Below are 56949 nucleotides of genomic sequence, written 5' to 3' on the forward strand. Positions count from 1 at the left end.
CTCGTCAGGCTCATAACCTGAAGGCCGCAGGTTCAAATCCTGCCCCCGCAACCAACGAGACAAACAAACCCGTAGCAGCCGCTGCGGGTTTTGTCGTTTGGACCGAAAGCGTAAGGATTCCAGCGAGATTGCCCCGCACGTCGATCTTGATCTGGGCCATGTTGACCAAGCAAGAGGATTATCGAATGGCGTGACCTGAAACCAAGAAGGGAAAAGGCACGACATGGCCGCAAGGCCAGGGCGAGCTATCGACGAGGAGTACGCGACACGGACTTCGAAGTTCAACGAAGGGAAATTCAGACCCGGGGCTCGAGCGCTTGCAACTCTCTGAACCGATGTGAACCCAGCTTTCCGAACAGCATACCGGCCCGTGGCGTCATCGAAGGCCACAATCTGAGGACTGACACACGTCCGATCGAAGACCCCGCCGAAAAATCGAAGATAAAGCTTGCCAAACAGGGGGCATCCACACACGGCTAGGTATACCCGATGCCGCTGGGTGGGGCATCCACCGCATCAGTTCAGTTCGTATCGTCGCGAGATTATTTGACCCCCCGCAAACGTCCGGCGAGATACTGTCCAATAGTTGGATGAAACCACTGCCGGCTGATATGGCTTGAGGTAGTGGGGGGCATCCTATCCAAGGCAACGGATAGATCGGCAATCATATCCCTGATCTCATTAAGGGCCGCAGCCTGTTGGAGGAGCGGATAGGTGGCGAAGGTATCGTCTTGCGATGGACGTATCCGAACTTGTCGTAAAGGCCGCCCTGTATCTACGCCCGGGTCGACCAGATGAATTGTTGATCCAAAGTTGCCCGGATCACCGTTCCACATAGCCCAGTAGCCCCCATGTACGCCGCGATACATTGGCGTAATGCCGGCATGCATATTAATGAATGGCGCGCCCACACAGCCCAGCACGTTTGGTTTGATAATTCGGGTTCCATTAACCAGCACGACATCGGGCATGAATCTTGTCAGCGCCTCGGGTACATCTGGCTCGTTAACACTGGCGACTTCAAGAGAATCGTTCAAGATATGGCGGTTCGCGTTTAAATTGTAGTCGGCCATAATCTGTTGAAGGCGCGACTTCGAGCTAAATCGAACCAATGGCGCAATGAGTACTTGAAACAAAAGCTGGCCGGTTACGACCCTCATTCCCAAACGTCGTCGCCTGAAACGTAGCATCGCACGTTTATTCGCTGGGCGCTCAACAATCAGCAACAGCTCGGCATTGGGGTGCCAGGCGCGAACCGCATTTGCGAGTATTGCAGACGAGGCCCCGCGTCGAAGAAGCATTGCAATTTTCATTGAACACTCTCCATCGCTAATGACTGCATGCCAAAGCGATCGCGGAGAACTACAAAGTGTTTGATAACGTCGTGTAAACCATCCAAGTTTTCCTGAAGGTTGCGTCCGAAATTATGGGGGTGCCACCATAGATGATAGCCAGCTTCGTTCCTGGCGGCGGCCGTCATTCCGCGCTTGATCGTGGCGATATGAAGTGGATGAAACGGCGCGAGACGGCCTGCGTTTGGCCGGAGGAAGCGACTCGCGGGAACGTCCTTAGACCGCGCGTTTCTCACCTTGAACGTCTGCGATCCCAACACGCCAGAATACGCATCAAACAGGCGCAAGGCGCGCCGAGCAGGCGTCTGTTCGGCGCCTTTGGCGGGTCGATAAGCCCAGCCTGCAGGATTGCCCCTATAGTGGGTAATTCCTTGTCGAGAGCAAACATCGAGATGCGCCGGGGTGAACTGATTGCGCGGAAATACTATTGATTTGAGAGAAACGCCCCGTGCATTGGCAATCTTTCGGGCGGCGACGAGGTCTGCTTCAAAGGCTGTCAGCGATTGGCCATCCTCAAGGCAATAATAGTGCGACATCGTGTGCGTACCGATTGTCTGGCCCGGTGTCTTGGAAATTGCATCAACCAGGGAGGGGGCGAAGTAATAAGGGTCACTACGTTCGTCTTTCCCGACCTCATCCAGATAGCTGTAGTTAGAAAGACGGGGGTTGGTATAGGCTGGTCGCTCTTCTGGAAGAGCGGCTATCAACTCATCCCTGGATCCGCAAAACAGGAAGCCAACCGTTGCCCAGGTGGCCGCGATGCTGTGGGCCTCGAAGAGTTCAAGCATCCGCGGCACCGCCTCGCGGGCTCCCAATATATTCTGACCGTAGGTCTGCTTGTCGGAATGATCCCGCACTCCCCAAAGGAGTTCGAAGTCGAGCGAAATCACAAATTGACCTGACATTGCGAGACTCCAGCACATTTTCACACGTCCTTGGCTTAGCAGTCGAAAGCCGAAGACAAATTTAGATATCCGGGTTTCAGTACGATCCTGAGAGAAGGCAACCGTTTTCCTGATTCGGCGAGGTAATTTGCGCTGATCATCACCGCTATTGGCGCATTGGTGCGTTTTCCGCTCCAGCAAACGAATGCAAGCCGCAGCACTCTTAAGCCCTAGCTGAAAGTCGTTTTGAGATCAGTGTAAACCCTTTAGCATGCTACCAGCAGGTAGCCCAAAAAGCCAATTATCATAGGGAATGTAACAAACCCGGAAGTGGTAGGAAAGCTGTGTCCAGACGAGGAAGACCGCGAGCAAACCCATATAGGGTAGCGCTGAGTGCAGAGCCTTGTTGGATTTGAATGGCAAGAAAGGCAAACGGGCGAAGATCATGGCCTGTATAGGGATCAGATAATAGCCGAATCTGTCGCCGATGACGCTGGAAACAGGCAGCAAAAGCATCGCCAGAACCATGCCGGTCGCACCCACGCTTGCCAGACTGTAATCCCCGGGGAATGTACGTTTCCATTTTTTGCTGACAAACAAGAAGAAGTATATAGATGATAAAAAAAGTATAGACAGGCGGAACACCGCACCAAAAGCGTCTCGATCTGTACCGATATACCGCGTGCTAGCAATTTCGGCGCTTTCTCCGCTGGCAAGCAGGACTAATCCCGGTATCGCGAGCAGTCCCGCCATGACCAATCGCTGCCTTGTGTAGCGACCGGTTGCAACAGGTAAAAGCAGTAAAAAGATGAGGGCGCTGGAATGAAAACCTGCAGCAAGGACAACCCAAATCCCAAAGCGGATCGGGCGGCGATCAATAAAGGCCGCGAAGGCGACGCAAACCAGGCCGATGGCCGCCCCCTGCCGGACTGAGGACATCGGCATGTTGATAATCAAGATCGGAAACAACAGCACAAGAAAGCCCAGCGGATCGGGTTGCCGGCGGGCCAATACATTGATGCCTAGGAAGAACACCGCGCTGGAGATGATGTTCGCGACCGGGTAGGGCAGACCAAGGGCTTTGATCCCGCTCAGGGTCGCCCACCAAATTGGATCGCGACCGCCCACAAACATCGACCAGTTAAATTCTCGGGCGGCCAGATACTGATAATAATATCCCGACCAATCACAGCCGACCTGAAATCGAAAGGCGGAGAATAAAAATAGAGATAAAAGAATTATATAGTAAAATTGGCGACGTGCGCGGCTCGCACTTGCCAGAGCGTAGCGTGTTAAGAAGAGTAGATTTGCAACTCCGAAATATAGCATTAGCCCTGCGGCCCACCTTCCATAACACTGCGCAACATTCGTGCCACCTGCGGACCCCAGACTTGCAGTGAGTATTGCTTCTCGATCTTTTTGCGGCCTGCTGCTCCCATCTGGCGACGCAGAACCGGATCGGTCAGCAAGGTTTCTACAGCCGTGCGCCATTCTTCGTCAGTTCTTGCTAGAAAGCCGTTAACACCGTGCTCAACGATGTCGCCGTTTACCCCGACAGGCGATGCCACGACCGGCACCCCGCAAGCCATATACTGGATCAGTTTGTAACCGCACTTGCCGCGAGTCCAAGGCGTGTCCGGTAGCGGCATGACACCAACGCTCATACTCTGTATCAAGGAGTCCTCTGTGTCTTCACTCCAGGGGATTGTCTCTAGCGTCCCGTTCGTTTCACCATGCATACCCGCTCCAACGGCACGAAACAACGCGCCCTGTTTCCTGAGCAACGGGTCAAGAACCTTATGAATCGGATTGGCGAAAGAGTTCCATGTCTGCGGGGTGCCGATCCAGCCTACGCGCAGAGCGCTTCCATCGGCCTCAGCCGGACGCACCTGATAGGCATCAAGATCGACGACGGTTGGCACTGTCTCAACCCGCCTGGCGCCCGAACGCCGCGCATGGTCCCTCAGGTATGGATTTCCGGCCATAACGAGGACCGAATTTGCCATTACATGATCGATCTTATTGCCGAGAAGAGTCCGGACGGCTCCTAGCCTGTGCTGGTCATATCGGTGGAAGACCGCATCGTCATAATCGCTGACAACAGGTATTCCCCGCGGATAGACACGGCGCTCGATCAGCCACGGGATCCATGGCAAAGCCTCTTTCTCAAGCCAGATAAGGTCTGGGGCTGGCGTCGCCTGCATCTGTCTGATCCGTTTCAGCATATATGCCATAGTTGATCCGCGTCTGTTCATCCCTGTGTAGAGACTATTCAGATAGGCATCATCGAAAAAAGGGGCGACCTGAACGCTGATGCCTTCGCGCGCCAAGGCGGGCATATATTGCATCGTACGCAAACGGCTGGAAGCGCCCATGCGTGTGTACTTGGACAGAAGAAGGATTTTCATGCGGGCACCCGTGTCGCACTGCATGCCGGCAAATTTCGCCCTTTATCCAAGTGCATTGATTGCGCACCTGTAGCGCTCAAATCGAGGATCATCAGTTGCCCATAGCCAAGGCCGGCGTCGTTCTCTGCCCATCCTCCTTCATCATCAAGGCTTCGGTGGCGAAGTCGACCGATCACCCCGATATCCGGCGAAATGATAATGCCACCGGATGGGAAGCAAAGAAGTCCTGTTGGGCCGCACATCAGGCGTCTTTCTTGTTTAGGATCGAGGCATAGACTTCGCGGTAGGCCTCGGTGCCCGCTTCGAGCGAGAAGATGGCTTCCGCCGTGGCACGGCATCGCGCAGGCAGATCGGGGTCCTGCATCAGGGCGCCGAGTGCTTCGAATGCCGTTTCCATCTGCGCGGCGCTTGCTCCCTCCACGATCACGCCGACATTATTTTCGCGGATAATCTCTGCCACGTCGCCAACGCCTTCATTGGCCACGACAGGAAGCCCGCAACCCAGCACCTCGGCCATTCGCGTTGGGGACCGGCCGAGCTCGGATGTCTCTCCGCCCGCATAGAACATTACTGAGAGGTTATGATTGCGCACGGCATCCGGCATCTGCTGGGGAGGGCGCGGGCCGATGCTGAGGCGGTCGGCCAGGTCGTTCTCCGGGTCGAGCGCCGCGCGCACGCGCCCGGCATCATCGCGCGACACGATCTCGAAACGGGCCTCGGGATCGCGCGCGGCGGCGACGCGTATCCAGCTCGCCAGCCAGTCCGTGCGGAACCAGCCGGAGAGAACGGTGCCAATGCAGCCATGCACCGTGGGGCCCGCCGGCTTGTCTGCCGCGGGGGTGAAACGGTGCAGATCGGCGCAGGTGGGGATGACCACAAGACGCTGGTTCTTCAGTTCAGCCGGATAGGCTGCCTTGAGATGCGCCACCGCCGCTTGCGTGAGCGATATCACCGCGGCCGCCCTTGCCAAACAGGCCCGCTCTGCGGCTTTGATGGCCCGATGGATCAGTGAATCCCGGCGCAACCGTCCGGCGGTGATCAATTCCTCGGGCCAAAGCGCCCGCATGTCGAAGACGAATGGAACACGCGTCATCCGGCTGACGCCCAGAGCGACCGCTGCGGGAATATAGGCCCTGGCGTGGATCAGCCGGATATTCTCCCGGCGCACTTCGCGCCGGACCAGCCATATCATCCGCAACATGCTGTAGGCGGGCGAGATGACCTTGGGGCGGGAGCGAAACCGCTGCGGCAGCCAGCGGATTCCGTGCGCGGCGCAATCCGCGCGCGCGCGCTCCATCGCTGCGGTATCGGCAAGGTCCTCGGACTTCTCGTAGGTGATCAGCGTAATCGCATGATCGCGTGAAAGCCCGCGTAGATAGGCCATGACCTGGCTTTGACCAAGCGGTTCCAGCAGGCCATTGCGGGTGAGATAGAGAGTGGGCGTCAAGGGCATAGCAATTCCAGATAACGCTTGGCGGCAATTGCAGGGGCGAAGTCGCTTGCGCGCTGTTTAAGGAAGGCAGTATCGGGGGCCGCCGCCAGTGCCTCTTGCATGGCGGCAGCAAGGGCCTGCTCGTCGCGCACCGGGACAAGACGACCGTATTTTCCGTTCTCAAGAATCTCTGCCGGGCCAGAGGGGCAATCGGTCGATACGACCGGCGTTCCTGAGGCCAATGCCTCGACGATCACATTGCCGAACCCTTCATAATCGGATGAGAGCACGAAAAGATCGGCGGTTTTATAGAATGGGGTCGGATCGAGATGAAAGCCCGCGAAGATCACCCGTTCGGCGATGCCGAGTTCCTGCGCAAGAGAGACGAGCGCCTCGCGACCGGCCCCGTCACCGACAAACATCAGGCGCGCATCCGGTCGATCAATCCGCGCGAAGGCGCGCAGGAGGAGGGGGTGGTTTTTCTGCGCTTTCATGCTTCCGACGGTGACAATCCGCGCGCCGGCCGGTCCGGCCCATAACGCCTCTGCTTTTTGCAAGGCGGCAGGTGACGGAGAAGGACGGGGCCGCACGGGGTTATGTATGACATCGAACGCGTCAATCCGCAGGCCCGAAAGCCTGGCAATATCCTCCACGACCCCGGACGATACGCCAACGCGACGATCCGCGAGCCTGTAGCCCGCGGCCATGGATGCACGCAGAGCTGCCCGATGAAACCAGCCCCAATTTCCATACTGAACGGAGAGCGTATTGTGCTCCGACACCACCACCGCGCAGCGATGACCGGAAAGGCGCTGCGCCAAGGGGGCCATTACCGTCAGGGGCCACATCGCGGCGAGCAGTGCGTCGGGACGAGCCTCGCGCAGATAGCGGGCGAGGGCGCGCGGAAGGCTCCGGGCGCGGCGGCAGTGTAGATCGACGACAGAATGTCGCGATTGCGCCTCAGCAAGCAGGTCGCCCCGGCCCTGCATGAGAACGAATTCCACACTGTGACCCTGGGCCGCGAATTCATCTGCTAGGACGATTCGAATACGTTCGACACCACCGCCGCGCAGGTCGGGGAGGAGAATGGAAATTTTCATGTTTTCCCCAAAACAAGACGCAAGGCGTCCTTGGCTGCGCTGCGCGATCCCATCGCCGTAAACGGCGCGCCGAAATAACCACCTTGCCGTAAGATACCGATAAAGGGCGCAAGCCGGTCCACGAACCGGCGGCCAGAATAAAGCTGCGACCGCAGCCGTTGGCATTTTTGCAGCTTCAGGAAATCGTGGGCGTTCTTATGCAATGCGGACGCCCACTTAGGGTTTTCCGCCTTTCGGGACAGGCGCTCGACGTAACGGGCGCAGTCCGCTGCAACGTCTGCCAGAAAATCGTAGTGATCGGCCGTTACGGAACGCGCCTTCTTTGCTCGGTCAACGAGCGACAGCTGGTTATAGTCCCCAGTTAATGCGGCTGCGTGTCGTCTGTAGAGCGCTGCCGGCTCTCCCAGCACGACGATGCCGCCGATTGCGTTGGCGATGATGCAAGTCCATTTATCGTGGGACACTTCGTTTTTATTCGGAAAGTAATTCCGCGGAAGGTCTTTATTATCCCATAATTTGAAGAAGCGACTCTCCACGGTTTGTAAAAAGCCAAGCCAAACCCAGAACCCGTATTGCTCCCTCGCGCCATACAATCCAGGGCGAAGCTTGTCGGGAAACTTGCGGTTGCTCGATGAGAGCGCATCGTCGCAAATCCAAGCGTTTTGAAGCACCATGCAGCAGTCCGGTGTGCGCATGATTACTTCAGTGGCATCGGCCAGTTTGTTCGGTAACCAAACATCATCCTGATCGCAAAAGGCGATCCAATCGCCATTGCAGCGCTGTGCCGTTGTGAGAAAGTTTCGGGCATATCCGAGATTGGTTTCGTTGCGATAGATGCGGACTGGAAAAGGCGCACGCTGGCGGAAATCCTCCAGAATCTCGACAGTTCCATCCGTGGACCCGTCATCACCCACGACAAGCTCGGCGGGGAGAAGCGTTTGTCCGACCAAGCTTTCGAGCTGCTCTCTGAGGAACCTGTCTCCATTATAGGTTGCGAGAGCGACAGAGATGGTAGCCATTTAGAATCGTCCTCTGCGCAAGAGCTTATGGACTAAGGTTTTGGGTTGATATTGAGGAAAACGGCCAAACAATCTCGCTGCCTTCCATTTCAGAACATCAAATTCAGCTTCCTTCGCACTCTGCATGATCGAAGATGTGCGCTGCAGAAACGCTAGCTCCGGCCATTGCTTTATTGCAATAGATGAGTTTTTTCTCGCCTTGATCTCCGGAAAATTGACACACCCAGCTTTATCATATCTTCGGGCTATCCAAAAAAAACTGTTCATCTTGTTGATTTCTTTAAATGCACTTTGAAATGAATTTCTTTCGTGCTGGATAGGATCTTTTTTTAATGAGGCGCGGTTGCTCAAAGCTTCGCTGTGTTGCCTATACTTGATCAAGGATTCGTTGCTCTGCGCAACGCGAAAGCCCTTGGCGTATATAACAAAATTAAGAAGATTGTCCTCGGAGAATTCAATCCTCCATTCGGGTAGCTCAAAATCAAAAACGTCGCGGCGGTAGGAGGCCGTCGATCCTTGAATAACCACATATGGGTGCGCCAGTTCCAAGAACAAGCGACGCTGTCTTTCATAAGCAGAGGTTGCGATTGGCTGGTTGCAATTTGCCGAAAGCATCTTCCCGGACGCGTTTATGAGGTCGAATGCGCTGGAAACGCCCATTACGGTTTTATCTTGATAAATCTCGATATGCCTTTCACATCGTTCCGGCTTGGAAATGTCATCTCCCGCAGCCACAACGACGATTTCCCCTTTGGCTTCCCTTCCCCGAGAAAATACGTGTTGCGCCACGCCCATGTTGTGGTCGGTACGGACAGCGCGAACCTCATGTGGTCCGTCATATGCAGTCGCCATTTCCTTCATGATCTGGAAAGTGCGGTCGCTTGAACAATCATCCGAGAGAATGATCTCCAGCGGTTCGTAGGTCTGGGAAAATGCGCCCTCGACCGCCTCGCGTATATATTCCTCCTGATTGTAGGCAAACAGCGCAAAGGTGACGAGCGGGCGGTCTGCCCCCCTTTTCTGAGTCATGAGAATTTCCTGATGGGCCAGCCAATTTTGTCAAATAGCTTGGTAAGGCGTTTGGGGATTCGACCATGCGGCCCGATTTTGGCGAGCGTGATGCGGAGACCGAAGATTCCTGTAGCAATTGCGAGCGCAGGCGCAGATAAGAACGCTACCGTCGGCGAGAAATATGCTGCGCAGATAAGTCCGAAAGACAGCATGGTATGAACAAGCAATAATAGTATATTAATTTTCAACAAGCGAAATTCGAAAATCTTAAAACTAATGACAATCAAGGAAAAGAAATAAATTAGATAAGAAAATAGAAAGGCGGGTCCAGACACAAATATACCAAATTTACCAAGGCAAGTGAACATAACAGAGATGAATATTACATTAAATATAAATTGAGTTAACAGGTAGAGTTTTGCGCGCGAACGGGCTAAAAGGGCATAACTGAGCGGCCAGCTCGCCAATTTAAATATATTTCCGGCAGACTGCCACTGGAGTATATCTGAGGCTGATGAAAATTCTTTAGAGTATAGAGCTGAAATGATCCAAGGAGACCAGCCAATTAATATTAAAAGTATTGGTCCGCCAATCGCCAGACCCAGCTGTGTCTGGTCATTTATCAGTTCCGTCGCTTTGTGTTGGTCATTTATTACCTCGGTCAGTCGTGGGAAATAGTCAGCTCCCATCGCACTCAGGAGGAACCCGACATAGGTCATGCTGATTCCCCATGCGGCAGCGAATAGACCTGCGGCCTCAAGTCCCAGCGTTCCGGATATGTGCCCCCGAACAAGTAAAAGCGTAATAGCAGTCGCTAGTCCGCCTACCATGAAGGCCGCGCCAAGCTTGACCATAGGCAGCCAGATGGCTGGAATTTCTCGCAGCCGCGGAGGCTTGCCTTCAGCTCTTGGCAGGCGCCTGGTAAACCATCTGGCCGCAAGCAGGTTGCATACGGGCTGAGCCAGAACAAACCAGATCAGACCGGTTTCGCCGAAGGCCCAAACGGCAGCAAGTCCGACAATGGTTCCGCCCATTGCGCCAAGGACTGTTACCCGGCCGAGATCACTGATCCGTCGAACGCCGCGAAGAAGTGCGGTCTGTGCTGTGGTGAGCAGTGTGACTAGAACCGCAATTCCGACAAGTCCCACCTCTGTGGCAAAATGTGGATCATCGAACAGCCATTGGGCTATTTTCTCTCTTAGTAGCCAAATGCTGACAAGCGCCACCAACCCCTGCACAAAATGCGCGGCAAACAGTACGCGCCGGACGCGGCCTAACGTTTCATAGTTTTCGCGTGCTGCAGCTATTTCGCGCACGCCACTATTGCCCATTCCGAGGCCGGCGGCCTGACTCGCCATACTCTGCAAGTTATTGAAAATGCTCAAAAGCCCGATGCCGGACGGGCCGAGGAGTAGTGCCAAGCACTTTTGACGTATAATTGATAAAGAAATACTGAATAATTGCGTAGTCGCAATTATCGTCATTGATTTTATCAACCCGTATGAAGCGTTCTCGCTACCTCTCATAAATTCAACTCTGAATGCATTACAATGTCATGACTTAATTCGCTATGTAGATAATTATTAAGATTATCACTAATTACTAAATTAGGTTTCTTTGTGAAGGTCGTCCTTATAGACGCCTTTACATATTTGTATAAATCGTTATTTTTAATACCGCTCGGAATAAGTGATGATGCTGAGATTATATATTTTGGAAGTATTTTTGTCGTCGTTTTGGCGGTTGAATTACTCGGAGGCTGAATGGTTGATGCGATAGGCTCCAATTCGAGAAAGTCGTAACATGCCTTCAGTGTCGCCTGCTGGTTGGCTCTCATATCTTCAAACTTTAGAATGAGAACATTTTCCTTCCCAAACTTCTCCTGCCACTGGGGGACCCAGCGGGTATAACGCGAAAAGGCGACATATCCCCCCAGTTCTCGGTATGTATTGATTCTTGGATCGAATACATACGATGTATCATCTCCACGCGATCGGATTGCCTTTTCGAGGCTGTCAACTTCAGTCCCCCGACGATAGTTCCACGCATACTGCGATAATAAGCGTTCTATCGGGTCTCTTAAAACTAAAATAATTCTCGGATTGTGAAGGGATTCCTTTATCCGTTCAATCGCGTGTTGATGAGTGAAATAACATTGAGATCCTTCCATCCAGTATTTGTAATTCGCTTCGTCTGTAAATATTTTATTATGCTCATCCGGGCCGAGATCGTACCTGTCTGAGAAGGAAAAAAATTGCGGCTCCTTGGGGGAAGATGGGCAAATTCTTGGATGCCTTCCAAGCAGCTGGTGTAAAGAACTTGTGCCGCTCTTGGCGGCTCCGGGGATCAGGAGGTTACATAAATACTTATTGGTCATCATTTAAGAGTCCGCGTAATTTCCCGAACCTGGCTGGTTGATAGCTGCGGCCCCATCGGCAGGCTCAGGACTTCATCGGCAAGTCTTTGCGCAATCGGAAGCGCTTGAGCGGGAATGTTCAGGCTTTGATAGGCTTGCTGCATGTGCGGCGGGATCGGGTAATGGATCAGGGATCCTATTCCGGCTGCGCTCAACCTTTTCTGAAGCCCGGCGCGATCTGCGGTCCGGACCACATAAAGGTGCCAGACAGGATCAGCCCAGTCTGGAACATGCGGCAAAATCAAATCTGAATTCTGCAAGGCATCCCCGTAAGCGGCGGCGATGGCCTGTCGCCTTTTTGTCCATTCTTCAAGGTGGGCAAGCTTAACGCGCAGTACGGCTGCCTGTATCGGATCGAGGCGCGAATTCACGCCGGGAATCTCGTTGACGTATTTCTGGCTCGAACCATAGTTGCGCAACATTCGGATTTTCTCAGCCAGTTCAGGGCGATTGGTCGTAATCGCTCCGCCGTCGCCCAACGCGCCAAGGTTCTTGCCCGGATAAAAGCTCCAGCAGGCGATGTCGCCATGCGCGCCGATGCGGCGGTCCTTGTATCGTGCGCCATGGGCCTGCGCCGCGTCTTCGACCACTGCGATGCCGTGCCGCCGCGCGAGGGTCAGGATCGGGTCAAGGTCGGCGGGCTGGCCATACAGATGGACAGGCAGGAGAGCCTTGGTCCGCGGCGTTATCGCTTCGGAAATCCGGCTGGTATCGATGTTGTGGGTGGCGGGATCGGGTTCCACCGGGACCGGCGTCGCGCCCACTGCGGAAACGGCCAGCCATGTTGCGATATACGTGTTGGACGGCACGATCACCTCGTCGCCCGGACCGATGTCGAGCGCCCGGAGGGCGAGGGTCAGCGCATCCAGTCCGTTCGCCAGCCCGACGGCATGTTGGGCCTCGCAATATTCCGCCCACTCCGCTTCGAACGCTTCGACTTCCGGCCCCAGAATGTACCAGCCGCTGTCCAGCACCCGTGAGACCGCAGTGTCGATTTCAAGTTTCAATTCGCGGTAGGACGCACCGAGATCAAGAAAAGGTATTTTCATTTTTCGCTTTGGCCCACTGCTGCAATGAAATCACTATAATCACGGAAATAGTCCGCTTCGTCGTAAGGGCGTGAGGCTAGAACCATGCAGACGGCGCCTTGGCTGAAACTGTCCATTTCACGCCAGATCATTCGATTGATGTATAGGCCTCTGCGTGGGTCGCGCAGCCAGTATTCAGACTTTGTCTTTCCATCGTCGATCTTCATGCGGAAGCTGCCGGACAAGGCAAAAACAACCTGTTCCAGATCCCGGTGCGCATGGCCGCCGCGTTCTGCATCCACCGGCACGTTGTAGAGATAATAGACGCGCCGGATGGGAAATGGGACATGGCGTTCGCCTTCGATGAACGTCAGGTCGCCACGCGGGTCTGTTACTACGGGCAGATCAATCAGATATGCCTGGCCGGTTGAAAGTGATCCTTGCTCAAACATTGTGATTTCCTGATTGCAGAATATCCATGAGTTTCGGCTTGTCTGCATCAAACTGAGCACGCGGATAAACAAAGAAAATATCCTGCTCGGTCCGGTGCGTCTCGGTCATCCCAAGGCGTCGGTAGAAGGCTTCGGCGTGGGTGTTCTGTTTCCGCACGTCGACATTCGCCACATCAAGTTTGAGCATCTCAAAGCCGACGCCGAACGAAAGTAGCGCGCTCTCCAATGCAGCTTTTCTTGGCTTGTTATGGTCGAGAATCCAACTGCCCCATGTGAATTGGGCGCCTGTGATGTCGTACAGGCGCACGAGGCCGCAGCGCACGCCGTCTTTGCGTTCGATCACGAAATAGTATTCCGAGCCGGCCGCCTCGCGCTCTTTGTAAGCTTCAATCCAGACGCGCTGATCTTCCGCGGTACCTGTGGTCGCGGAAAGGTGGGTATTGTAGGTCGGGTCCATGCGCAGACCGTGAACATAGGCGGCATCGTCCGGCTGGATGAGCCGGATAGAAAGCTGGATTCCGTCGATACGGGACAAGGCTGCCAGCATCACAGCCTCAGGTCGCTTTGTTGCGCATCAAGAACATTCTTCAGGTCATAAAGCACGTGGTCCGGCTTTCCGAAGCCGCGCATGGCATCCGCTCCCATTGCCTTGAACTGGTCATGCGCAACGGCCAGAACGATGCCGTCATAGCTGCATTCCTGCGGCGTCATAACGAGGTCCAGCCCGTATTCATGACGCACCTCATCCGCGTCCGTCCAGGGGTCATGCGTGTCGACCTCGATGCCGTAATCCTGCAATTCGCGCACGACATCGACCACGCGGGTATTCCTGAGATCCGGGCAGTTTTCCTTGAATGTCAGGCCGAGGACCAGCACCCGCGCGCCATCCACCTGAATGCGGCGCTTCAGCATGGCCTTGACCAGTTGCCCGGCGACGTAAGCGCCCATGCCGTCATTGATGCGTCGGCCGGCGAGGATCACCTGTGGGTGGTAGCCGATCTCTTCGGCCTTGTGGGTCAGGTAATATGGATCGACGCCGATGCAGTGGCCGCCGACCAGGCCCGGCCGGAAGGGCAGGAAGTTCCATTTGGTGCCGGCCGCCTTCAGCACGGCTTCGGTGTCGATGCCCATCTTGTTGAAGATGATGGCCAGTTCGTTGATCAGCGCGATGTTCAGGTCGCGCTGCGTGTTCTCGATCACCTTGGCGGCTTCGGCGACGCGAATGCTCTCCGCCTTGTAGGTGCCCGCCGTGATGATGCTGGCGTAGAGCTGATCGACCTCTTCGGCGATCTCCGGCGTCGAGCCGGATGTCACCTTGCGAATATCGGGCAGGCGGTGGGTCTTGTCCCCGGGATTGATCCGCTCCGGAGAATATCCGGCGAAGAAGTCCTTGTTGAAGGTCAGGCCGGAGATGCGTTCCAGCACCGGCACGCAGTCTTCTTCCGTCGCGCCGGGATACACGGTGGATTCGTAGATCACGATATCGCCGCGTTTGAGAACCTTGCCGAGCGTCTCGGACGCCTTGATCAGCGGGGTCAGGTCCGGGCGCTTGTGCGCGTCAATCGGGGTCGGCACGGTGACGATATAGACGCTTGCCGCGGCGAGATCGGCGGGGTCGGCCGTGAACGACAGGTGCGAGGCTTCGCCAAGTTCGTCTTCCGATACTTCCAGCGTGCTGTCGCGGCCCGCGCGCAACGCATCGATGCGACCCTGATTGATGTCGAAGCCAATCACCGGGCGGCGCTTGCCAAACTCGACAGCGAGCGGCAGGCCGACATAGCCGAGGCCGATAATGGCGATCGTTTTGAGCTCTGATGTCATTTTCCCGAATAATCCCTGTACCATTCGACAAACCGCGCAATACCATCCCGGAAGTCAGTCTTTGGCCGGTAGCCTGTCAGCGTCTTCAAGAGTTCAGCGTTTGCCCAGGTTGCCGGCACATCGCCGGTCTGCATGCCCATGTAATTCCGCTCGGCCTTTTTCCCGAGGCAGTCCTCGATTGCATCGACGAAGTCCAGAAGGCGCACCTTGTCGGAGTTGCCGATATTCACCACGCGGTAAGGGGCCACGGGCGAAAGGCTGTCGCCTTCCGGCACGATGCCGTCTTCGGGGCGCACCGGCGCGGCGTCGATCAGCAGCCGGATGGCGCGGACCAGGTCATCGACATAAGTGAAGTCGCGATACATGTCGCCGTGATTGTAGATATCGATCGGACGTCCATCGAGGATCGCGTCCACGAATTTGTAAAGCGCAAGATCCGGCCGGCCCCACGGTCCATAAACGGTGAAGAACCGGAACATCGTGGTCGGCAGGTCATGAATATGCGCATAGGCATGCGCCATGCTCTCATTGGCCTTCTTCGTCGCCGCATAGATTGTCAGCTGGGTGTCGGCTTTTTCGGTCTCGATAAACGGCATCTCGGTATTGGCACCGTAGACCGAAGAGGTCGAGGCCATCAGCAGGTGCTGCACCTCGAGGCGGCGCGCAGCCTCCATGACGTTGAACGTCCCGATGACATTGCTGTCGAGGTAGGCCCGCGGGTTTTCAAGGCTGTAGCGCACGCCGGCCTGGGCGGCGAGGTGAACGATCACATCGGGCGCGAACTCATCCGCGACGCGGTCGAACAAAACCTGATCCTCAAGCATGCCCTCGCTCGCCGCGAAATTAGGGTTTTGCAGAAGCATCTGGTGACGCCGCTGCTTCAGCGTCACATCATAGTAGTCGGTCATCCCGTCAAAGCCGTGGATGGTGAAGCCTTCGGCAAGCAGCAGCTTTGCAAGGTGGAAGCCGATAAAGCCAGCCGTGCCGGTGATGAGAACGCGTTTCAATGAATGCTCTTTCCGTGTCTGCGGTTACTTACGTGGGGGAGGGGCCTTCCCGGCCCCCAGTTCGATCTCGCTTTGAAGCGCATCAATCTCTTCCTTGAGCGCCTCGTATTCTTCCATCTTGCGCTTGAGAAACCGGGATGTGAGGGCCGCTTTTTCCGAGAGGCCCTTTGGCGTCAGGATATAGGCATAGCGGCGCTTGTCTTGCGCGGCGGAGAAGTTCCCCAGTTTCACCATTCCCTTTTCAATCAGCGCATTCAGGCAATAGTGCACCCCGCCGACACTGATGCCGACGGCATCGGCGATATCGCGCTGGGACATCTCGGGATTTTCCTGAAGGAGGCGCAGGACGCGGAAACGCACATCCTCTTGCGTTTTGCTGCGCTGACCGGCCATCAGATCGCGTTCTCTTTGCAGGCTACCGCACGAGAAGCGCCCTTGGCTTTCCCCGGGGTTTCTTTGCTACGAATGTGTTGACTTGATCCAAACATGGTCGTTCAAGTTTGAACGGTATCACGGCCCGCTATTTTAGAAAAGCCCGAACTGCAAAAATGATAGCCGAGTTTTGTGACAATAAGCCTGCGCAACGTTAACTGATCGTCGCGGTGTCGCACACAGCCGAGCTAGACGCCGGTCCATTTTGTTTCGGATCGCGTGCCTCATACATCGGCGTCGGGTCTCTGGAAAGTTCCTGGTTGAATGTGGACTGTTTTGGGGGCATGGTTCGCGCAAATTGAACGGGGGGCATGGATGAGCGATCACGACAGGGTCTGGTTTCTGGCGCAGCTCAAGCCCAATAGCTACAGGATTGCCGAGCGCAATCTGGCCCGGCAGGGCTTCCAGACCTTTTTGCCATTGCATGAAGAGGCCACGCGCAGCGGGAGCAGGTTCACCGTCCAAACGCGGCCGCTGTTTCCGGGTTATCTTTTTGTGGCCCTTGATACGCTGCAGGGTCGGTGGCGCGCGGTCAACTCAACCTATGGTATCACGAGACTTGTCAGCCTTGGAAAAGAGCCGACGCCAGTCCCGGCCGGTCTCGTTGACCAGTTGATGATGCGTTGCAATGAGCAGGGTGTGGTGCTGCCGTCGAAGCTCTTGAAAAAGGGTGATCGGGTCAAGATGGCCAAGGGGCCGTTCGCGGATCTGATTGCCACAATCGAATCCGTGACGCCGGACCGCCGCGTCTGGGTGCTTCTGGACATTATGGGCGGGCAGACCCGGGTTGCCGTGCAGCCCGACCAACTTCGGGCGGTGTAGCGAAACACGGGGTCAACGCCCGCTCAGCCAATAGGCCAGCTGTCCCACATTTTCGCGGATCGCGGTGTTCAGCACGGCCAGGTTCCGCGTCAGGTTCCAGCCGATGCCGTCGCCAAAGGCCGACGTGCGATAATCGACGGGGAAGGCCACCAGGTTTTCCCAGCCGGCGGTTTCGAAACTGCGCATGGCGCGCGGCAGGTGGAAGGCGCTGGTGATCAGAATCCAGTTTTCTCCGCGCTTGGGGTTGGCAAGCGCCAGGCTGAGACGGGCGTTCTCGGCTGTATTGCGTGATTGGTCTTCCAGTAAGAGGCGCTCGGGCGCCAACCCCTGTGCGAGAAAGAACTGCTCGGCAATCTCGGCCTCCGAGGTCGTGGCGCCTGCGGCGTCGCGGAGCGCGCCGCTGCCACCCGTAAAGAGAATTTTGGCGTCGGGAAAGCGCCGCGCGAGCGCGAGCGCGGCCGTGTAGCGCTCCGCGCCTTCGTTGAGTTGCGGCTGGCCCCAAAAAGCGCTGGCCCGTGCATCTTCGCCGCCGCCGAGCACTATGATGCCGCCGATATTGGCAAGGCTAGGGTCAGCCGGGTAGCGCCGTTCGATGGGCTGCAGGAGAAGGTCGCCAAGGGGTAGAATGCTGAGCGCGACGAGCAGTCCCAGACTGATGCCGCTGATCCATAAAGCGATACGTCTGCGCCGCAGCAGCAAGGCAAGCACGATGCACGCCAAGGCAATGATGATCCAGGTGTCAGGCCGCAGGAGCGCGCCCACCAGCTTTGATGCTATGAAGAAGACGGTATCCATTGGGGCTAACTTTGCCGGTTGCCGATAACGGTCGTCAGGGCATTGCGATAGGCTTCGACGACCAGTGCCTGATCGAACTCGCGTTCCATCTTTGCGCGCCCGGCTTGCCCCATCTCGGCGCGGGCTTCCGGCGACAGCGCGAGAAACCGTTCCATTGCCGTGGCCAGGCTGTCTGCATTCCGCACCTCACAAAGAAAACCTGAAGCGTTGTCATCGATCACGGCACGACAACCGGGCACGTCAGTCCCGATGAGCGGCCGGGCCATTGCGGCCGCCTCGATCAATGTTCGCGGCGCACCTTCGCGATAGGATGGCAGCACGACGCAGGAGGCTGCGGCAATCGCCGGGCGCACGTCGCCGGTTGTCCCGAGATATTCCACAACGCCCTCGGCGACCCAGGCTTCGACGGTCGCAGCGTCGATGGCGGAGCGGTTTTCCGAACCGGTCGCCCCCAACAACCGGAACCGCGCCTGCGGGTGGCGCGTCTTGATCTGCCGAGCGGCCTCAACGAATTCAATCACGCCCTTGTCGCGCAGAAGCCGGGCAATCATCAAAAACGCAGGCGGTGCATTTGCTGCAGGCATCTCGGTTTGAGCAAAGCGTACCAGATCAATGCCGGAGCCGGGCAACAACCGTGTCTGATCAGCCCGCACAAGCCTCCGGTTGAGAAACAGGGTTCGGTCGTCCTCGTTTTGGAAGAAGACGGTCGGCAATCGGGCAAACGCCCCTCGATATAGCTGCTCGGCTATGGTCTGCAACAGTCCACCTGAGAGAAAGGCTGTTCCAAGCCCTGTGACATTCGGAATAAAGGGCACGCTGGCGGCGCGCGCCGCCCGGGCCCCGAAAATATTGTTCTTGATCGTGAAGCTGAGGATGGCGTCGAGGCGCTCTTCCTGAAATATCCGCTTCAACCTGTATTGCAGTTCCAGGTCGCGGACTGGATTGAGGCCCTTGACGCTCATCTTGAGCGGGAGAAACCGACAGCCGATCCGCTCAAGGTCGTCTACCGATCCGTCGGGCGGCGCCAGGACTGTGATGCGATGCCCGTCAGCCTGGAGCGCCTCGACGAGAGGGCGCCGAAAATTCCAGATATTCCAGGCGGCGTTCACCGTCATCAGGATGTGCAAGGGGCGCTCCTCGATACGTGCAAGATAGGTTTCGGTCTTTTATCCCGGCGCTGTGTAAAAGTGAACTCACCGATGTGCGGCGTCACGCAACCGCGGCGAAAGACTGAGATCGGGCGGACCGGCCTTGGATTTGGTGTGACAACCCAGGTTCACATAAGGCAACAATGTGTCGGCGAGAATACAGGCTCCCTGCCAGACATTCCTCTCTCAGTTCTTTGCCGTGGCGCCTTTCCCGGGTGGGTGCGGCAGTTATCTTGCCTCACAGCGACGACAGCACGCTTGTCACGCCCCAGGCCACGGCGCCCAGCGGCACGAGCGCCAGCAGGGCGAAGATGCCGTCGCGGGTGAGGATCGAGAAGGCGATCAGGGTCACGGCGACGCCGATGAGGGAGGAGGAGAACGGGATAAACTCCATCAGCGGCATGATCGCGCCGAAGATCACGCAGGCCAGCGGCAGCAGCCACTTCAGAGGGCGCTTGAACAGGAAGGTCAGGCGTTCGCGCGCGGCCCTGTCGATCATGCGCGTCAGCGGCAGAACCTTCTTCATGGCTGGTCGAAACTTGTCGGAGGCGATCTGCCTTTTGCGGATCCAGCCGGGGAGCCATATCTGACTGTGGCCGACGAGCTGCTGGGCGGCGATCATCATGATGATCAGGCCGCACAGCGTCGAAAGCCCCGGCACGCCGCTCAGCGGCGTGATCAGCACCAGCGCGGGCAAGATCAGAAGCGGCACGAACGAGGCATGGCCGAAGGAGACCATGAGCCGGTCCACCGAAACGTGGCCGTCCCCTGCCTCTTCCATTGTGCGTTCGACAATCTCCGTCAGCGAGTGGAATTCGCGTTCGGATTCCGATGCGGTCGGCAAGCCAGCCTCCTCGACGAGTGGGCGATGTGAGCGAAACGCCGCTTTCCGCGCTTGGTTCCGGCAGGCGGCGTTGGGCATTGCAATTCGCAACGCCCTGTGTACCTCTTCTTTCCAACACAACAAAGCGAGGAAACCATGTCGGAACAACGTTTGGAACGTTTGGAAGCGCAGATGGCGGCGCATCAGGAGGTGCTGATCGCGCTGGCCGCGGCGCTTGCGGAAGGCAAGGACTATTCGGTGTTCCGCCGCGCGCTTGACGGGCTGCTGACGGTCAAGGGTCAGGAAGAGGATCCGGGCTTCGAGCCTGACGAGGCCTTTGCCTTCCAATACCGGGTTGCCGAAACGATCCGCACGATCGTCGACGGCGCGGAAGCGCGCGCCAACCGGTAGCGGCCGGAACCAAAAGCCGCTCTCCCTCGTTCCGTGAACAGTTCGAATGGAGAGTGTTGATATGGCAGCCGCGAAAAACGGATCCAGGGTCAAGGACGAAGATACCTATGAGGCTTTGCGTCGAGACGGAGCCTCGAAGGAAAAGGCCGCGCGCATTGCCAATGCTAAGGCCAATGACAGCATGAAGCCCTCCAAGAAGGGCGGCGAAGCGCAGCCCTATGAGGATTGGACGCGCGACGATCTTTATGATCGCGCCCGCGAGATCGGCATCGACGGCCGGTCGAAAATGAGCAAGAAAGAGCTGATCAAGGCGCTTCGAAACCACTGAACAAGGGTCACCGCGCCATGTCCTCGGGGTTCTTCGCGTCTTTGCGATCCAGAAGGTCAGCCACCATCTTGAAGGCCGTGACGATGTCGGCCTGCTCTTTGCCGGTGAAAGTGGCGAAGTCGGCGGCAAACCCGTCGGCGAACAGCGATGGCGCCGCCTCTAGCGTGTGCGCACCGGCCTCGGTCAGTTTGGCCTGCACGGTGCGACGGTCGCTCGTGGAGCGGATCCGGGTGATCAATCCCTTGGCCTCGAGCTTGTCGAGAATGGTGACGGTGGTGGCCGGGCTGAGGTCCGCCTGTTTCGAAATCGCCGCCGTTGTCAGCGCGCCCTGGTCGCTTACCGCCTTCAGCACGACAATTTGCGGGATCGTCAGCCCCGTTTCGCGGCCTATGCGCTTCGAGCGGATATCGATCGCATGCGCGATCCGGCGGATCGCCTTCATCACCGCGTCGGCGTTCTTCACCGTTATATCAGGTTCGTTGTCCATCATCGCGAAAAGTAGTTACAACAGAAATCATTTGAACTCAAATGATTTCTGTTGTAACTAAAACCGAACCCGAGATGCGGGCTTTTCGCCCGCGCCAATAAAAACAGTCTGCGCCGCGCGGTGTCCGCGCCGGCGTTTTGCCTTATGCGCCCGGCTGAGCCGGGCAGCCAGTTGATAGGAGCGACCGACCAGACCATGTGTGGTATTGCCGGAGAGATCAGATTCGATGGAACCCTTGCAGATTCCGAGGCCGTGGCCCGCATTACAGCAGCGCTTGCGCCGCGCGGGCCGGACGGCAGCGGCATCTTCGCCCAGGGGCGTTTCGCCTTCGGCCACCGCCGCCTGAAGATCATCGACCTTTCCGAAAAGGCCGCCCAGCCGATGACCGATCCCGAGCTCGGTCTGACCATCGTCTTCAACGGCTGCATCTATAATTATCCGGAACTCCGGCGCGAACTGGAAGACAAGGGCTACCGCTTCTTCTCCACCGGCGACACCGAAGTGATCATGAAGGCCTATCACGCCTGGGGCCGCGATTGCGTCAAGCGCTTCCACGGAATGTTCGCCTTCGCCATCGTCGAGCGCGACAGCGGCAGGGCGATGATCGCGCGCGACCGGTTCGGTATCAAGCCGTTCTATTATGCGACGAGCGGCCGCAATATCCGCTTCGCCTCGACGCTGCCGGCGCTGTTGAAGGGCGGCGGCATCGACAAGACCGTCGATCCGGTGGCGCTGCATCACTACATGTCGTTCCACGCCGTGGTGCCGCCGCCGCACACCATCGTCAAGGGCGTGCGCAAGCTGCCGCCGGCCACCACCCGCTGCTTCGAGCCGGATGGCTCCTATGAGGATATCCGCTACTGGTCGCCGAAACACGAGCGCGATGCGGCGACGGCCAAGCTCACCCGCGAGGAATGGCGCGACCGGGTGCTCGATGCGCTCCGCACCGCCGTCAAGCGCCGCATGGTCTCCGACGTTCCCGTTGGCGTGCTCTTGTCGGGCGGCGTCGATTCCTCGATCATCACCGGTCTCCTGGCAGAAGAAGGCCAGAAGGACCTGATGACCTTCTCGATCGGCTTCGAGGAGGCAAATGGCGAAAAGGGCGACGAATTCACCTATTCCGACCTGATCGCCGAACGTTTCGGCACCGATCATCACAAGATCTTCGTGCCGTCTTCCGAACTGATGAGCGCGCTGCCGGACACCATCAACGCGATGTCGGAGCCGATGGTCTCCTACGACAATATCGGCTTCTTCCTGCTGTCGCGCGAGGTCTCCAAGCATATCAAGGTGGTCCAGTCTGGCCAGGGAGCCGACGAGATCTTCGCCGGCTATCACTGGTATCCGCCGCTGGAAAATTCCAACGATGTCGTCGGCGATTACGCCAAGGGCTTCTTCGACCGCGACCATGCCAAGCTCTCGCGCCACCTCTCGGCCGAATGGCTGGCCGAGGAGGATGTCAGCCGCGCCTTCGTCGAAAGCCATCTGATGGCGGCGGGCGCCGAGGGCCCGGTCGACCGGGCGCTCAGGCTCGACAGCCAGGTCATGCTGGTTGACGACCCGGTCAAGCGGGTGGACAATATGACCATGGCCTGGGGGCTGGAGGCGCGCGTGCCGTTCCTCGACCATGAGCTCGCCGAGCTCGCGGCCACGATCCCGCCGGAGTTCAAGCTCAATGACGGCGGCAAGGGCGTGCTGAAGGACGCCGCGAGGCTGGTGGTTCCTCACGAGGTGATCGACCGCAAGAAGGGTTATTTCCCCGTGCCCCAGCTCAAATACATCTCGGGCGAGTATCTGGACATGGTGCGCGACGTGCTGACCAGCCAGGTCTCCAGCGAGCGCGGGCTGTTCAGGAAAAGCTATCTGGACGACCTGTTCCTCGATCCGATCGGCCACATCACGCCGCTGCGCGGGTCGGAATTGTGGCAGGTCGCGCTTCTGGAAATGTGGTTGCAGTCGCACGACATCTGAGGAAAAGCCGATGAGTTCGGACAAAGGCTCCAGGGACGATCATCGCGGGCGCGAGGCCTATGCCCATCGCCTCAAACGGATGCGCTCGCACGGGATGAAACCGCCGATCCCCGGCGGCGAGGAGCACGGCGGCATGACGCCCGATGCCTCGATCGACTGCGGCTGGGGGCGGGTGGTGTTCGGCCAGACGTTTTCCGACACCAAGCTTCTGATCGAGACGCTGCGCGCCGAGGTGCCCGACCACCGCGATATCGCGATCTATGTCCGCGATCCGCATGTGGTGCTGGCGAACGCGCCGCAGGAGGTGTTTCTCGATCCCTCGCACACCTTTCGGCTGGAACTTTCCACCTACCGCCCGGCCCCCAAGCCGCCGCAGGGCTTTTTCATCCGCCGGCTGACATCGGAGATCGATGCCCAGGCGATCAACCGGATCTATGCCGCGCGCGGCATGGTGGTGGTCCGGCCGGATTTCTTCTGGCGCCAGCGCGATGCCCGCTCGATTTCCTATTTCGTCGCCGAAGAGGAGCACACCGGCAATATTCTCGGCACGGTGACCGGCATCGACCATTCCCGCGTCTTCAACGATCCGGAAAAAGGCTCGTCGCTCTGGTGCCTGGCGAGCGACCCTCAGGCCCGCCAGCGCGGCATCGGCGAGGCTCTGGTGCGCCGGCTTGCCGAGCATTTTCTCGCGCGCGGCGCTTCCTATCTCGATCTCTCCGTGCTGCACGACAATGATCCGGCGATCCGGCTCTACGAGAAGCTCGGCTTCAAACGGGTGCCGTTCTTCACGGTCAAGCGCAAGAACCAGATCAACGAGAAGCTTTTCACCGGGCCTGAGGCGGATGACTACGAGGAACTGAACCCCTATGCCCGGCTGATCGTGACCGAGGCGCGGCGCAGGGGAATTTCGGCCGAGATTACCGATGCAAGGGGCGGCTTCTTCCGGCTCTCCTATGGCGGGCGCTCGATCCATTGCCGCGAAAGCCTGTCGGAACTGACGACATCGGTGGCAATGTCGATCTGCGACGATAAATCCGTGACCCGCCGTTTCGTCGAGGAGGCAGGTGTGAAGGTGCCGCGCCAGATGACCTCGGATGCCGGCGAGGATGCGATCCGCGGCTTTCTGGAAGATGCCGGCCATCTCGTGGTCAAGCCCGCGCGCGGCGAGCAGGGCAGGGGCATTTCCGTCGGCATCACCACCTATGAGGACCTCGAGGAGGCCGTGAAGGCGGCGAAGACCTATTGCGACACGGTGCTGATCGAGGAGATGGTGGAAGGCGAGGATTTGCGCCTGATCGTTATCAATTACCGGCTCGTGGCCGCCGCCATGCGCCGCCCGGCCCATATCGTGGCCGATGGCAAATCCACGATCGAGCAGTTGATCGCGAGCCAGAGCGAGCGGCGCAGTGCGGCAACCGGCGGCGAATCCTCGATCCCGCTCGATGCCGAGACCGAGCGCACGGTCCGCGATGCCGGCTACACCTTCGCCGATGTGCCGGAGGCGGGCACCGAAATCCGCGTGCGCCGGACGGCGAACCTGCATACCGGCGGCACCATTCACGATGTCACCGATATCGTCCATCCGAAGCTGGTGGACGCGGCGATTTCGGCGGCCCGCGCGATCAATATTCCGGTGGTGGGGATTGACCTGATGATCAAGTCCCCGCAAAACCCGGACTATGCCTTTATCGAGGCCAATGAGCGGCCGGGGCTAGCCAATCACGAGCCGCAGCCGACGGCCGAACGGTTTGTCGACCTGCTGTTCCCGCTTTCAATGCCGGCCAGCGTACGCCACTCGGTGCGCGAGGCCCACAAGAACGAGTAGCCGATGAAACGACTGACGATTGACGCCGATTATCTGTCCGACATTCTCAAATCGCTCCTCGCGATCCCCTCGCCGACAGGCTACACCGACCCCATCGTGCGTTTCGTGACCGGAGAACTGGAAAAACTCGGCCTGTCCGCGGAACTCACCCGGCGCGGCGCGATCCGCGCCGTCCGGCGCGGCGTCGACAGCCGCGGCGCGCGCGCCGTGGTCTCGCATGTGGATACGCTCGGCGCGCAGGTGAAATATCTGAAATCGAACGGCAGGCTGGAGCTGGTGCCGATCGGCACATGGTCGGCGCGGTTCGCAGAAGGCGCGCGCGCTACGATCTTCACCGAAAAGGGCTCCTATCGCGGCACCATCCTGCCGCTGAAGGCCTCCGGGCACACCTTCAACAATGAAATCGACGAGCTGCCCGTCGGCTGGCAATATGTCGAGCTGCGCGTAGACGCGCTGACCCGCGACGAGGCGGACCTCGATCGGCTCGGCATCGAGATTGGCGATATCGTCGCGATCGACCCGCAGCCCGAATTCCTGGACAACGGCTTCATCGTCTCGCGCCATCTCGACAACAAGGCCGGCGTGGCGCTGATGCTCGCCGCGCTGAAGGCGATGCAGGATGAAAATGTCGAGACCCCGGTCGCCAGCCACTGGCTGTTCACCATTGCCGAGGAAGTCGGCGTCGGCGCATCCTCCATCGTCGCGCCCGATGTCGCCTCGCTGGTCTCGATCGACAACGGCACCTCGGCCCCGGGCCAGAACTCCTCCGAATTCGGCGTGACCATTGCCATGGCCGACCAGACCGGCCCGTTCGACTGGCATCTCACCAAGAAGCTGGTCGATGTCTGCAAGGCCAACGATATCCGCTACCAGAAGGACGTGTTCCGTTACTACCGTTCCGATTCGGCAAGCGCCGTGGAAGCGGGCGCGGATGTGCGCACAGCGCTGGTTGCTTTCGGCGTCGATGCCTCGCACGGCTATGAACGCATTCACATGCATGCGCTGCGGTCGATCGCGGAAATGATCACCGCCTATCTGACCTCCGATGTCGAGATCAAGCGCGACTTCCAGCAGTCCGGCCCGATGACCGGCTTCACCCGCCAGCCGACCGGCAAGGCCAAGCAGGACCTTTCCGCCGACGTCGAAAGCGAAACCATCGACGACCCGGCGCATCCGCACCATGCGGGGCATGCCTGAGGGTGGCGATTGGATATCGGCTTAGCCTCTTGCGTCCGATACTCTCCCCCGGGGCGAGAAGATTGGGGGCTATGTGGTTTGGTCCGTCGCTCTATCCGAACACGATGCGTGGAAAATAGAACGACACCACCCAGTTCGGGGCGTCGACGATCTCGCTGATCTTCAGGTCGCCGGCGACCGAGCACAGCATGTAGGCGTCCTCGGGCGCAAGCTTGCGGGTGCGCGACAGGTGGTCGATCATTGCCGAAACGGCGTCGCGGGCGGCCGTCATCAGATCGGGGCCGATGCCGGTCGTCACCTCGTAGCCGGCGGCATCGAGATGGCGGGCGATCGGGCCGGGGGTGGAGAAATGCGGGGTCTTCGGCGCGGCGCCCTTCACCACCTCGATTGTGATCGCGACATCCATCGCGCTTTCGATCGCCGTGCCGCACACCTCGCCATCGCCCTGCGCGGCGTGTGTGTCGCCGAGCGACAGCAGCGCGCCCTCGACCTCCACCGGCAGGTAGAGCGTCGTGCCCGCTGCGATATCGCGGATATCCATATTGCCGCCGACGCGGCGCGGCGGGATCACCGAGTGGTTGCCGGCTTCGGCCATGGCCACTCCGATCGTGCCGATGAAGGGGCGCAGCGGCACGGAGGCGATATCGTTGAAGACGGCGGGTTTTCGCGCCGCTGTGTCATAATCCCAGAGCTTCAGCTTCGGCTGATCGAACTGATCGGAAAGCAGGCCGAAACCCGGAATGATCGCGCTCCAGCCGAAGCCCGATGGCGTGAATTCGTGGATCGTCACCTTCAGCGCGTCGCCGGGCGCGGCCCCTTCGACATAAACCGGCCCTGTCAGCGGATTGACGTTCTCCGGATTGGCGGTGAGGATATCGGCGGCGGTGCTGTCATGATGATAATGGCCATTGCCGGCATCGCGGCAGGCAAAGGCGATGGTTTCGCCCGACCTTGCGAAATGGACCGGCTTGATCGACCGGTCCCAGCCGAGATGGCATTCGTGGGAATGGATGGTGCGGATCATGTCCTGCTCTCCTTTCCTGCGGCCTCCAGGTTCAACCGCGCCCGCTCCAGCATATAAGCCTCGGCCTCGGCCATATGTTCCGCCATGATCTTGCGGGCCCGGTCCGGGTTGCGGCTGCGGATCGCCTTGATCAGCTCGATCTGGTAGAAGACGCCGGTCTCGCGCAGGCCCGGATTGGGCGTCTGGTAGATTTCCCGGCATTCCGGCAGGTCGCGCAGCAGGTTCAAGAGCAGGCCGCAGGCAAAGCCGAGCACCGGGTTTTTCGCATGGCGCGAGAGCTCGGCGTGGAAGTCGAGTTCGGCCAGCCGCTGGACATATTCCTCGTCGGCCGATTTTGGCTCCGCCTCGTAAAGCCGGATCGTGGCCTGCAGGGCGTCGATTGCGTCGTCGGGCAGGTGAAGGGCAGCGTCCGCCGCCAGTTCCGGCTCAAGCTGCTTGCGCAGCGCGTAAATGTCGGAGATCGAGGGCGGCGCGCGCAGGAACAGGTTGGTGACGGTCTGGATCGCCTCGTCAGGCGCGACGGCACGGGCGAAAATGCCGCCGCCGGGGCCGGTCTTGCTGGCGATCATGCCCTGGAATTCGAGGATTTTCAGGGCCTCGCGCACCGTGCCCCGCGAAGCGGGAAGTTGCTCCGGATCCAGCCATTCCGCCGGCAGCCGGTCGCCGGGTCGAAGCCCGGCCTCGATCATCCGCTCGCGCAGCATGTCGGCGATGATATCCGGCCGCTTGCGCTTCTTCGCCGCAAACGGCGGGGCAAAGGCCTGGCGGCTTTCGAGGCTGGGTCTGGTCATGCCGTCCTTTTCACCATCGGATGGAAGCAGGCGGCTTCGTGGCCGGGCCCCCCTTGCGCTTCGTCTATCGGCGGAACATGCGTCTGGCAATGCTCCGTTCCGTTGGGACATCGGGCGAAAAAGGCGCAGCCCTTGGGCGGATTGTAGGGGTCCGGCAGCTCCGCCTCGCTGTCGCCGCCGGAAACCGCCTTGCGGCCCGGCGCGGGGGCGGAATTGAGCAGCAGATGGGTGTAGGGATGGAGCGGCTCGGCAAACACCGCGTCACGGCTGCCAAGCTCCACGATCCGCCCGAAATACATCACCGCCACCCGGTCCGAGATCGATTTCACCACCGACAGGTCATGGCTGATGAACAGGTAGGTGAGCCCGAACCGGCTCTTCAGGTCGTCGAGAATGTTGAGCACCTGCGCCTGCACCGAGACATCGAGCGCGGAGACCGGCTCGTCGAGCACGATCACTTCCGGATCGGCGGCAAGCGCGCGGGCGATGCCGATGCGCTGGGCCTGCCCGCCGGAAAATTCATGCGGGTAGCGCTCCAGGAATTCGGGCGCGAGATTGACGGCGTCCATCAGCTCTTCCAGCCGCTTCTCGCGCTCGGCCTTGTTCATCTTCAGAAGATGGATCAGCGGGGCTTCCAGAATGGTGCGGATCTTCTTGCGCGGATTGAGCGAGGAGACCGGGTCCTGAAACACATATTGCACCTGGCGGGCCAGCGCGCGCGGGTTCTTCTTTGCTTCCCGCGCCAGATCGCGGCCCTCGAAGGTGATCTTGCCGCCGGTCGGCAGGTCGAGGCCGGAAAGCAGGCGCGCGAGCGTCGACTTGCCGCAGCCGCTCTCGCCGACAATGCCCAGCGTCTCGCCCTTCTTCACATCGAGGGTGACGTCCTGCACGGCATGGACGGCGGGAAGCGCCTTGCCGAACAGCGTCTTGCCGCCGCCGAAGATGCGCTCGGCCCGATCGATCGCGATCAGCGTTTCATTGGCCTCAGGCATCGGCGGTCTCCCGGTTGAGCGGATGGATGCAGCGCGCGCCGCGCTCATCGCCGAAGGAGAGCATCGGAATGTCGCCCTTGCGGCAGTCGTCTTGCACATAGGGACAGCGGTCGGCGAAGGCGCAGCCGTCCGGCAGGTCGTTGACCACCGGCGGGCGGCCCTGGATCGCGTCGAGCCGGCGCTCGGGCTCGCCCAGAACCGGCACGCAGTCGATCAGCTTGGCGGTGTAGGGATGGGCCGGGTTGGCGAGGATTTCCTCGGTCGTGCCGGTTTCGACGATCCGGCCCGCATACATCACCGCCACCCGGTCGCAGATCGCCGAGACCACGCCGAAATCATGGGTGATGAACAGGATCGCGGTATCGCGCTCCTTACGCAGCCCGTTCATCAGTTCGAGGATCTGTGCCTGCACCGTCACGTCAAGCGCGGTGGTGGGCTCGTCAGCGATGATCAGTTGCGCGTCGTTTGCAAGCGCCATGGCGATTGAAATCCGCTGGCGCATGCCGCCCGAAAGCTCATGCGGAAAGGCATTCAGCCGTTCGGCCGCATTGGGGATGCGCACCGATTGCAGCAGGTCGGTGGCCTTCCGGCGCGCCTCGGATTTCGACAGCGGCTGGTGGGCCTGGATCGCCTCGATCAACTGATCGCCGACGGTAAACAGCGGATGCAGCGTCGACAGCGGGTCCTGGAACACGTGGGATACCGCGCCGCCGCGAAGCTGGCGAATGCGCTCGTCGCTTGCGGCGAACAGGTCTTCGCCGGAAAACCACGCGGCACCTCCGGCAATGCGTCCGGGCGGGGTCGGCACAAGGCCCATCAGCGACATCGCGGTCACCGACTTGCCGGAGCCGGATTCGCCCACCAGCCCGAGACATTCGCCTTCGCGGATATGCAGATCGACGCCGCCCACGGCCTTGTAGATGCTGCCGCCGACATGGAATTCGGTGCGCATCTGCTGGACGTCGAGAACGGCGTTTTCGCGCGGCTTCTCGTCGGGCGCGGCATCGCGCTTGACGGCCGTGCGCGCGCCGGGGCGGGCGAGCGCGCCGGATTTGAGCCGCGGGTCGAGCACATCGCGGATGCCGTCGCCGAGCAGGTTGATGCTCATGACGAGGGCGAAGATCATCAGGCCCGGCACCATCGAGACATGGGCGTCGGTGAACAGCACCTTGCGGCCGTCGCCCAGCATCGAGCCGAGATCGGCCTGCGGTGGTTGGGCGCCGAGGCCGAGGAAGGAGAGCCCGGCGGTTTCCAGGATCATCCAGCCGATCGTGGTCGACATGGTGATGATGATTACCGGCAGCACATTGGGCAGCACCTCGCCGAACAGGATCGAAAAATGCGATTTGCCGGAAAGCCGCGCCGCATCGACGAATTCTCGTCTCGAAAGACCGAGCGTCATGCCGCGAATGTTACGGGCGAAGAACGGGATATTGACCACGGCGATGGCATAGAGCGCGTTCAGGAGACCGGGGCCGAGAACGGCGACGATCGCCAGCGCCAGCAGGATATACGGGAAGGCCATGACCATATCGATGCCGCGCATCAGGATATTGTCGGTTCGCCCGCCCGCATAGCCGGCGACAAGACCGATCAGCGAGCCGAAGAAGGCGGCGATCAGCGTGGCGGAGACGCCGACGGCGAGGCTCACCCGCGTGCCCCAGATCAGCCGCGACAAGAGATCGCGGCCGAGCGCATCCGTGCCGAGAAGATGGCCCTCGGAAAAGGGCGGCAGCAGGCGGACGGAGGGATCGGTGACGTTCGGCGGCTGCAGGGGCAGGATCGGCGCGGCCAGCGCCACCAGCACGATCAGCGTCAGCACGATCAGCCCGGTGGTGGCGAGCGTGTTGTTGAGCAGCAGTTTGACCGCGCTCGGGCGGCCGCCCTTCTTCTTCTGCTTCGCGGGTGTGGAAATCGCGGCGTCGGTCATCAGCGCAACCTCGGATCAAGCATGGTCTGGACGACGTCGGCGGCGAGGTTGAACAGCACATAGGCCGCCGCTACCACCAGCACGCCGCCCTGGACGGTGAGAAGGTCGCGGGTGGAAATCGCGGTCACCAGCATCGAGCCGATGCCCGGCCACTGGAACACGGTCTCGATATAGACCGCGCCGCCGAGGACGAAACCGGCCTGGATGCCGAGCACCGGAATGACGGAAACCAGCGCCGCCTTGAAGGCGTGGCGCATGATCACGCGGCGCTCCTTCAGCCCCTTGGCGCGGGCGGTGCGGATATAATCCTGGCGCAGCACTTCCAGCATCGAGGTGCGCGTCAGCCGCGCAACTACGCCGGTTGCCACGACCGAGAGCGTGAAGGCCGGCAGGATCAGATGCCTGATGAGATCGAGCGGTCCGCCGCCGCCATAGATCGCATACATGCCGCTCGCCGGCAGCCATTGCAGCTTGACGGCGAAGACCAGGATCAGGAGCAGGCCGAGCCAGAACGAGGGCACCGAAATGCCGATCAGCACGAACAGCGTCACCAGCTTGTCGGTAAAGCCATACTGGCGCACGGCAGAGACGATCCCGGCCAGAAGGCCGAGGATGGAACAGAGCACCAGCGAGGTGCCGGCAAGGATCAGCGTATTGCCGAAGCGCTCGGTGATGATGTCGATCACCGGGCGGTTCTGGGTATAGGAGCGGCCGAAATCGCCCTGGAGAATATTGCCGAGCCAGATGAAATATTGCTGCACCAGCGGCTTGTCGAGCCCGAGTGCACGATTGATGCGGTCGACATTTTCCGGCGTGGCGTAGGAGCCGAGAATGGCGGTCGCCGGATCGCCGGGGATCATCGCCATGATCGCGAACACGATCACGGTAAGGCCCAGAAGCACCGGAATGACAGCCAGTAGCCGCCTGAGGATGTAGTGTGCCATGGCGTGTTCTCCGTGGGACGGGAGTCCGTGCGGCAAATCAGCGAGCGGCACGGTGGCGGTGGGCTTCGACTCGCCGCCTGTTTTCAATCTCCCCCCTTGAGGGGGAGATGTCGCGAAAGCGACAGAGAGGGGTAAAGGGCGTAAGCCCTAAAAACCGCAAACACTGTGCTCTCGGAGAGGTTTCACCCCTCTCTGCCCCTGTCGGGGCATCTCCCCCTCAAGGGGGGAGATTTTTTGGGGCTATGCGGCGCGACCGATCAATTCGGCTTCGCCACCTTCTGCAGCAGCAAGAAGAAGGACGGCTGGAGCTTGAAGTTTTCGACGCTCGCCTTGGTCACAGCGTTCTGCTTCCAGTTGGCGATGAAGGCCCAGGGCGCGTCGTCGTGGACGATCGCCTGCATCTCCTTGTAGAGCTTCGCGCGTTCGGCCTGATCGGTGGACGTGCGGGCCTGTTCCAGCAGCTTGTCGACTTCCGGGTTGGAATAGTAGCCGGAATTGAAACCGCCCTGGTCCGGGAAGGCTTCCGAGCGCAGCGCCAGATAGGGGAGCGTGTCCGGGTCGTTGGTCATCCATGCCATTTCGGCCATATCGGCTTCGCCTTCCAGACCGGGGTTTACCTTGCCGAGGAAGGTGTTCCACTCATAGGTCTCGATTGCGACCGGCATGCCGACGGCTTCGAGATCGGCCTGGATCTGGGTTGCCATCGCCTGCGGCTCCAGCATGCCCGAACCGCCTTCGGTCACGTAGAAGGTCAGTTCCGAGCCGTCATAGCCGGCCTCTTCCAGAAGCGATTTGGCCTTTTCCGGATCATAGGGGTAGGGCGACAGGCTGTCGTCATAGGCCCAGGCGAAGGCCGGCGGCGTCGGGCCGGCGGCGACTTCGGCCGTGCCCTGCAGGATGTCGTTGACGATCGCTTCCTTGTTGATCGCGTAATTGACGGCCTGACGGACCTTCTTGTCGGCGAAGACGCCGTCCTTCATGTTCAGGATCAGGAACCAGAGATGCGGGCCGGCCTGCTCGTAGACCTTGTAATTGTCGTTGCCTGAGAACTGCTGCAGCGCATCCGGCGGCACCTCGACCATCACGTCGAGACCGCCCGAAAGCATCTCGGCGACGCGGGTATTGGCGTCGGTGACCGGGCGGAAGACGACGGCCTCAAGCGGCGGCGCGCCATCCCAATAATCTTCGTTCCTGGACACGACCACCTTGGCGTTCGGGTCCCATTCCTCGAATTTGAATGCGCCGGTGCCGGAGGGGTTGCGGCCGAAATCCTTGCCGTGTTCCTTCACCGCTTCCGGCGAGACGATCAGGCCGGTCGGATAGGCGAGGTTGGAGAGGAACGGCGCATAGGGCTCCGTCAGCGTGAACTTCACCGTCATGTCGTCGACAACCTCGACGGTGTCGATCGAGGAGAAGAAGAAGGCCAGCGGGAACGGACCGGTGTCGTAATACTCGTTGTCCTCGTTCAGCATCCGGTCGAAGTTGAACTTCACCGCCTCGGCGTTGAAATCCGAACCGTCGTGGAACTTGACGCCCTCGCGCAGCTTGAACGTATAAGTCTTCCCGTCCTCGGAAATGTCCCAGTCGGTCGCAAGCGCGGGCTCGACCTCGAGCGTGCCGTCCTTGTAGCGCACCAGCCCGTCATACATGTTCACGAGAATGCGGAAGTCGTTGACGGCGGTGTCGGTGGCCGGGTCGAGCGATTTCGGTTCGGCGATCTGGCCGACAACCAGAACATTGGGCGGTGTCTGGGCAATCGCCGGCGCGCCGATGGCGAGCGACGCGGCAGCCAGCGCGGCTGCGAGAAGGCGTTTCATCGATCGGTTCTCCTCTGTTGGTGGTTTTCTTAATTAATTATGAAAAATTGGTAATTGACAAGGATTTATTATGATAATTCCTGAGGGCGCAGCGGCGCGTTCAACCTAAATCCAGATTTTTCAATGCCTTAACTCGATGACCCGGTCGGACTGACAGGCGGTGGCACCCATCCGGAATTCCATGACAAAGGCATTGCGCCTTCAAATTGCCAACTACGGAACCACTCTGATCGTGACTGTGAGCGGGCCTCACATGAAAGCTGATGGACGATGATGAAAGGCAATGAACATGACTTCGATCGCGTTGTGCCGCCGCAGTATTTTCATCGGCGGAGCCGTGACGGCGGCGATGACCGCACTGGCCTCGGTTTCGGCCTCGGCATTGGCGGATGAGCCTCCGGAAGATTACGCCGAACAGACGCTGAAACTCGATCTGTTTTCCTGCGATATCAGCGAGCTGGCCGCCAAGAAGGCGGTCCATCCGGTGGTCTACAAGTTCGCCGAACTGGAATCGGAGGAGGCTCAGGCGATTGCCGGCTTGCTGTTGAAGGCCGGCGCCTCCACGCCGCAGCGCCCGGACGCGCTGTCGCAATCGGTGGAGACGCTGAAGAGGATGGATCCGGGACCTGCCTTCGATCTGGCCTATATCGAGCACCAGATCGATAATCACAAGTCGCTTCTCAAGGTGCAGAAGCGCGAGGTGGATGACGCGTCACGTCAGGGCGTTCAAAAGACGGTTGCCACCGTTCTGGTGCCGCTGATCGCCTCCCATCTCGATATGCTCCACACCGCGCATACCGACCTCGCATTCTAGATTGCTTAGGCTTCGCCCCGCCGAAAAGTCCTCGGCGGGACGGAATTTAGGGTTCCGATGCGGCGGGCCGCCTCCGTCGCCAACGGAGCTATGCAATCTTATTTATCATGAAAAATTTGCGATCTTGCTGAATTTATCATAATGAATTGATCGAAGAGGGAGGCGGTATGCGACCAGAGATCAACAGCGAGCGACTGAAAACCCTGCTCGACGGCATCAATGCCTTCGGCCGCGCCGAGGGCGGCGGGTTTAACCGCATTGGCTTTTCCGATGCCGATATGGCGGTGCGCGACCGGTTCGCCCGCGAGATGGAGGCTGATGGCCTTACAGTTACCCGCGACGGCGCCAATTCGGTGTTCGGGCGCTATGGCGGGGCGAATGCGCCTGCGATCATGGTCGGCTCCCATCTCGATACCGTGGCGAGCGGCGGCGCCTTCGATGGCGCGCTGGGCGCAGCCGTCGCGCTTGAATGCGTGCGGGCCATGAAGGAGGCCGGCTTTGTCCCCGCCCGCCCCATCGAGGTGGTGGCCACGTCTGAGGAAGAGGGCCGTTTCGGCGGCATGCTCGGCTCGCAGACGATCGCCGGTCTGGTGACGCGGGACTGGCTCGAAAGCGCTGCCGATGCCGATGGCCTGTTGCTGACCGACGCCATGCGTGCTCAGGGGCTGGAGCCGTCCGCGATCCTTTCTTCGGCGCGGCCGAAAGGCTCTATCGAAGCGTTTCTCGAACTGCATATCGAGCAGGGGCCCGTGCTGGAGCGGGAAGCGATTGCCATCGGTCTTCCGGAGGGCGCCACCGGCATCGTCAACCTGCATGTCCGGCTTTCCGGCATCGCAAACCATTCCGGCACGACGCCGATGGATATGCGCGCCGATGCCTTCGCCGGGCTTGCGGAAATTGCGGTCCAGATCCCGGCGCTGATCGCGGCGTCGGGCTCGAAGGACGCCCGCATCACCATCGGCAAGGTCGAGCTTTCCCCCAACCATCCGCATACGATACCGGGGGAGGCGGTGTTCACCCTAATCATCCGCGATGCCCGTGAAGACGTCATGCGCGGCCTTCAGGCCCGCTTCGGGGAAGTCGCCGGCGCGGTCGCCCGCAAACACGGGCTGACGCTTTCAATCGAGGAAAACAGCTTCATAGCACCGGTCGCCTTTGACGCCGGCCTGATCGACATGCTGGAGGCCGAGGCGCGCCGTCTCGGTCTTCCGGCGCGGCGGATGATCTCGGGCGCCGGCCATGACGCGCAGACGATGACGGCGCTCTGTCCCTCCGCAATGATCTTCGTGCCGAGCCGCAACGGCATATCCCACGCGCCGGAAGAACATTCCGACTGGGCGGATATCGAAAAGGGCGCGGAGCTGATGCTAGCCGCGTTGATGCGGGTCAGCGAAGGCTGAACAGCCGTCACCGATGAGGCGTTTGTTGCAAGTGTCAGGCGTGGTATGTGGACCGGAAACCGGGAGCTTTCCGTTGTCCCGGACCAGCTTTTAAACGTGTCGAGAAACAGACGCCATGATCGCCCGCTATGATAGCTACATCATCTGCACCTCGCCGCGCAGCGGCAGTACGCTGCTTTGCAAGCTGCTTGCCGCAACCGGCGTCAATGGCAATCCCGATTCCCATTTTCACCGCCCGTCGCTCGACGCATGGCGGAAAAGCCATGGCGTGGGGGAAATCGATGGCGAGGATGAGCGTTCTGAGCTGGCCCGCGTGTTTGCAGCTGCAATCGCCAAGGGCAGCAGCGACACAGGCATGTTCGGCCTCCGCATGCAGCGCGGCAGCGCCGATTATTTCATGGAAAAACTCGCCGTCCTCCACCCCGGCGACACCAGTGACAAGGCGCGCATTGAAGCAGCGTTCGGTCGGACGCTGTTCATCTACCTGTCCCGCGCCGACAAGGTCGCCCAGGCGGTTTCCTGCGTGAAGGCGGAGCAGACGGGGCTGTGGCATGTGGCGCCGGACGGTTCTGAACTGGAGCGCACCGCGCCGCCTCGCGAGCCGGTTTATGACGGACCCGCGCTGATGAAGTGGCATGAGACGATGACAGGCTTCGAGCGCGAATGGGAAATCTGGTTTTCGCGCGAGGGCATCGCGCCGTTGAGGCTCGATTACGACACGTTGTCGCGATCCCCGCGCGAAACGCTGCAGACGGTGCTGCTGGCGCTCGGACTTAATGGAAAGGTGGCGGACGCGGTTTCGCCCGGTGTGAAGAAGATCGCCGACCGGGTCAATGACGAATGGGCGGAAAGGTTGCGCCTTCAACTCACCGCGTAGAACTGAAAGGCCGCGAAGCCGACTGCGATGATCGCCGCCAGAACGACGCCGGCGATCAGGGCGAATTCCGCGCTGTGGCCGAAGGCGGTGGAACGGCGTTGAGATCGTTGCGGCATGACAGGTCTGGCTTTGGCTGTTTCGGTGACTGTCATCATGGCTCGCTTGCCTTCCCGCAGCGTTAAAAGACATGGTTACTGATTGATGAAACGCAATTCGGCCGGGGCCTGTTCCCTTTGTGCTCGCCAGCCGCCCGCAAAGCACCTGATCGGCGGTTTGCCAAGCCGGGAGGCAGGCGCTAGATATGCCTGATCGAATCTCATGGAATGGACCGCATGGCCCGCGCCTTTCTCTACGTTCTTGATTCCTTCGGCATCGGCGGCGCGCCGGATGCCAAGGCCTATGGCGATCTCGGCGCCGATACCCTCGGCCATATCGCCGAATTCTGCGCGGCAGGGCTCGGCGATCGCGACGGGCTGCGCTCCGGCCCGCTGAAGCTTCCCAATATGGCCGCACTTGGCCTCATCGAATCGGCGAAGCTTGCAAGCGGCAATTATCCGGCGGGCATGGCGCGGCCGGAGCGGTTTCTCGGCCGCTACGGCGCGGCAAGCGAGGTCTCGCGCGGCAAGGATACGCCGTCCGGCCACTGGGAGATCGCCGGCACGCCGGTGATGTTCGACTGGGGGTATTTTCCGGAGGGGCCTGATTGCTTCCCGCGCGAACTGCTGGAGGCGATCTACGCCGAGGCCGGCATTTCCGGCAGTCTCGGCAATTGCCACGCCTCCGGCACGGAAATCATCAAGCGCTTCGGCCAGGAGCATGTCTGGACACGCCGCCCGATCTTCTACACCTCCACCGACAGCGTGTTCCAGATTGCCGCCCATGAGTATCACTTCGGGCTCGACCGGCTGATGAAGCTCTGTGAAGTCGTGCGCGAACTGACCTATGATTACAATATCGGGCGGGTCATCGCCCGCCCGTTTACGGGCGAGACCGCCGAGACCTTCAAGCGCACCGGCAACCGCCGCGATTTCTCGATCGCGCCGCCGGAAAAGACGCTGCTCGACCGGGTGAGCGAGGCGGGGCGAAATGTGCTGGCGGTCGGCAAGATCTCCGACATCTTCGCCGGCAAGGGCGTCACGCAGCTCTTCAAGGCCGATGGCAATGAGGCGCTTGTCGATGCCAGCCTGAAGGCGATCGCGCAGGCGGGTGACGGCGATCTCGTCTTCACCAATCTCGTCGATTTCGACATGCTCTACGGTCATCGCCGGGACGTGCCGGGTTATGCGGCAGCGCTCGAGGCCTTCGATGCCCGCATTCACGACATCGCCGAGGCGCTGAAGCCCGGCGATATTGTGGTGCTGACCGCCGATCACGGCTGCGACCCCACCTGGCGCGGGTCCGACCATACCCGCGAGCGCGTGCCGGTGCTGGTCTTCGGGCCGGGGCTGCGGCCGGGATCGTTCGGCGTCCGCGACAGCTATGCCGATATCGGCGAAAGCATCGCCGCGCATCTGGGCCTTGCGCCCGGCAAACAGGGGAGGTCGTTTCTGTGATCAAGGCCGAGCTTCACTGCCATATCGAAGGCGCCACGCCGCCGGTGCTGGCGGCGCGCCTTGCCGAAAAATACGGCATCGATTTGTCCCGCTACCTAGCGGACGGGCGCTATCTCTGGAACGATTTTTCAAGTTTCATCGCCTGCTATGCCGCGATCGCCAATGTCTTCCGCTCGGAGGAGGATTTCGCGGCCCTGGCGGAAGCCTATCTGAGCGAGCTGGCCGCAGCCGACACAATCTATGCCGAACTCTTCGTGTCGCCCGAACAAGGCCTTGCCGCTGGCCTGTCGAAGGATGGCTACATGCGGGCGATCACCGCCGGCATCGAGGCCGCGCGCGACAAGACCGGCATCGAGGCGCGCATGGTGATGATCGGCGAGCGCCATATGGGCCCGGAGCAGGTGGAAGGCGCGGCGCGCTATGCCGTTTCCTGTGACTTCCCGCTGCTCACCGGGTTCAACATGGCCGGCGACGAGCGCATGGGCCGGGTCGCCGATTTCGCCCGCGCCTTCGATATTGCCCGCGATGGAGGGCTCGGCATCACCATCCATGCCGGCGAGGTTTGCGGCGCTTTCTCGGTGCGCGATGCGCTCGATTGCGTCAGGCCCGACAGGATCGGTCATGGCGTAAGAGCGATCGAGGAGCCCGATCTGGTGCGCCGGCTTGTGGACGGGGGCGTGGTGCTGGAAGTCTGCCCCGGCTCCAATATCGCGCTGTCGGTCTATCCGGATCTCGCCGCCCATCCCCTGCGCCGCCTGTTCGATGCCGGGGTGAAGGTCACGCTGAATTCCGACGATCCGCCATTCTTCCACACATCGCTTGCCCGCGAATACGAAGCGGCCCGCGACGAGATGGGCTTTGCGCCGGATGAAATCGACGCGATGACGCGGACCGCGATCGAGGCCGCCTTTGTGGATGGGCCGACGCGGGCGCGGCTGCTTTCGCGGCTTGCCGGCTGAAACAGTGCAAACTGATCGCTTTACCCGGCACGATGCTTGCCGTCCGCAAGGCTTTTGCGCCATAAACAACGTGAGTGCGTAAAAGACGGGAAAACACCATGGACGGCGTAACGGTCATCAACCACCCCCTGGTTCAGCACAAGCTGACCAAGATGCGGCAGAAGGAAACCTCGACGGCCGGCTTCCGGCGTCTGCTCAGGGAGATTTCCACGCTGCTCTGCTATGAGGTGACCCGCGACCTCGAACTGACCATGGAAACCATCGAAACGCCGATGACGACCATGGAAGCGCCGGTGCTGGAAGGCAAGAAGCTGGTGTTCGCCTCGATCCTGCGCGCCGGCAACGGGTTGCTCGAAGGCATGCTCGACCTGGTGCCGTCCGCCCGCGTTTCCCATATCGGCGTCTATCGCGATCACGATACGCTGGAGGCGATCGAGTATTTCTTCAAGGCGCCGGAGGATATCGGCGAGCGTCTGGTGATCGTTGTCGACCCGATGCTGGCGACTGGCAATTCCTCGATCGCGGCCGTCGACCGGCTGAAGGAGCGCGGCGTCACCAATATCCGCTTCCTGTGCCTCTTGGCAGCGCCCGAGGGCATCGAGAATTTCCTCAAGGCCCATCCCGACGTTCCGGTCTACACCGCCGCGATCGACAGCCACCTCAACGAGAAGGGCTATATCGTCCCCGGTCTCGGCGACGCCGGCGACCGGATGTATGGCACAAAGTAGCCGCTATTTCCCAAGTGGCAGCCGGTAGCGGACAAAGCCGTCGGCCTTGTCGTAGCTGTCATAGAGCCTGCGCGCCCTCTCATTGTCGGCCTTGGTGTGCCAGTAGAGATTGGTCCAGCCATCGCGACGGCCGATCGCGATCAGATCGTCGATCAGCGCGCGCCCGATGCCGCTGCCGCGCCTCGCGGGATCGACGAAAAGGTCTTCCAGATAGCAGGCGGGCTCCACCGCCCAGGTGCGCGGGTGCAGGATGCAGGTCGCAAAGCCGGCAACCGCGCCGTCCACCAGCGCAAGCCGGGTGAACACGGAGCTCACCGGATCGATGATCCGGTTCCAGGTCATCGCGGTCACGGCTTCATCCAGCGCGGCGCCGTAAAACGCCAGATAGCCCTGCCAGAGCGTCAGCCAGGCCTCTTTGTCCGCAGGCCTGGCATCGCGGATCACAGGGGCGCTCATTCGCCGGCCTCCTGAAGGATCTGCAGATGCTCGCCAGAAAGTTCGATTTGCGGCGCGCGGATCAGGCTGTCCATCTGCTCCAGTTTCGACGCGCTGGCGATCGGCGCGGTGACGCCGCGCCGGGTCATCAGCCAGGCGAGCGCGATTGCGGCCGGGTGCTCGCCGGTCTCCGCGCTCACCTGTTCCAGCGCCTTCAGAATCCGGCGACCGCGCTCGTCGAAATATTTGGCGACCCCGCCGCCCCGGGCGCTGCCCGCGGTGTCATCGGCGGATTTGTACTTGCCCGTCAGGAAGCCGGAGGCAAGGCTGAAATAGGTGATGACGCCGATATCGTGCTCGACGCAAAGATCGGCCAGCGCGCCCTCGAAGGACGCGCGTTCGTAGAGATTATACTCCGGCTGCAGCACGTCGTAACGCGCGCGCCCGGTATGTTCGGCCACTTTCAGCGCCTCGCCAAGCTGTTCGGCATTGAGATTGGAAGCCCCGATGGCGCGCACCTTGCCCTGTTCCCGCAGCCGGCTGAACGCGCCGATGGTCTCGTCATAGGACGTGTTCTCATCCGGCCAGTGGGCGAGGTAGACGTCGATATAGTCGGTCTGCAGTCGCTTCAGCGAGTCTTCCACGGCCTCGGCGATCCAGGCCTCGCCGAGGCCCTTCTTATCCGGCGCCATTTCGGAGCCGACCTTGGTGATGATAACCACATCCTCGCGCTTGACGTCGCCGCGCTTCAGCCAGTTGCCGATAATGGTTTCGGACTCCCCGCCCTTGTTGCCATCCACCCATTTCGAGTAGACGTCGGCCGTGTCGATGGCGTTGAAGCCGGCGTCGACAAAGCGGTCGAGCAGGGCGAACGAGGTCTTCTCGTCCGCCGTCCATCCGAAGACGTTGCCGCCGAACACGACCGGCGCGATGGCGATATCGGTGCGGCCCAGAATTCTTCTATGCATGATTTCCTCCGGCGGTTTGAGATCGCAATCCAGCGTTTTAGATAGCGCCCAGTGTATGCAATGCAAACGGTGCGAGGCAATGCTTGCGCTTGCGCGCTGCGGTTTTTATGGTGGCCGCCGAAAAGGTGAGGAGATCTAATGCTGCGTTTTGGAATTATGTCGACGGCCAAGATCGGCCGCGAGCTTGTCGTGCCGGCCATTGTCGATGCGGAAAACTGCGTGCTGGCAGCGGTTGCAAGCCGCGACATCGGTCGCGCGCGGGCCATGGCCGAGCGCTTCGGCGCCCCCCACGCCTTCGGCTCCTATGAGGAGATGCTGGCAAGCGACGAGATCGACGCCGTCTATATCCCGTTGCCGACCTCCCAACATGTCGAATGGGCGATCAAGGCGGCGGATGCGGGCAAGCATGTGCTGGTGGAAAAGCCGCTGGCGCTGAAGGCCGACGACATCGCGCCGGTCATCGCCGCGCGCGACCGCAACAATGTGCTGGTCAGCGAAGCCTATATGGTCACCTATACGCCGGTCTGGCGCAAGGTTCGGGCGCTGCTTTCCGAAGGCGCGATCGGCGATCTCGTCCACGTGCAGGGCGCGTTCACCTATTTCCTGCGCGATGAGAACAATATGCGCAATATCCCCGAACTGGGCGGCGGCGGCCTGCCCGATATCGGCGTCTACCCGACCGTCACCACGCGCTTTGCCACCGGCAAAGAGCCCGAGCGCGTTCAGGCCACGGTGCGCTATGATGAGAATTTCGGCACGGATATCTATGCCTCGGTGCGGGCGGAATTTCCGGGCTTCGAGCTGAGCTTCTACGTCTCCACCCAGCTTGCCAGCCGCCAGTTCATGGCGTTTCACGGAACGGAGGGGCTGATCGAGGTGGTCTCGCCGTTCAATGCCGACCGCTGGGGCGAGGAGACCGTGCTGCTCTCCAACCGCAATCACAGCGAAACCCAGGCCTTCCGCTTTCAGGACAGCCGGCAATATGTGCGTGAGGTTGAGGCCTTCGCAAGGGCGGCGTCGGGCGCGGAGCAGGAAGTCTTCACGCTTGAGGATTCGGTACGCAACCAGCGCTTCATCGACGCCATCTACCGGGCCGGCAACGCCGATGGCGGCTGGACGACGGTCTGAAGTCTATAGCGTCGGGCGAAAAAGTGTATCCGGTTTTTCGTTAACCCGACGCGGCAAAAAAAGAATCTAGAGCATCGGGCGATGCCAATTAATCGCCAGATGCTCCAGAACGCTGGCGCTGCGCCGCTGGCGAACCGGATATCGACGTATAATCTGGGCCTGGCTTTCACCACAGGACACGGAGAGCTCTCTGCGTCGGTTTCTCTCTGTTCGTTGGAGCTGGGCGCTGGGTCGAGACAATTCTGGCGGCTGCGCGGCAAGCGGGGATTTGCGGGGAGAAAACAGGATCGATTGTGCAAGGTAAACGCGGATCGGTTAAACTACAGCCATGAGCAATCTCTTCGACGCCGAATCGGCGACAAACCTGACGGAATTTACGGTTTCGGAGCTTTCCGGATCGATCAAGCGTACGGTCGAGGACCGGTTCGATCGCATTCGCCTGCGCGGTGAAATCTCCGGCTACCGCGGACCACATTCCTCGGGTCACGCCTATTTTTCGATCAAGGACGAGCGCGCCCGGATCGACGCTGTCATCTGGCGGGGCGTATTCTCCGGCCTGAAGATCAAGCCGGAAGAGGGCATGGAGGTGATCGCCACCGGCAAGGTCACCACTTTCCCGGGCGCTTCTAAATACCAGATTGTGGTGGAGGCGCTGGAGCCCGCCGGCGCCGGCGCGCTGATGGCGCTTCTGGAAGAACGCCGCAAGAAACTGGCCGCCGAAGGCCTGTTCGACGAGGCGGCGAAGAAGACGCTGCCGTTCATGCCGCGCGTGGTCGGCGTGATAACCTCGCCGACCGGCGCGGTCATCCGCGATATCCTCCACCGGATCACCGACCGCTTCCCGGTTCATGTCGTGGTCTGGCCGGTCAAGGTTCAGGGCGAGGGGTCGGGCGATGCGGTCGCCGCCGCCATCAGGGGCTTCAACGCGCTCGGCCCCGATGGGCCCGTGCGCCGTCCCGATGTGCTGATCGTCGCGCGCGGCGGCGGCTCGCTGGAAGACCTCTGGAGCTTCAATGACGAGGCGGTGGTGCGGGCGGCCTATGAAAGCCAGATCCCGCTGATCTCCGCCGTCGGCCACGAGACCGACTGGACGCTGATCGACCACGCCGCCGACTATCGTGCGCCGACGCCGACGGGGGCCGCCGAACGCGCCGTGCCGGTCAGGGCCGAGCTTGTCGCCGATCAGGCCCGGCTTGCCGCACGGCTTGCAAGTGCCGCGACCCGGCTGATGGATTTCCGCCGACAGACGCTGACCGGACTTTCGCGCGGCCTGCCCTCGCTCGATCAGTTACTCGCGCTGCCGCGGCGGCGCTTTGACGAGGCGGCGCTCCGAAACACCCGCGCGCTGGAGCTCAACACTATCAACAAGCGCCGCACGTTTGAACGCAGTGCCTCAGGACTTTCGGCAACGCCCCAGCGCCTGTCGATGATGATTGCGCGCGACCGAGAACAGGTGTCCGTGCTCTCGCGCCGGGCGGCAACCGCAATCGATGCTGGCCTCAAGACCCACCGCGCCGCCATCGCCGGCCAGCAGCGGGTGCTGAACTCGCTTTCCTACCGCAATGTGCTGGCGCGCGGTTTCGCGGTGATCCGCGACCAGGACAACCGCCCGATCTCCCGCGCCGCCGGGCTTCAGCACGGGGCGGCGATCGAGATCGAATTTGCGGATGGCAGGGTCAGGGCGGTGACGGGCGAGGGCGCAACACCCCCGGAGCCTGCGCCGAAGCCCAAGAAGAAGCCGAAAGCTCCGCCCAAACCGCCGACGCAGGGTAGCCTGTTTTAGGAGCCGCGGCCCCGCGGCCATAATCTCCCCTTGAGGGAAAGATGGCCCGACAGGGGCAGAGAGGGGTGAACCCTTTCCGAGATTCGGAGTCCGCGGCTTCTGCCCGATACCCCTCTCCGTCGCTTTCGCGACATCTCCCCCTCAAGGGGAGAGATTGAAAGTCGCGAAGTCCGGAGGAGATTTGAATTATCGCTGACAAGCTGTCCTGTGCGGCAGCTTGTCAAAAGCTAGGTCTTTCGCTTACCCCGCCCGGCGGCGGTCGCTGACGGGTTGGTAGGCGAGCTTGGCGTGGTAGCTGCAATAGGGGGAATTCTCCTTCGCATCGCAGCCGCAGAAATAGAAATCGTCCTGGGTCGGGTCGCCCACCGGCCATTTGCAGGTCATTTCGGTAAGCTCGGTGAGCGCCACCTTCTTCATGATCGGCACGACATTGTCGGGGGTCGAGCGCGGGCGCGCGGCCGGAACGCTATCGGCCTCGACCTCCTGCTTGAGCGCGGTGGCGCCGGCGGTGCGCGGCGCGGATGGCGTGCTCTGCGGCGGGGCGGCCGGGCGGCGGCCGGCAACGCGCGAGGCGAAGTTCGGCGCGCGCGGCGGTGCCGTGTTGCGCGCGGTCGCCCGGGGCGCTGCCTGCGCCGGCGCGCCGCCGCTCTTGGTGCGGCCGGGCAGCGAAAGGCGATGCACCTTGCCGATCACGGCATTGCGGCTGACGCCGCCGAGTTGGGTCGCGATCTGGCTGGCGCTCAGGCCCTCCGACCAGAGTTGTTTGAGTTTTTCGACGCGTTCGTCTGTCCAGCTCATATGTCGTCTCCGGCTATTGCGGGCGGAATCCGGCGTCGTGCTCCGAAACATGTCCGAAACAGGAAGAACTCGCCAATCCGGGTAATCAGATCCGCCGCTTGCAGTACTCTGTTGGCTCGTAAGGTAGGCCCATGGCCGGGGCGTGGCAAGGTTACGGGGAATCGCGCGAATCGTTTTTCGCGGTTTTCCCCAACTTGGTGATTTTTGTGCTGGCGGGGGCGAAAACGGCGGCGGATTCGCCCAAATGCCTTGCCGCCACCGCGTTTGTTGACATTGGAGGCGGACATGACAATATAAGGCCTGCCGCCGCCTCAAGGCGGCATTTTTAATTTCTGCGGGCGTTGAAAATCGCCCTTGTCATCTTGTCGGAGTTTTACCGCCATGTCCGGTGTATCGCCTCTTTATAATACGTTCGCCAGAATACCGCTCACTTTCGAGCGCGGCGAAGGCGTTTGGCTGATCACGGACAAGGGCGAGCGATATCTCGACTTTGCCGCCGGCGTTGCCGTCAATTCGCTTGGCCATGCGCATCCGCACCTGGTCGCGGCGCTGAAGGATCAGGCCGAGAAGCTGTGGCATGTCTCGAACCTTTATCAGGTCGCGGGTCAGGAAAGGCTGGCGGAGCGGCTGACCGCGGCGACATTCGCTGACAAGGCTTTCTTCTCCAATTCCGGCGCGGAGGCGCTGGAAACGGCAATCAAGACCGCGCGGCGCTATCATTATGCCAAGGGTCATCCGGAGAAGATCGACATCATCACCTTCGAAGGCGCCTTCCATGGGCGGACGCTGGCAACGATCGCGGCCGGCGGTCAGGCGAAATACATGGAAGGCTTCGGCCCGAAGGCGCCGGGCTTCGTCCAGATTCCGGCAGGCGATCTCGATCTGCTGAAGGAAACGATTTCCGATACGACGGCCGCGCTGATGATCGAGCCGATCCAGGGCGAGGGCGGCGTGCGCACCGTCGACAAGGCCTTCCTTCAGGCCATGCGGGCGCTCTGTGACGAGCATGGCCTGCTGCTGATCTTCGACGAGGTGCAGACCGGCGTCGGACGCACCGGCACGCTGTTCGCCTATGAGCAGACCGGCGTTGCTCCGGATATCATGGCGATCGCCAAGGGCATTGGCGGCGGTTTTCCCGTCGCCGCGTGCCTTGCCACGGAAGAGGCCGCATCCGGCATGGTGCCGGGCGTGCACGGCACCACCTTCGGCGGCAATCCGCTGGCCATGGCCGTCGGCAATGCGGTGCTCGACGTGGTGCTGGAAGACGGCTTCCTGGAGCATGTCAGGGAGGTGGGACTGGTGTTCAAGCAGGGTCTTGCAGAGCTGAAGGACCGCTACCCGGGCGTGATCGGCGAAATCCGCGGCGAAGGCCTGATGCTGGGCATCAAGGCCAATGTGCCCGCCGGCGATCTCGCTGCCGCCATGCGCGGGGAAAAGCTGCTTTCCGTGCCTGCCGGCGACAATGTCATCCGGCTTCTGCCGCCCTTGACCGTCACGGCCGAGGAAGCGCGCGAAGGCCTTGCCCGGCTCGGTCGCGCCGCCGAAAAGCTTTCCGCCGCTTGAGCGCGCGCAAAACGAAGTTCTATCTGTGAAAGAGTAGTTCCATGTCCAATCCGAGGCATTTTCTCGATCTCTCCGCCGTTTCGAAAGCCGCGCTCCGCGGCATTCTCGATGACGCGGCGAGCCGAAAGACCGCCCAGAAGGCAGGCACCGCGGACAAGCCTCTTGCCGGCAAGGTGCTGGCCATGATCTTCGAGAAGCCGTCGACGCGCACCCGCGTCTCCTTCGATGTCGGCATGCGCCAGCTTGGCGGCGACACGCTGGTGCTTTCCGGCAAGGACATGCAGCTCGGCCGCGCCGAGACGATCGGCGACACGGCCAAGGTGCTGTCGCGCTATGTTGATGCCATCATGATCCGCACCACTGATCATGAGCGGCTGCTGGAGCTCGCCGAAACTGCCACCGTGCCGGTGATCAACGGGCTGACGGATGCGACCCATCCCTGCCAGATCATGGCCGATCTGCAGACCTTCGAGGAGCATAACGGCCCGGTCGCCGGCAAGACCATTGCCTGGACCGGCGACGGCAATAATGTGCTGCACTCGTTCCTTGAGGGCGCCGGGCGGTTTTCCTACCGGATGAACATTGCCGTGCCGAAAGGCTCGGAACCGGAGATGCGGTTTGTGGACTGGGCGCGCGCGGAAGGGGCGGAGGTCAACTTCTTCGATACCGCCGCCGAAGCCGTCGCGGGCGCCGATTGCGTGGTCACCGATACCTGGGTTTCGATGAACCAGGAGCACAAGGCGCGCGGCCACAATGTGTTCCAGCCCTATCAGGTGAATGCGGACCTGATGAAAAAGGCGAACAGCAACGCCATATTCATGCACTGCCTGCCCGCCCATCGCGGCGAGGAGGTGACTGACGAGGTGATGGACGGTCCGCAATCGGTCGTCTTTGACGAGGCCGAGAACCGGCTTCATGCCCAGAAATCCGTTCTGGCCTGGTGCCTCGGCGTCTTCGACTGAAGCGCCGCCTTGCCAGGCAAGGAGATGAACAATGCAAAATCTTGAAACGCAACTCGGCGAACTCGGTTTCGCCGGTGATGACATGGTTGTGCCCTTCCAGGTGGATGCGCTCGATGTGCGCGGCCGCACGGTCCAGCTCGGCCCGCTGCTGGACACCATGCTGGCGCGTCACGCTTATCCCGAGCCCGTCGCCCGGCTGCTGGCCGAAGCGGTGGTGCTGACGGCGCTGATCGGCACCTCGCTGAAATTCGAGGGCAAGTTCACCGTGCAGACCAAGGGCGACGGCCCGGTCGACCTTCTGGTCGCCGATTTCTCGACGCCGGATGCGCTGCGCGGCTATGCCCGCTTTGATCAGGAAGCGCTCGATGCCGCGATCGAGGCGGGCAAGACCGAGCCGGAAGCGCTGCTTGGCCGCGGCGTGCTCGCCTTCACCATCGATCAGGGCGGCTTCATGCAGCCCTATCAGGGGATCGTCGAGCTTGACGGTCGCTCGCTTGAGGAAATCGCCATGGCCTATTTCCGCCAGTCGGAGCAGATCCCGACGGCTGTGCGCCTCGGCGTCGCGAAACTGTTTTCGCGCGATGAGGATGGCCAGCCGCGCGAAAGCTGGCGTGCCGGCGGGCTGGTGGCCCAGTTCCTGCCGCAGGAGCCCGAACGCATGCGCCAGCCTGACCTTCACGGCGGCGACGGCGATGACGGCGTGCTGTCGCACGATCCGGACGATGCCTGGTCGGAAGCCCGGGCCATGGTGGAAACCATCGATCTCGACGAGATGACCGATCCGGAAGTCGGCGCGGAACGGCTGCTCTACCGGCTGTTTCACGAACGCGGCGTCACGGTCTATCCCGCTCACGGCGTCTATGACCGCTGCTCGTGCTCGCGCGAGAAGATCCGCGACGTGCTCGGCGGCTTCACGGCCGAGGAAATCGAGCAAAGCACGGAAGATGGCAAGATCACGGTGACCTGCGAATTCTGCTCGACGGCGTATGAATATGCGCCGGAGGAGTTTCGCCAGGACTGAACGCCATCGAACCGCTCAGTTCAATTAACCATTGAATTGAGCGGCCCCGCATCGTATGCGTAGATGTGTTCCGCATAGGTCAATATAAAAACCCGGCGTGTCGCCGGACTGCCGGAGCATTCAGGGCTGACGGCGCGGTTTGAGATCGCGCTGGCGAGTGAGGCGAATTTGGGATTTGGAAAAGCCAGGGGCGGCTTCTGTCGACCGAAGGATGATACGGATCGCTGCGTATTCCGCGGTATCGGCCGGCATGCCGCCGGCGAGGATCCGGCCAAGCGCGCGCAGATACTGGAAGGCGCGCGCCAGGTGTTCATGAATGTCGGCTTCGATGCCGCCAGCATGAACGACATCACCCGCGCCGCCGGCGTCTCCAAGGGCACGATCTACGTCTATTTTGAAAACAAGGGCGAGCTGTTTCAGACCATCATCCTGGAGGCCAAGCAGCGCATCTTCGAGGATCTGCGCCAGACTCTTGCCGAGGATGATGCGGTTGAAAACGTGCTGACGCGGTTTGGCGCGCAGCTTGCCACGGGCCTGACCTGCGAGGAAACGATCAGGGCGATGCGGATCGCCATTGGCGTTGCCGAGCGCTTTCCCGAACTGGTGCGCACCTTCTTCGGCGATCACCCCGACAACCTGATCGAAACCCTGACCGCCTTTGTCGTAGCGCGCTGCGAGACGGGCGAACTGGTCGCCGACGAACCGCGCGTCGCCGCCCAGCAGCTTCTGGATCTCTGTACCGGCCATATGTGGAAAATGCGGCTGTTCGGGCTGATGGACGGGCCGCCGCCGCCCGCCGATATCCAGCTTATGGCCGAACGCGGCGTCAGCACCTTCATGAACAGCTATGGCGCTGAGGCGGTGCGGGTGCGTTCATCCTGACAGTTTACGTCCAAAGCCGCTGACAGAGCCCACGGGTTCACTCTGAAGCAAACTCAGGTTTTGCTGGCGACCAGGCCGATATTTTGCGAGAAATCCGCCATCGGCATGGGCCTTCCAAACAGGAAACCCTGGCCATGCCGGCAACCCATACGGCAAATCGCTTCGCGCTCTTCCTCCGTTTCGATGCCTTCCGCAATGCAATCCATGCCGAGCAGATCGGACATGCCGACGATCATCGAACACAGGCTGCTGGACGCTGTCTCCGGCGTCAGGCGGCGGACGAAACTGCGATCGATCTTGAGAGCTTTGAAGGGCAGCCGCTCCAGTTGACCGAGGGAGGAATAGCCCGTTCCGAAATCATCCAGGGAGATGCTGTAGCCATGTCGGGAGAGTTCGTTGATCTGCCTGATCGCCACCTTGCCGGACATCGCGATGGCCTCGGTGATCTCGAACGCGATCTGATCCGGCTGAAGTTCCAGTTCCTTAAGCTGGCGCAGAAGCCAGATTCCGAAGCCCGGCACATTCAGGTCCGCCATCGAGAGGTTGACCGCGATCGGGAGCGGACGACCGTCCGACCGGCGATATGAACGCGTCCAGTGCGCCGCCTCGCGCAGGACGAAGCCCGTTAACGCGCGGGTAAGGCCAGACGCCTCGGCAATAGGAATGAATTCCACGGGGGAGATGGCCTCGCCTTCGTGTTCCCAGCGCAGCAACGCCTCTGCGCCAACAGTCTCTCCCGTGGTCAGGTCCACTTGGGGCTGAAGGTGGGTCATCAGTCCGTCAAAGGATTGGGAATCTGCTTTCAAAGCCTGTTGCAGGGTGTTGCGCCGCTTCCAAGCCTCGCGTTCAGGACTGCCGTATATGACATGCGTTCCGTCGTTGGAGCTCCTGACATGAACGAGCGCCGCGGTCACGGCTGTCACGGCCTCGGCTTCGGAATCGGGCAGGTCGCCGATTTCCGTGATGACGGAGGTCGGGTTCGGGGCCAGTTCTATGCCGTCAATGACATAGGTTTCCTTCATGGCCCCGCAAAGTTTTTCCGGCGAGAGCAGTTTTTCGCGATCGATAACGCCGAAGGTGCCTTCCGCCACCACGGCAACGATGCATTTGTTTTCCGTCAACGCCTTCAGTCGTTGAAAGGCTGCCTGCATGAGTTTCTTGGCGACGCCGTTGCCATAGGTCGCCACATGGGCCTGATAGTCGCAGACATAGACCTTGACGACATAGCCCGACCGGTTCTTTTCCAGCGTCTCGCGCAGAGCGTCTTCAAAAGCGTTGAGATTGGGCAGGTCCAGGCGCGGATCGGTGAAGGCGCGCACATTGAGAGCTTCAAGAAGGGAGAGATTCTGAAAGCCGATATTGATGTTTGTGGCAAAGAGCCTGAGGAGATCCAGCTCCGGTTGGCCAACGTCTCGATCCGCTTCGATGGCGGTGAGAAGCATGGCCCCCTCGTCGGTTTCAAAGCGCATCCCCAGATAATCGCCCTCACGAAAAAGCTCGTTCGCGTCGACCTCGGCTTCGCACAGCGCGCTGAGGTCCCCGTCGACTTCGGCCAGCGTTTTACCCTGCTGACCGGCGAAGTTTCCGATTCCGGTGATGATATGCATGTCGCCGCCATCGGCATTGCGCCCGCTGACAAGACCGCTCGTTGAGCCCCGCAGCAACGCCGTCACCTGTTTCAGTACGCCCTCCGCGAACATTTCGAGATCGTTTCGCTTGAAGAGCTGTCGGGCGCTGGCGACGATCAGTTCCAGACCTTCCCGGCTTCGCGACATCATACGTATGTTTTCAAAGGCTCGGATCGACGTCGTCAGCAGAGATATGAGGCGCGTTCGGGTCAGCTCTTCCTTGGTGAAATAGCCGTCGATTTCATAGTCGTTGACCACGCTCAACTCCGGGGCATAGCCGGGAAAGCCGGTGCGAAGGATAAGCCGGGTTTCAAGGCGTTCATTCTGCCTGAGAGCTTTGACGAGGTTCAGCCCGGCGTCAGCCGTTTCCATGACCACGTCGATAATGGCAACTGCGATCTCCTCTGTCTCCACGCTCTTGGCGATCGCCTCGTCGAGGCTGGAGGCGAATATCAGATCGAGCCCCCGGTCGAAAATTCGGACGTCCTGCAACGTATAGGCCGTCGCCTTGTGGACTTCCGGATCGTCATCCACGATCAGGATTTTCCAGCGCTGCCCGGCTGGCGGCGTATTCGTAAACTCTGAGGAGTCATCCCAAAGTTCGATGTCACTGTCGTTTTGCATGGGACTCTCCTGGATCATACGCGAAACGAGCTGCGTACTCCGGCGCGACAACCGGGATCAGCAGGGAAATCCGGGTTCCTTCTCCCGGCTTGCTGTCGATCGACAGCTTGCCGCCCAGAACGCCGGTTACGATACTATCGACGATGGTCAGGCCCAAACCGCTTCCTCCTTCGCCGAAAGCGGTCGAGAAAAAAGGCACGAGAACCTGCTGCAGTTCTTCGGGCGCGATACCGCTACCATCGTCGCTGACGGTGATTGTCACATGATCGGGATCGACCGATTCCGCTGACACGACAACGGTTCCATGCGACCTGCCCTTGAAGGCGTGGATCCTCGCATTGGTGAGGAGGTTGGTGACGACCTGTCCCAGGGGGCCCGGGAAACTGTCCATCTCTATGCGGTCCAGATGCCCGGCCTTCAGCGTGATACCGGAATTTGAAAACTGCGGCTGGAGAAGGTGCAGGGTCTCGCGCAGATACGCGTCAAGGACGAATTTACGGCGGCGATCGCTTGTCTGGTCGACCGCGAACTGCTTGAAATTCTTTATGATCTCGGATGCCCTTAACAGCGATCCGTTCATGATGGAAACGCCGTCGCGTATATTGGCAAGCTGGGTGGAAAGCGCGTTTCGCCCGATCCGCCCCTCCTTTATCGACTGTTCCAGCGACTGGACGCGATGGTCGACCGTTGTTGCCGCTATCAGCGCGTTGCCGATCGGCGTGTTGAGCTCGTGCGAAACGCCTGCGACAAGGGCGCCGAGGCCGGCCAGGCGATCAAGCCGCACAACCTGCTCCTCGGCAGCTCTGGCTTTTTCTTCAGCGGATTTTCTTGCAGTGAGCATTGTTCCGGTGAAAACCGAGAACAGCCCGCATATGGCGATCAGCGCAGCAAAGCCAGGCAGGTTTTCTTTCGAGAAGAAGCCAGGCGGGACAGGGTAGCGGATAAGCAGATGCAGTTCCGGGTCGCCTGCAACAATGCTTTCGAAAGTGGAGCGGTTTTCCAGAAGGGACGGCAAGGAAAGGCTGGAATATACGGTTTGCGTTTCATCGCTCATGACCACGCCCGAAGGTGTGGCTTGAAGCCTAGACCACAGGTCGGGATCTGCGCTGGCGAGCGTCATGTCGTTGTCAAACATGAATCCCCAGCGCTTTTCGGGCGGCGCGCCTGCAAGCCAATAGCCTTCAGAGTTCAGGATCTGGATTGAATGACCGAGGGGCGCGCCGAGCGTTTCGATCGCCTGCAAAAAGCTGCCGGCGTTCACGTTCGCGATCAGGATTCCAACGACTTCGGCATTTGACCGATAGATTGGCATCGCCATGCGCACCATGGGCCGCCATGGCGTTTCGATGCGATTGAATTCCACGTTCAGGTCGATTGGCGAGAGATAAAGCGTGTCGCGGGGAAGACTGACGGTCGTCTGAAAATAGTAGCGGGACGATTTGTCCTGGAGGTGACTGTCATCAAACAGTGCGATCTTTCCGTCAACACGCTCGGCGCGGATCACTTCAGCTCCTTCGCGATCGATATAGCGCAACTGAGCGATTGTGGGTTTGGCTTTCAGCCAAGCCTGGAAGTCCTGCGAGATCGCTGAGCCGATGGAGGGCTGATTGATCGCTTGCTCAAAAGCCGCGCTCTCCGAAATGATCGTGAGCGACTGCGCATAATTCGCCAAAAAGGCGCCAACCCAGATTTCCGCTTGCCTTAGGGCGCTCTCCGCCCGCAGCTTGTTTTGCTCGATGGCAAGCCGGCGATCGAATTGATCATATATACCCCAAAAACATAATGTGGCTGCAAGTGATACGAGAAAAAGTACTAAGGTGAGGCGCGCGTCAAATTCCGCCGGGAGGCGGAAATATTTTCGGATGTGTGAAGCCCCTTTATGCGCCATCCGCGTTCAATGATGTTTTACTTATGGTCGTGTTTTTACTTAAGCACATTCCGATAGTGTAAATTAAAAAATAGCACATGTCATAATATTTTAATGCAGGGAGGGAATGGGCTCCCTTGCGCCAAAGCCGGAACCGGCTTCGCACGGGCGGTATCGCGATGGTGTATATGCGTCCGAGCGCCAACTTTTGAGAACGCGCCGGAGACGGCGAGAGGCCCGCCGCCGCCGGGATGTCAACACTGAAGTGCTCTAATGCCCGCCGCCGCCGGCGCCCGCCTTGGGTTTGCGCACGACCACGATGCAGAGGCTCAGGAATACGAACAGAACCGTCAGGATCGTGAAGATATCGATGAACGCCATCAGCCAGGCCTGCTGGTTGACGATCCGGTCGAGCTGCAGCACTGCGGCCTTTTCGCCGTCGACGCCGTGGCTGTTGTAGAGCCCGGCGAGCCCGTTTACCCATTCCTGTGTCGTCGCGCTGGCTGCGTTCACCGTTTCCGCCAGCCGGTCGAAATGAAAATCGGTGCGGCGGCTGAGCAGCGTGTTGATCACGGCAAGGCCGACCGCGCCGCCGAGATTGCGAGTCAGGTTGAAGAGACCCGACGCGTTCTTGATATCCTGCGGTGGCAGCGTGCCGAGCGCGATGTTGGAGACCGGGATCATCGAGATCATCAGCGCCACGCCGCGGCCGGCCTGCGGCCAGAACAGCTCCCAGTAATCCCATTCGGCGGTGATATGGGTCATCTGCCAGGTGCAGAGCGCGAAGAGCGCCAGTCCAGCGCCCATCATCACGCGTGGATCGAGCTTGTTCTGCAGCATGCCGGCCACCGGGGCGGTCGCCATCATGAACGCGCCGGTGACGAACATCGTCTCGCCGATCATCAGCGCGTCGTAGCCGCGGATGCGGGCCATATAGAGCGGAAACAGGTAGACGAGACCATAAAGCCCGATGCCGAGCGAGAACGAGAAGATCGAGCCGACCGCGAAGTTGAAGTTGCCGAATGCGCGCAGATCGACGACCGGATAGCGGCTGGTGAAGGAGCGGTAGAAGAAGGCGATGCCGCCGACGATCATCACCACGAAGACGACGCGGATGACCTCGTCGGAGAACCAGCCCTTGATATTGCCCTCTTCCAGAAAATATTCGAGCGTTCCGAGGAAGGTCGCCATGGCGGCGAGGCCGATCCAGTCGAAATGGCGCATGATCGAAAGGTCGGGCTTGTCGAAGTCAATCAGCAGCCAGGCGCTGATGGCGACGAGAATGCCCGGGATGACGTTGATGAGGAACAGCCAGTGCCATGACAGCGCATCGACGAGATAGCCGCCAACCGTCGGGCCGATCGTCGGCGCGAGCGTCGCCACGAGACCGACCACGGGGATTACGGTGGAGCGCTTGGAGGGCGGAAAGGCGGTGAACGACACCGCGAAAACCGCCGGCACCATGCCGCCCGACATGAAACCCTGCAGCGCGCGGTAGATAATCATCTGGTCGATGCTGGTCGCCGTGGCGCAAAGCGCGCTGCAGGCGGTAAAGGCCGCTGCGGAAACGCTGAACACGACGCGCGTCGAGAAGATCCGCGCCAGAATGCCGGAAAGCGGGATCATGATCACTTCGGCGATCAGATAGGAGGTCTGCACCCAGGCGATCTCGTCGGCGCTTGCCGAGATGCCGGCCTGAATGTCGGTGAGCGCCGAGGCGACGATCTGGATATCGAGGATCGCCATGAACATGCCGAACGCCATGACGATGAAGGCGATCCATGTGCGCGCGGAAACATGGTCGGAGGGCGGTGCCCCCGCCTCAGTCGCTACCGGCGCGTTTTCGGCTGTGTCTGTCATCGAAGCATCCGTGGGATGCGGGCGTCAGACGCCCGCTCATAGCAATTCCAGGTGAAGTGGACACCGGTTCACCGTCCGGAATTGCGCAAAAACAAAGGTGTCAGCGGTTGGCGGCGACCGTTTCGCCGATCGTGCCATCGGGCGCGGTGCGGCTGTCGACTTCGGCGGTAACGGAAAGCCCGGCTTTCAGGTACTGCCCGTCAAGCACGTCCTTGGGGATCGAAATCCTCACCGGCAGGCGCTGGACGATCTTGGTGAAATTGCCCGTCGCGTTTTGCGGCGGCAGCAGCGCGAACACGGCGCCGGAGGCCGGCGAGAAGGATTCCACGGTGCCGGTGAAGTCGTCCTTTTCGAAGGCGTCGATCGAGACGTGAACCTTCGCCCCTATTCCGAGGCGATCTAGATCGGTCTCCTTGAAATTGGCGACGATGTAGAGATCATCCGTCGGCACCAGCGCGCCGAGACGGGTGCCGGAGGAAACGAGATCGCCGACCTGAACATTCTTGTTGCCGAAGACGCCGTCGAAGGGCGCGCGGATTTCGGTAAAGCCGAGATTGCGCTTGGCCATGTCGATCGCAAGCTTGCGCTCCTGCAGAGCAGCCTGCTGCTGGGCAAGCTGGGCCTCGGCGGTGGTGATGTTGGATTTCGCCACTTCGACCGCCGCATCGGCGGCCTGCAACTTGGCCTTCAACTGGTCGAGCGCCGCGCGCGCGTCATCATAGGATGCGACGGTGGCCGCGCCCTTCTCGCGCAGCGTATCGGCGCGCTGCAGCACGGTCTTGGCGTTGTCGATCTGCGGATCGAGCGCCTCGCGATTGGCCTTGGCCTGGGCAAGCGAGGCCTTGGCGCCGGCGATCTGCGCCTTGGTCGCCTCCAGCGCCACGTTCTGGGCGTGGAGTTGCGCCTCGGCCTGGGCAACCGCGTTCTGGTAGTCGCCATCGTCGATCTTGACCAGAAGGTCGCCCTTCTTGACCTGCTGGTTGTTTGAAACCGCGACGCTTTCGACGTAGCCGGACACCTTGGGCGCGATCATAGCGATGTCGCCTTCGATGTAGGCGTCGTCCGTGGATACGATGAAGCGGCCTTCGGTCCACCAATGATAGCCGAACCAGGCGCCGCCGGCGATCAGCGCGATGCCGATCAGCGAGAAAATGATCTTGCGGACCCCGCCGCCGCGTTTCTTCTCGGCCGGGCGCGGTTCGGGGTGCACATCTGTCTCGTTCGTCATGTTGAAAAATGCCTTTCTGGCGCTGAAGGGAGGAGGGTTCAGCACGGAGAGAGCGAATTCGAACTCGTCGGTTCGATTTGTTGACGTCGTAATGCGCCTCGCGGCGTTGACTGTCAAGCGGTGGACCGGCGGGAACTGCTGAATGTCAATTACGTTGATAGTGAAGAAATGGATTTCGCGTTATAGAACGCCGACGCTTCCGCG

Annotated in this window: 53 protein-coding genes; 19 read left to right on the plus strand and 34 right to left on the minus strand. The window is 60.5% G+C overall.

From position 1 onward, the window contains the following. A partial coding sequence (locus V6765_RS03905) for a hypothetical protein (RefSeq protein ID WP_448426637.1) occupies nucleotides 1-194 on the plus strand: 194 nt, incomplete at its 5' end. Between the two features lie 348 nt (nucleotides 195-542). On the opposite strand, the gene V6765_RS03910 is transcribed toward V6765_RS03905, so the two are convergent. The 16 genes from V6765_RS03910 to V6765_RS03985 all read right to left on the minus strand — a co-directional run bounded on the left by V6765_RS03910 (nucleotide 543) and on the right by V6765_RS03985 (nucleotide 16323). Next, nucleotides 543-1313 (minus strand): formyl transferase, encoded by a 771-nt coding sequence (locus V6765_RS03910; RefSeq protein WP_448426639.1) that lies wholly within the window; start codon nucleotides 1311-1313, stop codon nucleotides 543-545. Then, nucleotides 1310-2257: a polysaccharide deacetylase family protein gene (locus tag V6765_RS03915; protein ID WP_448426641.1), complete on the minus strand. Its 948-nt coding sequence runs from the start codon at nucleotides 2255-2257 to the stop codon at nucleotides 1310-1312. Before V6765_RS03915 ends, V6765_RS03910 begins: the two co-directional genes overlap by 4 nt. 231 nt (nucleotides 2258-2488) lie before the next feature. Next, on the minus strand, nucleotides 2489-3565 hold the full coding sequence (locus tag V6765_RS03920; protein WP_448426643.1) for an EpsG family protein: 1077 nt from the start codon (nucleotides 3563-3565) through the stop codon (nucleotides 2489-2491). Beyond that, nucleotides 3565-4644 carry a glycosyltransferase family 4 protein gene (locus V6765_RS03925; RefSeq protein ID WP_448426644.1) on the minus strand — a complete coding sequence of 360 codons (1080 nt, stop codon included), beginning with the start codon at nucleotides 4642-4644 and terminating at the stop codon, nucleotides 3565-3567. Before V6765_RS03925 ends, V6765_RS03920 begins: the two co-directional genes overlap by 1 nt. Nucleotides 4645-4885: 241 nt before the next feature. Continuing rightward, nucleotides 4886-6097, minus strand: a complete 1212-nt coding sequence (locus V6765_RS03930) for a glycosyltransferase (RefSeq protein ID WP_448426646.1) — start codon at nucleotides 6095-6097, stop codon at nucleotides 4886-4888. Further along, entirely contained in the window at nucleotides 6088-7176 is a 1089-nt protein-coding gene (locus V6765_RS03935; protein WP_448426647.1) for a glycosyltransferase, read from the minus strand. Before V6765_RS03935 ends, V6765_RS03930 begins: the two co-directional genes overlap by 10 nt. Then, complete coding sequence (locus V6765_RS03940; protein ID WP_448426649.1) at nucleotides 7173-8195, minus strand: glycosyltransferase; 1023 nt, start codon at nucleotides 8193-8195, stop codon at nucleotides 7173-7175. The genes V6765_RS03935 and V6765_RS03940 overlap by 4 nt, the downstream gene beginning before the upstream one ends. Then, entirely contained in the window at nucleotides 8196-9224 is a 1029-nt protein-coding gene (locus V6765_RS03945) for a glycosyltransferase (protein WP_448426651.1), read from the minus strand. After that, nucleotides 9221-10690, minus strand: a complete 1470-nt coding sequence (locus V6765_RS03950) for an O-antigen translocase (RefSeq protein WP_448426653.1) — start codon at nucleotides 10688-10690, stop codon at nucleotides 9221-9223. The genes V6765_RS03945 and V6765_RS03950 overlap by 4 nt, the downstream gene beginning before the upstream one ends. A gap of 38 nt (nucleotides 10691-10728) precedes the next feature. After that, the gene (locus tag V6765_RS03955) at nucleotides 10729-11586 is read right to left on the minus strand and encodes a sulfotransferase family protein (RefSeq protein ID WP_448426655.1); all 858 of its coding nucleotides are present in this window, start codon (nucleotides 11584-11586) and stop codon (nucleotides 10729-10731) included. Then, nucleotides 11583-12671, minus strand: coding sequence for a DegT/DnrJ/EryC1/StrS family aminotransferase (locus tag V6765_RS03960; RefSeq protein WP_448426657.1), 1089 nt, complete (start codon nucleotides 12669-12671; stop codon nucleotides 11583-11585). Before V6765_RS03960 ends, V6765_RS03955 begins: the two co-directional genes overlap by 4 nt. Then, nucleotides 12668-13102, minus strand: coding sequence for a sugar 3,4-ketoisomerase (locus V6765_RS03965; RefSeq protein WP_448426658.1), 435 nt, complete (start codon nucleotides 13100-13102; stop codon nucleotides 12668-12670). Before V6765_RS03965 ends, V6765_RS03960 begins: the two co-directional genes overlap by 4 nt. After that, a complete protein-coding gene (locus V6765_RS03970) occupies nucleotides 13095-13649 on the minus strand; it encodes a GNAT family N-acetyltransferase (RefSeq protein WP_448426660.1) in 555 nt (184 codons plus the stop codon). The genes V6765_RS03965 and V6765_RS03970 overlap by 8 nt, the downstream gene beginning before the upstream one ends. Further along, the gene (tviB, locus tag V6765_RS03975; protein WP_448426662.1) at nucleotides 13649-14923 is read right to left on the minus strand and encodes a Vi polysaccharide biosynthesis UDP-N-acetylglucosamine C-6 dehydrogenase TviB; all 1275 of its coding nucleotides are present in this window, start codon (nucleotides 14921-14923) and stop codon (nucleotides 13649-13651) included. Before tviB ends, V6765_RS03970 begins: the two co-directional genes overlap by 1 nt. Continuing rightward, nucleotides 14920-15930, minus strand: a complete 1011-nt coding sequence (locus V6765_RS03980) for an NAD-dependent epimerase/dehydratase family protein (protein WP_448426664.1) — start codon at nucleotides 15928-15930, stop codon at nucleotides 14920-14922. The genes tviB and V6765_RS03980 overlap by 4 nt, the downstream gene beginning before the upstream one ends. 24 nt (nucleotides 15931-15954) lie before the next feature. Further along, complete coding sequence (locus V6765_RS03985; protein ID WP_448426665.1) at nucleotides 15955-16323, minus strand: MarR family EPS-associated transcriptional regulator; 369 nt, start codon at nucleotides 16321-16323, stop codon at nucleotides 15955-15957. Between the two features lie 354 nt (nucleotides 16324-16677). Between V6765_RS03985 and nusG the strand changes: the two genes are divergently transcribed. After that, nucleotides 16678-17184, plus strand: coding sequence for a transcription termination/antitermination protein NusG (gene nusG, locus V6765_RS03990; protein WP_448426667.1), 507 nt, complete (start codon nucleotides 16678-16680; stop codon nucleotides 17182-17184). A 12-nt stretch (nucleotides 17185-17196) separates the two neighbouring features. On the opposite strand, the gene V6765_RS03995 is transcribed toward nusG, so the two are convergent. The 3 genes from V6765_RS03995 to V6765_RS04005 form a co-directional block, all read right to left on the minus strand. After that, complete coding sequence (locus tag V6765_RS03995; protein WP_448426669.1) at nucleotides 17197-17979, minus strand: YdcF family protein; 783 nt, start codon at nucleotides 17977-17979, stop codon at nucleotides 17197-17199. A gap of 5 nt (nucleotides 17980-17984) precedes the next feature. Next, nucleotides 17985-19106: a glycosyltransferase family 4 protein gene (locus V6765_RS04000; RefSeq protein WP_448426671.1), complete on the minus strand. Its 1122-nt coding sequence runs from the start codon at nucleotides 19104-19106 to the stop codon at nucleotides 17985-17987. 259 nt (nucleotides 19107-19365) lie between these two features. After that, nucleotides 19366-19971, minus strand: a complete 606-nt coding sequence (locus tag V6765_RS04005; RefSeq protein ID WP_448426673.1) for an exopolysaccharide biosynthesis protein — start codon at nucleotides 19969-19971, stop codon at nucleotides 19366-19368. 150 nt (nucleotides 19972-20121) lie between these two features. On the opposite strand from V6765_RS04005, the gene V6765_RS04010 reads away from it, so the two are divergent. Further along, on the plus strand, nucleotides 20122-20361 hold the full coding sequence (locus tag V6765_RS04010; protein WP_026173255.1) for a hypothetical protein: 240 nt from the start codon (nucleotides 20122-20124) through the stop codon (nucleotides 20359-20361). Nucleotides 20362-20422: 61 nt separating this feature from the next. After that, a complete protein-coding gene (locus tag V6765_RS04015) occupies nucleotides 20423-20689 on the plus strand; it encodes a DUF7218 family protein (RefSeq protein WP_448426674.1) in 267 nt (88 codons plus the stop codon). Nucleotides 20690-20696: 7 nt separating this feature from the next. Here V6765_RS04015 and V6765_RS04020 read toward each other — a convergent pair whose 3' ends face one another. Then, nucleotides 20697-21152, minus strand: coding sequence for a MarR family winged helix-turn-helix transcriptional regulator (locus tag V6765_RS04020; RefSeq protein WP_448426676.1), 456 nt, complete (start codon nucleotides 21150-21152; stop codon nucleotides 20697-20699). A gap of 219 nt (nucleotides 21153-21371) precedes the next feature. On the opposite strand from V6765_RS04020, the gene V6765_RS04025 reads away from it, so the two are divergent. Genes V6765_RS04025 through V6765_RS04035 form a run of 3 tightly spaced genes read left to right on the plus strand, consistent with a single transcriptional unit; the run spans nucleotide 21372 to nucleotide 26169 of the window. Then, a complete protein-coding gene (locus tag V6765_RS04025; protein ID WP_448426678.1) occupies nucleotides 21372-23147 on the plus strand; it encodes an N-acetylglutaminylglutamine amidotransferase in 1776 nt (591 codons plus the stop codon). 10 nt (nucleotides 23148-23157) lie between these two features. Then, the gene (ngg, locus tag V6765_RS04030; protein WP_448426680.1) at nucleotides 23158-24972 is read left to right on the plus strand and encodes an N-acetylglutaminylglutamine synthetase; all 1815 of its coding nucleotides are present in this window, start codon (nucleotides 23158-23160) and stop codon (nucleotides 24970-24972) included. Nucleotides 24973-24975: 3 nt separating this feature from the next. After that, nucleotides 24976-26169 (plus strand): osmoprotectant NAGGN system M42 family peptidase, encoded by a 1194-nt coding sequence (locus tag V6765_RS04035; protein ID WP_448426681.1) that lies wholly within the window; start codon nucleotides 24976-24978, stop codon nucleotides 26167-26169. A gap of 91 nt (nucleotides 26170-26260) precedes the next feature. On the opposite strand, the gene V6765_RS04040 is transcribed toward V6765_RS04035, so the two are convergent. From V6765_RS04040 to V6765_RS04065, 6 genes are all read right to left on the minus strand, one after another. Further along, nucleotides 26261-27193: an acetamidase/formamidase family protein gene (locus V6765_RS04040; protein ID WP_448426683.1), complete on the minus strand. Its 933-nt coding sequence runs from the start codon at nucleotides 27191-27193 to the stop codon at nucleotides 26261-26263. Continuing rightward, nucleotides 27190-27984 carry a FadR/GntR family transcriptional regulator gene (locus V6765_RS04045; protein ID WP_448426685.1) on the minus strand — a complete coding sequence of 265 codons (795 nt, stop codon included), beginning with the start codon at nucleotides 27982-27984 and terminating at the stop codon, nucleotides 27190-27192. Before V6765_RS04045 ends, V6765_RS04040 begins: the two co-directional genes overlap by 4 nt. Further along, the gene (locus V6765_RS04050) at nucleotides 27981-28976 is read right to left on the minus strand and encodes an ABC transporter ATP-binding protein (protein WP_448426687.1); all 996 of its coding nucleotides are present in this window, start codon (nucleotides 28974-28976) and stop codon (nucleotides 27981-27983) included. The genes V6765_RS04045 and V6765_RS04050 overlap by 4 nt, the downstream gene beginning before the upstream one ends. Then, nucleotides 28969-30906, minus strand: coding sequence for a dipeptide/oligopeptide/nickel ABC transporter permease/ATP-binding protein (locus V6765_RS04055; RefSeq protein ID WP_448426689.1), 1938 nt, complete (start codon nucleotides 30904-30906; stop codon nucleotides 28969-28971). Before V6765_RS04055 ends, V6765_RS04050 begins: the two co-directional genes overlap by 8 nt. After that, nucleotides 30906-31850 (minus strand): ABC transporter permease, encoded by a 945-nt coding sequence (locus V6765_RS04060; protein ID WP_448426691.1) that lies wholly within the window; start codon nucleotides 31848-31850, stop codon nucleotides 30906-30908. The genes V6765_RS04055 and V6765_RS04060 overlap by 1 nt, the downstream gene beginning before the upstream one ends. 257 nt (nucleotides 31851-32107) lie before the next feature. After that, complete coding sequence (locus tag V6765_RS04065) at nucleotides 32108-33667, minus strand: ABC transporter substrate-binding protein (RefSeq protein WP_448426692.1); 1560 nt, start codon at nucleotides 33665-33667, stop codon at nucleotides 32108-32110. A gap of 283 nt (nucleotides 33668-33950) precedes the next feature. Between V6765_RS04065 and V6765_RS04070 the strand changes: the two genes are divergently transcribed. The 3 genes from V6765_RS04070 (at nucleotide 33951) to V6765_RS04080 (ending at nucleotide 36758) form a co-directional block, all read left to right on the plus strand. Continuing rightward, nucleotides 33951-34481 (plus strand): DUF4142 domain-containing protein, encoded by a 531-nt coding sequence (locus V6765_RS04070; protein ID WP_448426694.1) that lies wholly within the window; start codon nucleotides 33951-33953, stop codon nucleotides 34479-34481. Nucleotides 34482-34648: 167 nt separating this feature from the next. Continuing rightward, nucleotides 34649-35881, plus strand: coding sequence for an allantoate amidohydrolase (locus V6765_RS04075; protein ID WP_448426695.1), 1233 nt, complete (start codon nucleotides 34649-34651; stop codon nucleotides 35879-35881). Nucleotides 35882-35996: 115 nt separating this feature from the next. Next, nucleotides 35997-36758 carry a Stf0 family sulfotransferase gene (locus tag V6765_RS04080; RefSeq protein WP_448426697.1) on the plus strand — a complete coding sequence of 254 codons (762 nt, stop codon included), beginning with the start codon at nucleotides 35997-35999 and terminating at the stop codon, nucleotides 36756-36758. Here the strand turns inward: V6765_RS04080 and V6765_RS04085 are convergent. Beyond that, complete coding sequence (locus V6765_RS04085) at nucleotides 36743-36874, minus strand: hypothetical protein (RefSeq protein ID WP_448426699.1); 132 nt, start codon at nucleotides 36872-36874, stop codon at nucleotides 36743-36745. The two genes, V6765_RS04080 and V6765_RS04085, sit on opposite strands and share 16 nt — an antisense overlap. Before the next feature lie 216 nt (nucleotides 36875-37090). On the opposite strand from V6765_RS04085, the gene V6765_RS04090 reads away from it, so the two are divergent. From V6765_RS04090 to upp, 3 genes are all read left to right on the plus strand, one after another. After that, nucleotides 37091-38311, plus strand: coding sequence for a phosphopentomutase (locus V6765_RS04090; protein ID WP_448426701.1), 1221 nt, complete (start codon nucleotides 37091-37093; stop codon nucleotides 38309-38311). Then, nucleotides 38308-39270: an adenosine deaminase gene (locus V6765_RS04095; RefSeq protein WP_448426702.1), complete on the plus strand. Its 963-nt coding sequence runs from the start codon at nucleotides 38308-38310 to the stop codon at nucleotides 39268-39270. Before V6765_RS04090 ends, V6765_RS04095 begins: the two co-directional genes overlap by 4 nt. A 98-nt stretch (nucleotides 39271-39368) precedes the next feature. Continuing rightward, nucleotides 39369-39998, plus strand: a complete 630-nt coding sequence (gene upp / locus V6765_RS04100) for a uracil phosphoribosyltransferase (protein WP_448426703.1) — start codon at nucleotides 39369-39371, stop codon at nucleotides 39996-39998. Between the two features lie 3 nt (nucleotides 39999-40001). Here the strand turns inward: upp and V6765_RS04105 are convergent, their stop codons facing one another. Both V6765_RS04105 and V6765_RS04110 read right to left on the minus strand, forming a co-directional pair. Continuing rightward, nucleotides 40002-40454, minus strand: a complete 453-nt coding sequence (locus V6765_RS04105; protein WP_448426705.1) for an N-acetyltransferase family protein — start codon at nucleotides 40452-40454, stop codon at nucleotides 40002-40004. Beyond that, a complete protein-coding gene (locus tag V6765_RS04110) occupies nucleotides 40451-41401 on the minus strand; it encodes an aldo/keto reductase (RefSeq protein WP_448426706.1) in 951 nt (316 codons plus the stop codon). Before V6765_RS04110 ends, V6765_RS04105 begins: the two co-directional genes overlap by 4 nt. A 138-nt stretch (nucleotides 41402-41539) precedes the next feature. Between V6765_RS04110 and V6765_RS04115 the strand changes: the two genes are divergently transcribed. Together V6765_RS04115 and xseA are read left to right on the plus strand one after the other, a co-directional pair. Next, entirely contained in the window at nucleotides 41540-42529 is a 990-nt protein-coding gene (locus V6765_RS04115) for a Gfo/Idh/MocA family protein (RefSeq protein WP_448426707.1), read from the plus strand. 328 nt (nucleotides 42530-42857) lie between these two features. Then, nucleotides 42858-44312, plus strand: coding sequence for an exodeoxyribonuclease VII large subunit (xseA, locus tag V6765_RS04120; protein WP_448426708.1), 1455 nt, complete (start codon nucleotides 42858-42860; stop codon nucleotides 44310-44312). A 240-nt stretch (nucleotides 44313-44552) separates the two neighbouring features. On the opposite strand, the gene V6765_RS04125 is transcribed toward xseA, so the two are convergent. Then, a complete protein-coding gene (locus V6765_RS04125) occupies nucleotides 44553-45110 on the minus strand; it encodes a GcrA family cell cycle regulator (RefSeq protein WP_448426710.1) in 558 nt (185 codons plus the stop codon). A gap of 381 nt (nucleotides 45111-45491) precedes the next feature. On the opposite strand from V6765_RS04125, the gene V6765_RS04130 reads away from it, so the two are divergent. From V6765_RS04130 to V6765_RS04145, 4 genes are all read left to right on the plus strand, one after another. After that, complete coding sequence (locus V6765_RS04130; RefSeq protein ID WP_448426712.1) at nucleotides 45492-46673, plus strand: acetylornithine transaminase; 1182 nt, start codon at nucleotides 45492-45494, stop codon at nucleotides 46671-46673. A gap of 41 nt (nucleotides 46674-46714) precedes the next feature. After that, the gene (argF, locus tag V6765_RS04135; RefSeq protein ID WP_448426714.1) at nucleotides 46715-47635 is read left to right on the plus strand and encodes an ornithine carbamoyltransferase; all 921 of its coding nucleotides are present in this window, start codon (nucleotides 46715-46717) and stop codon (nucleotides 47633-47635) included. Nucleotides 47636-47666: 31 nt separating this feature from the next. Then, nucleotides 47667-48656: an Hsp33 family molecular chaperone gene (locus tag V6765_RS04140; protein ID WP_448426716.1), complete on the plus strand. Its 990-nt coding sequence runs from the start codon at nucleotides 47667-47669 to the stop codon at nucleotides 48654-48656. A 168-nt stretch (nucleotides 48657-48824) separates the two neighbouring features. Beyond that, nucleotides 48825-49538 carry a TetR/AcrR family transcriptional regulator gene (locus V6765_RS04145; protein ID WP_448426718.1) on the plus strand — a complete coding sequence of 238 codons (714 nt, stop codon included), beginning with the start codon at nucleotides 48825-48827 and terminating at the stop codon, nucleotides 49536-49538. Nucleotides 49539-49591: 53 nt separating this feature from the next. On the opposite strand, the gene V6765_RS04150 is transcribed toward V6765_RS04145, so the two are convergent. From V6765_RS04150 to V6765_RS04165, 4 genes are all read right to left on the minus strand, one after another. Beyond that, nucleotides 49592-51790, minus strand: a complete 2199-nt coding sequence (locus V6765_RS04150; RefSeq protein ID WP_448426720.1) for an EAL domain-containing protein — start codon at nucleotides 51788-51790, stop codon at nucleotides 49592-49594. After that, nucleotides 51774-53678 (minus strand): sensor histidine kinase, encoded by a 1905-nt coding sequence (locus V6765_RS04155; protein ID WP_448426722.1) that lies wholly within the window; start codon nucleotides 53676-53678, stop codon nucleotides 51774-51776. Before V6765_RS04155 ends, V6765_RS04150 begins: the two co-directional genes overlap by 17 nt. Before the next feature lie 249 nt (nucleotides 53679-53927). Then, nucleotides 53928-55517 (minus strand): DHA2 family efflux MFS transporter permease subunit, encoded by a 1590-nt coding sequence (locus V6765_RS04160; protein WP_448426724.1) that lies wholly within the window; start codon nucleotides 55515-55517, stop codon nucleotides 53928-53930. 100 nt (nucleotides 55518-55617) lie between these two features. After that, nucleotides 55618-56745 carry an HlyD family secretion protein gene (locus V6765_RS04165; protein WP_448426726.1) on the minus strand — a complete coding sequence of 376 codons (1128 nt, stop codon included), beginning with the start codon at nucleotides 56743-56745 and terminating at the stop codon, nucleotides 55618-55620. Nucleotides 56746-56949: the final 204 nt, after the last annotated feature.

The organism is Martelella sp. FOR1707 (assembly GCF_053484265.1).

What these genes read in the sequence shown, in the direction of transcription:
- V6765_RS03910 (WP_448426639.1), bottom strand. Translation starts at nt 1,313, where the DNA reads ATGAAAATTGCAATGCTTCTTCGACGCGGGGCCTCGTCTGCAATACTC.
- V6765_RS03915 (WP_448426641.1), bottom strand. Translation starts at nt 2,257, where the DNA reads ATGTCAGGTCAATTTGTGATTTCGCTCGACTTCGAACTCCTTTGGGGA.
- V6765_RS03920 (WP_448426643.1), bottom strand. Translation starts at nt 3,565, where the DNA reads ATGCTATATTTCGGAGTTGCAAATCTACTCTTCTTAACACGCTACGCT.
- V6765_RS03925 (WP_448426644.1), bottom strand. Translation starts at nt 4,644, where the DNA reads ATGAAAATCCTTCTTCTGTCCAAGTACACACGCATGGGCGCTTCCAGC.
- V6765_RS03930 (WP_448426646.1), bottom strand. Translation starts at nt 6,097, where the DNA reads ATGCCCTTGACGCCCACTCTCTATCTCACCCGCAATGGCCTGCTGGAA.
- V6765_RS03935 (WP_448426647.1), bottom strand. Translation starts at nt 7,176, where the DNA reads ATGAAAATTTCCATTCTCCTCCCCGACCTGCGCGGCGGTGGTGTCGAA.
- V6765_RS03940 (WP_448426649.1), bottom strand. Translation starts at nt 8,195, where the DNA reads ATGGCTACCATCTCTGTCGCTCTCGCAACCTATAATGGAGACAGGTTC.
- V6765_RS03945 (WP_448426651.1), bottom strand. Translation starts at nt 9,224, where the DNA reads ATGACTCAGAAAAGGGGGGCAGACCGCCCGCTCGTCACCTTTGCGCTG.
- V6765_RS03950 (WP_448426653.1), bottom strand. Translation starts at nt 10,690, where the DNA reads ATGACGATAATTGCGACTACGCAATTATTCAGTATTTCTTTATCAATT.
- V6765_RS03955 (WP_448426655.1), bottom strand. Translation starts at nt 11,586, where the DNA reads ATGATGACCAATAAGTATTTATGTAACCTCCTGATCCCCGGAGCCGCC.
- V6765_RS03960 (WP_448426657.1), bottom strand. Translation starts at nt 12,671, where the DNA reads ATGAAAATACCTTTTCTTGATCTCGGTGCGTCCTACCGCGAATTGAAA.
- V6765_RS03965 (WP_448426658.1), bottom strand. Translation starts at nt 13,102, where the DNA reads ATGTTTGAGCAAGGATCACTTTCAACCGGCCAGGCATATCTGATTGAT.
- V6765_RS03970 (WP_448426660.1), bottom strand. Translation starts at nt 13,649, where the DNA reads ATGCTGGCAGCCTTGTCCCGTATCGACGGAATCCAGCTTTCTATCCGG.
- tviB (WP_448426662.1), bottom strand. Translation starts at nt 14,923, where the DNA reads ATGACATCAGAGCTCAAAACGATCGCCATTATCGGCCTCGGCTATGTC.
- V6765_RS03985 (WP_448426665.1), bottom strand. Translation starts at nt 16,323, where the DNA reads ATGGCCGGTCAGCGCAGCAAAACGCAAGAGGATGTGCGTTTCCGCGTC.
- nusG (WP_448426667.1), top strand. Translation starts at nt 16,678, where the DNA reads ATGAGCGATCACGACAGGGTCTGGTTTCTGGCGCAGCTCAAGCCCAAT.
- V6765_RS03995 (WP_448426669.1), bottom strand. Translation starts at nt 17,979, where the DNA reads ATGGATACCGTCTTCTTCATAGCATCAAAGCTGGTGGGCGCGCTCCTG.
- V6765_RS04015 (WP_448426674.1), top strand. Translation starts at nt 20,423, where the DNA reads ATGGCAGCCGCGAAAAACGGATCCAGGGTCAAGGACGAAGATACCTAT.
- V6765_RS04025 (WP_448426678.1), top strand. Translation starts at nt 21,372, where the DNA reads ATGTGTGGTATTGCCGGAGAGATCAGATTCGATGGAACCCTTGCAGAT.
- ngg (WP_448426680.1), top strand. Translation starts at nt 23,158, where the DNA reads ATGAGTTCGGACAAAGGCTCCAGGGACGATCATCGCGGGCGCGAGGCC.
- V6765_RS04035 (WP_448426681.1), top strand. Translation starts at nt 24,976, where the DNA reads ATGAAACGACTGACGATTGACGCCGATTATCTGTCCGACATTCTCAAA.
- V6765_RS04040 (WP_448426683.1), bottom strand. Translation starts at nt 27,193, where the DNA reads ATGATCCGCACCATCCATTCCCACGAATGCCATCTCGGCTGGGACCGG.
- V6765_RS04045 (WP_448426685.1), bottom strand. Translation starts at nt 27,984, where the DNA reads ATGACCAGACCCAGCCTCGAAAGCCGCCAGGCCTTTGCCCCGCCGTTT.
- V6765_RS04050 (WP_448426687.1), bottom strand. Translation starts at nt 28,976, where the DNA reads ATGCCTGAGGCCAATGAAACGCTGATCGCGATCGATCGGGCCGAGCGC.
- V6765_RS04055 (WP_448426689.1), bottom strand. Translation starts at nt 30,906, where the DNA reads ATGACCGACGCCGCGATTTCCACACCCGCGAAGCAGAAGAAGAAGGGC.
- V6765_RS04060 (WP_448426691.1), bottom strand. Translation starts at nt 31,850, where the DNA reads ATGGCACACTACATCCTCAGGCGGCTACTGGCTGTCATTCCGGTGCTT.
- V6765_RS04065 (WP_448426692.1), bottom strand. Translation starts at nt 33,667, where the DNA reads ATGAAACGCCTTCTCGCAGCCGCGCTGGCTGCCGCGTCGCTCGCCATC.
- V6765_RS04070 (WP_448426694.1), top strand. Translation starts at nt 33,951, where the DNA reads ATGAACATGACTTCGATCGCGTTGTGCCGCCGCAGTATTTTCATCGGC.
- V6765_RS04075 (WP_448426695.1), top strand. Translation starts at nt 34,649, where the DNA reads ATGCGACCAGAGATCAACAGCGAGCGACTGAAAACCCTGCTCGACGGC.
- V6765_RS04080 (WP_448426697.1), top strand. Translation starts at nt 35,997, where the DNA reads ATGATCGCCCGCTATGATAGCTACATCATCTGCACCTCGCCGCGCAGC.
- V6765_RS04085 (WP_448426699.1), bottom strand. Translation starts at nt 36,874, where the DNA reads ATGCCGCAACGATCTCAACGCCGTTCCACCGCCTTCGGCCACAGCGCG.
- V6765_RS04090 (WP_448426701.1), top strand. Translation starts at nt 37,091, where the DNA reads ATGGCCCGCGCCTTTCTCTACGTTCTTGATTCCTTCGGCATCGGCGGC.
- upp (WP_448426703.1), top strand. Translation starts at nt 39,369, where the DNA reads ATGGACGGCGTAACGGTCATCAACCACCCCCTGGTTCAGCACAAGCTG.
- V6765_RS04105 (WP_448426705.1), bottom strand. Translation starts at nt 40,454, where the DNA reads ATGAGCGCCCCTGTGATCCGCGATGCCAGGCCTGCGGACAAAGAGGCC.
- V6765_RS04110 (WP_448426706.1), bottom strand. Translation starts at nt 41,401, where the DNA reads ATGCATAGAAGAATTCTGGGCCGCACCGATATCGCCATCGCGCCGGTC.
- V6765_RS04115 (WP_448426707.1), top strand. Translation starts at nt 41,540, where the DNA reads ATGCTGCGTTTTGGAATTATGTCGACGGCCAAGATCGGCCGCGAGCTT.
- xseA (WP_448426708.1), top strand. Translation starts at nt 42,858, where the DNA reads ATGAGCAATCTCTTCGACGCCGAATCGGCGACAAACCTGACGGAATTT.
- V6765_RS04125 (WP_448426710.1), bottom strand. Translation starts at nt 45,110, where the DNA reads ATGAGCTGGACAGACGAACGCGTCGAAAAACTCAAACAACTCTGGTCG.
- V6765_RS04130 (WP_448426712.1), top strand. Translation starts at nt 45,492, where the DNA reads ATGTCCGGTGTATCGCCTCTTTATAATACGTTCGCCAGAATACCGCTC.
- argF (WP_448426714.1), top strand. Translation starts at nt 46,715, where the DNA reads ATGTCCAATCCGAGGCATTTTCTCGATCTCTCCGCCGTTTCGAAAGCC.
- V6765_RS04140 (WP_448426716.1), top strand. Translation starts at nt 47,667, where the DNA reads ATGCAAAATCTTGAAACGCAACTCGGCGAACTCGGTTTCGCCGGTGAT.
- V6765_RS04150 (WP_448426720.1), bottom strand. Translation starts at nt 51,790, where the DNA reads ATGCAAAACGACAGTGACATCGAACTTTGGGATGACTCCTCAGAGTTT.
- V6765_RS04155 (WP_448426722.1), bottom strand. Translation starts at nt 53,678, where the DNA reads ATGGCGCATAAAGGGGCTTCACACATCCGAAAATATTTCCGCCTCCCG.
- V6765_RS04160 (WP_448426724.1), bottom strand. Translation starts at nt 55,517, where the DNA reads ATGACAGACACAGCCGAAAACGCGCCGGTAGCGACTGAGGCGGGGGCA.
- V6765_RS04165 (WP_448426726.1), bottom strand. Translation starts at nt 56,745, where the DNA reads ATGACGAACGAGACAGATGTGCACCCCGAACCGCGCCCGGCCGAGAAG.